This window comes from Prodigiosinella aquatilis, assembly GCA_030388725.1.
In the GTDB taxonomy this organism is placed as follows: Bacteria; Pseudomonadota; Gammaproteobacteria; order Enterobacterales; family Enterobacteriaceae; genus Prodigiosinella; species Prodigiosinella aquatilis.
The window spans coordinates 4,149,609-4,207,279 of the sequence record CP128857.1 but is presented as its reverse complement, the minus strand read 5'-3'; the positions used below and the strand labels follow the sequence as shown (position 1 = coordinate 4,207,279).

Sequence of the window (57,671 nt, the reverse complement as noted above, 5' to 3'; positions counted from 1 at the left end):
GCTCAAGCCGCGCCATCCCTGGCGCGGATGCTTTATTCCTCTTCCTCATTATCACCGTTCTGACGCTATACATAGGTTTGTCAACGTCCTGACCCGCTCACTGAAGCGGGTTTTTCTTTTGTTGTCTAAATCTTTCTAAATGTAACATTTCGGTCACAATTAGCCCTTATTGTTAATACCGTTCTGTACCACACCCATATTTGATGATGAGCATTGCGCCACTGCCTGAAAAAGAAGAGGACGCTAGAGAGATGACAAGCAAGATTAATAGCCTGAATACTGATCGCTTGGTCGATCCTTCCCGCCGTAAGTTACTGTTAGGGAGCGCTGGTACGATAGGACTGGCCGGATTTTTAGGCGGAGGTGTCTGGTCAATACCCCGGCTCGCCTTTGCCGATACACCAGCAGAAGGGAGCAAGCTGCTTGGTTTTAAAGGTATTGTGGCTTCCAGTGAAGACAGTATTGCTATTACGCCTGGCTATCGTGCAGATGTCTTGATCTCTTGGGGGGAACCGCTGGTTAGCGGTGCAGCAAACTTTGATCCAGCAGGTAACAACACCGCTGCCGATCAGGAAAAGCAGTTTGGTGACAATAACGATGGTATGAGCTTTTTCCCTATTGATGATCACCATGCCGTGATGGCGATTAACAACGAATATGTGAATGAGCAATATCTGTTTTCCCATGGTGGTACCAAAGCCGTCTGCCTGGAGGATGTACGCAAATCCCAGGCGGCGCATGGTGTTTCCATTGTGGCGGTAAAACGCATCGGAGATTCACCGCGTTGGGTGGTTGAGCGGCCGTCGCGCTATAACCGCCGTATTACCGCGAATACAGAAATACACTTTAGCGGCCCGGCAGCGGGACATGACCTATTGAAGACGGATGCCGATCCGACAGGAATGACGGTGTTGGGAACATTTGGTAATTGTGCTAATGGTAAAACGCCATGGGGTACTTACCTGACCTGTGAAGAGAACTTTGATACTTATTTTGGTACTCACCAGGCGGATTATAAGACCACGCCAGAGCAGAAACGCTATTCATTGAAGGTCAAGGACCCGGAACGTAACTGGTCAGATTTTGACGATCGCTTCGATGTGGCAAAAAATCCCAATGAGTTCAACCGTTATGGCTGGGTTGTTGAGATTGATCCGATGGATCCGAATTCGACACCCATCAAACGGACTGCGCTTGGGCGCTTCAAACATGAAAATGCAGCGGTGACGGTGGCCAAAAATGGTCACTTAGTGGTGTACATGGGAGATGATGAACGTGGTGAGTTCATTTACAAATATGTTTCTACTGACAAGGTCGATAGCGCTAATCCTGCTAATAATCGTACCCTACTGGATAATGGCACACTGTATGTCGCGCAGTTTGATCGAGATGCGGCAGGTACGCCGTTGAAAGGGACCGGCCGCTGGATTGCGCTGACGTTTGGTGACAACGGATTGACAGCGGAAAATGGTTTTCATAGTCAGGCAGAGGTCGTTATTTTTGCCCGTAAAGCGGCCTCGCATGTAGGGGCTACCCGGATGGACCGCCCGGAATGGATTGCGGTCAACCCGCATGACGGAAGAGCCTATTGCACGCTGACTAATAACAGTCGGCGTGGTGATGAAGGGATGCCGGTAAATGCCGCCAACCCGCGTCCGCATAATATCTACGGTCAGATAATCCGCTGGGATGAAAAAGACGATGCCACCGCACAGGTGTTTGATTGGGATATGTATGCGCTGTGTGGTAATCCGATTGCTCACCCGGAAGGTATTAATCGTGGTTCGCCGAATATTACTGCGGATAATACCTTTAACAGCCCTGATGGCTTGGGATTTGACCAGGATGGTCGTCTGTGGATTCTGACCGATGGTAACTACAGTAATAAAGATGACTTTGCAGGCCAGGGTAACAACCAGATGCTGGTAGGGGATCCACACAGTGGCGAAATCCGCCGCTTTATGGTCGGACCGAAATCCTGTGAATTAACTGGAATTGCTTTTACCCCGGATTATAAAACCCTGTTTGTCAACATTCAGCATCCTGGAGAAAAAAAGGATTCACACTTTCCCAATAACAGCCCGCGTCCCCGTTCATCGGTAATAATGATTACCCGCGAAGATGGTGGTGTGATTGGGGCGTAAATAATAAAGTGCATATCATCAGGCTGAGCGGCTTGTTCTTCGTTTGGTGAACGCGTGTTTATCAGAGAGGTGATAGGACGTCACCTCTCTGTGCCTTCAGGATGCTTCGAGTGCTTCGTCGCTGGTTCCTGGGGCTATAGTTGACAGTTGGGTAAAATAGCGCTGATCTTCCCAGCGTAGCAAAGTTAAGGTTTCTCCCCAACAACAGCCAGTATCCAACGCATAAATACCGTCTGGCGTCCATTTCCCTTTCAGCGAAGCCCAGTGGCCAAATGCGATAGCATATTCACTGGAAACCGGTCCTGGAATATCAAACCAGGGTTTCAGCAAGGAAGGCGCTTGAGTGGGAGGCTCTTTGTATAGCATATCCAACTGCCCGCCAGAAAAGCAGTAACGCATCCGGGTAAAAACGTTGATACTGAATCGCAACCGCGAAAGTCCGCTCAATTCGGGGCTCCAGTTGTTGGGCATATCACCGTACATCGCATCAAGGAATAGCGGATAGCTGTCACTGCTCAGGATAGACTCCACTTCCCGTGCACACATCAGGGTGGTTGCCAAATCCCACTGTGGTGTGATGCCAGCATGCGTCATGATCAGCTTACGTTCTTCGTCAATCTGTAATACTGGCTGACGGCGTAGCCAGTTAATCAATTCATCGACGTCAGGCGCAGATAACAAGGCGGTGAGACGATCCTTGGGTTTATTACGGCTAATCCCGGCATAAACCGCCAGCAGGTGAATATCATGGTTACCAAGCACCATCCGTGCTGAGGAACCGAGAGAACGGACATACCGTAATACGTCCAGCGAATCAGGCCCACGGGCGACCAGATCGCCAGTCAGCCACAAGGTGTCCTGTGTAGGATCAAATGAAACTTGCGCCAATAGCGCCTTGAGTTCAACGTAACAACCGTGAACGTCGCCAACAAGATAGGTAGCCATAATTAATGTATCAGTGAAGGTATTGCCAAACGGAACACCTGAATTGGAACCTGAAAATCATCACCTTGGTGATCAATCATTTGATAATGACCTTCCATTGTGCCCAGTGGAGTTTCCAGCACGGCACCGCTAGTATACTGGAACTCGCCGCCGGGCTGAATAACGGGTTGTAAACCAATCACGCCTTCTCCCTGCACCTCTGTCTGGCGGCCATTGGCATTAGTGATTAACCAATGCCGCCCCAGTAGTTTGACTTCATGACGTCCCAGATTACGGATCGTAATGGTATAGGCAAATACGAAACGCTCTTCATCAGGTTCTGATTGCGCTTCTATGTAGAAGCTTTGAACCTGTATACAAACTCGGGGCGCGTTTATCATGACGACACAACTCCAGTTTATTCCTGCACTGTGGGATGTTCGGTCAACCAGTCAGCTAACCGGCAATATTGCTCGACGCTCACGTTTTCAGCCCGAACAGTAGGATCGACACCAAGTTCGGTCAGTCGCTCTGGTGTAAACAGATTCCCCAAACTGTTACGCAGCGTTTTGCGTCGTTGGTTAAAGGCCTCAGTAGTGATCCGTCCCAATACCCGGGTATCCACTATCGGATACGGTGATGTGGTATGTGGTACCAGACGAATTACGGCCGAATCTACCTTTGGTGCCGGTTTAAAGGCGGTCGGCGGTACTTCAAGTACCGGGATGACCTGACAATAATACTGCGCCATTACGCTCAGTCGTCCATAGGCTTTACTGTTTGGCCCGGCAACCAGACGGTTAACGACCTCTTTTTGCAACATAAAATGCATGTCGAGAATAGACTGAGTATAGCCGAACAGATGGAACATCAATGGTGTTGAAATATTATACGGCAGGTTACCAAAAACCCGCAGTGGTTGTCCCGCCTGTTGTGCCAGTTCAGAAAAATCTACCGTCATGGCATCTTGCTGAATGATGGTGAGCTTATCTTTCAGTGTTGGATGTGTTTCCAGTCGGGCCGCCAAATCACGGTCCAGCTCAATCACGGTGAAATGTTCCAAACGTTCACCCATCGGTGCAGTCAACGCACCAAGCCCAGGGCCAATTTCCACAATGGATTGTCCCGGCAGGGGGTGAATAGCGGAAACAATGCTATCAATAATAAACTGATCACTTAAAAAGTTTTGCCCGAAACGTTTACGGGCGAAGTGGCCTTGATGGACTCGATTATTCATTACGGTTATTGATCATTTTAATGGCAAGGTTTAATGCAGTATGAAAGCTGCCTGGATCTGCTTCACCGGTAGCCGCCAGTTCAAGGGCTGTACCGTGATCGACAGAGGTGCGGATGAACGGGAGTCCTAGTGTAATATTCACTGCCCGGCCAAAACCCTGATATTTCAGAACGGGTAACCCCTGATCATGATACATCGATAGTACGGCATCGGCATGTTGCAGGTATTTAGGCTGGAATAGTGTATCCGCAGGCAGAGGGCCAATCAGTGTCATGCCAGCGCTGCGTAGTTCTTCCAGCGCCGGGATAATTATCTCCAGTTCTTCTCGTCCCATATGTCCGCCTTCACCTGCGTGTGGATTCAGACCACACACGTAGATTGACGGTTGTGCGATACCAAATTTGGTATGCAGGTCGTGATGCAGGATAGTTATCACTTCATGCAAACTGTCTCGGGTGATAGCAGCCGAGACATCTTTTAGCGGCAGGTGCGTCGTCGCCAATGCGACGCGCAGTTCATCAGTTGCCAGCATCATGACTACTCGCTGGCACTGACTACGATCAGCAAAAAATTCGGTATGCCCGGTAAACGGAATACCGGCATCATTGATGATGCCTTTATGCACCGGCCCGGTGATCAGCGCAGCAAATCCACCATTGAGGCAGCCATCACAAGCGCGACGTAGTGTGTCGACGACATAAACACTGTTTTGTACATTCAACTGACCTGCCACGACAGTCGCCGAGGTCGGCGAGGCCAGTATTGTCAAGGTCCCCGCCAGTTGTGGTTGCGCAGGTTGATCCGGCTGATAATAACGCAGCGTCAAAGGCAGGTGTAACTGTAGTGCACGACTCAGCAGCAGATCAGGATCCGCACACACTACCAGCTCAACCGGCCATGACTGCTGGGCCAGTGTAATGATGAGATCAGGACCAATCCCGGCGGGTTCACCGGGCGTAATTACGACGCGTTCTGTCCTGTTTTCGGTAGACATCAATTCTGTCCGTCGATAATTTTCACATAAGCAGAAGCGCGTTTTTCCTGCATCCAGGTTTGCGCTTCTTCGGCAAATTTCCGGTTGAATAGCATACGATAAGCGCGCTCTTTCAGCGTCTCGTTAGTCTTGTCCACTTGACGGGTATCGAGCAATTGGATCAAATGCCAGCCAAACGAGGTGTGCACCGGTTTGCTGATTTCGCCTTTTTTCAGCTTCATCAACGCATCGCGGAATGCCGGGTCGTACATGTCTGGAGATGCCCAACCGAGATCACCACCCTGATTAGCGGATCCAGGATCCTGAGAAAGTAATTTGGCCTGGGCGGCAAAAGTGGTGTGGCCACTTTTGATTTGTCGAGCTACCTCTTCAAGTTTTGCCTGAGCCTGTGCATCTGTCATGACGACCGACGTTTTGAGCAGAATATGGCGGGCGTGTACTTCAGTGATGGATACATTTTTGCTTTCACCACGGATATCATTGACCCGCAGGATATGGAAACCGACACCAGAACGGATAGGGCCGATAATTTGACCTTTCTGCGCTTGTCTCAGACTCTCGGCAAACAAGGTCGGCAACTCCTGTAATTTTCCCCATCCCATTTGGCCGCCTTGTAGTGCATGCTGACCAGCCGAGTAAGTGATGGCCAGCTTGCCAAAATTCGCACCCTGTTTGATTTCTTTAATCAGTTTATTCGCTAACGCTTCGGCTTTGTCCACCTGTGCCTGGGTTGGGTTTTCCGATAGCGGAATCAGGATGTGGCTGAGGTTTACCTCGGTATTACCACCGTTTTGACTGGCAAGCTGTTTTGCCAGTGAATCTACTTCCTGTGGCAGAATAGTGATGCGATGACGCACTTCATTGTTACGTACTTCCGCAATGGTCATATCTTTGCGGATCTTGTTGCGATAGATATCGTAGTTTATTCCTTCCTCGGCCAGACGGCTGCGCAATTGGTCCACCGACATATGGTTTTGTGCAGCGATATTGGCGATGGTACGGTCTAACTGCTCGTCTGTTATTGTGACACCCATTCTTTGCGCCATTTGCAACACGATGTTATCCATAATCAGACGTTCAAGTACCTGGTGACGTAGCGTGCTGTCATCCGGTAGCTGCTGACCTGCATCCTGTGCATTCAGTTTGACTGACTGCAGCAGCGTATTGACATCGCTTTCCAACACGACACTGTTATCCACCACAGCAACAACTTTATCGATGACTTGTGGTGCCGCAAACGCAATGTTCGTGCTCAGAGCTAGTCCGAGAACAAGCACTTTCCAGTTCTTCATACCTTTCCCATTCATTTCATCCGCGCGGGGCGGGTTAAAAGTTTAATGTCCACTGGCGTTAGACGCTTACCGTGGCCAGAGTTCCCAGCTTTATAACATTAGAAAGCACGCTGGTAAGGTAAAATTCCGGTGCCCAGCATTTTTTGCGAGCCCAGACTGTAGTCACTACTTAAGCCGCGTAACTCAACGTTAAACGATATTTTGTTATCATAAACACTACTATTTTTTGAACTGTTCCATTGCGTTATTTTACGTTCATAGCCGACATTGACCGCCCAGCAACAGGTACTGTACTGCAACCCTAGCAATTGGTCAGCTGGTTGGCTGGCTTTGGTATCGTAATAATACGCGCCAACAATTGACCAACGTCCGGCAATCGGCCAACTGGCTGTTACCCCAACCTGAGAAATCTCTTGCTGGAAACTCGAACTGGAAGTCGTAGACAGCATGGCCTGAATATATTCCGGGCTGGCGTAGCGGTAATTCAATTGAAACATCCGTTCGCTGTCGCTGCGGTATTCGAGTACTGCATCACCTACGGTGAAGTTATTCAACCGGGCATCGTATTGTAACCCTCCGCGAACTCCCCAGTTGTCAGCGAATTTCCAGTAACTGTCACCGGCCCATACCAGGCTGCCAGTATCGGTATTACTATCAAGTTCCGAGCTGTGATCGCCAGTACGGGAAGGAGAAAAGTAATAGATTTCTCCAATGGACGCATTAAAGCGTTCGACTAGTGCACTGTCATACAGGCGGGTTGTCACACCGGTAGCTATCTGGTTTGCCGAGGCGATGCGATCCAGGCCGCTATAGGTACGATCACGGAACAAGCCAGCGTAATCGGCTTGCAGCAACGTAGAGTCATAGGAGCGGATATCATCCTGATTATGGTAAGGAATGTACAGGTACTGTGTCCGGGGTTCCAGTGTCTGGGTATAACCTTTCGCCCAATCCATATCCCGCTCAAACACCATTTTGCCATCTACCTTGAACTGGGGCAGTACACGGTTGACAGAATCTTTCAACTGATTATCAGGGTTATTCTGGTTATAACTCGCCAGATTATTCTGCTGATAATGCGTCGCCATCAGCTTGGTTTCGGTATTCAGACTGCCCCACCGGTTGGAAAGCGGCAGATCGATCGTTGGCTCAAAATGTAAACGTATAGCATCTGGAAGGCTGGGATTCACGTTGGTGAATTTCACCGCCTGCCCATAAAGATGCATATCGAAAGGCCCAATATCATTCTGGTAATAATTGATATCAAGCTGTGGTTCGGCACGGTAGACGTCGTTATTCGCGGTACTGCTGAAGATCTGGTATTGCCGGGTTGATAGGGTGGCATTCCAGTTACGGTTAGCATAGCCCAGGCTGAATTTCTGTGTGGCATAGCCATCGGTGGTGGAGCCGTACAGCGAATCCAGATCGGTGAAATAGTACAGATCACTGACCTTGGTATAGTCGGCGTTGAAACGCCAGACTTGATCCATTACACCAGCGTGCCGCCAATAGAACAGCCAGCGGGTGTCATTGCCGTCTTTGGCATATTTACCAGATTGAGTATCGTTCTTGTACTGTTTGTCGTTCGGTAGCCAATCGAATTCGACCAGGCCAGTACCGGGTGTGGTCAGATAACGAAATTCAGTCTGCCACTGCGTCCCGCGGTTGGTCTGCAGATGTGGTGTGATCGTGGCGTCGTAGTTAGGTGCAATATTCCAGTAATAAGGCGTAATCAGCTCAAAGCCGTTGCTACTGCCGTATTTTGCATTGGGGACCAGGAAACCCGAACGGCGTTTATCACCTATTGGAAGCTGTAAATAAGGGCTGTAGAACACCGGAACACCCGCAATGCGAAAACGGGCATTCCAGATTTCGGCAACTTGTTCTTGGCGGTCATGGATCACTTCCGAGCCGGCGACACTCCAGCTATCATCACCCGGCAGACATGAGGTAAAGGTGCCATTTTCCAAAATGGTATAGCGATTATTATCACGCAATTTCATTTCGTCAGCATCGCCGCGTCCCTGACGGCCTACCATTTGATAGTTACCATCATATACGTTGGTGTCTTTGGTATTAAGGTTAGACCAGGCTCGGGGGCCTTTCAGAATGACCTGATTATCATCGTAACGCACGTTGCCTGTTGCCGTCACAGTACGTATCGGTTCGGTTTTACCGGCTCCTTGCGTTTGATTCAACTCCACCTGTTGGGCGTTGAGAACACTGTTCCCTTGCTCAACATTGACATCGCCATTGAAAATAGCATTGTTGGGGTAGTTCGCTTGCGCTTGATCCGCTTGAATATGCACCGGCAGTTGGTTGGTATCGCCGGACACGAGCGGGCGATTATAAACAGGTACGCCCAGCATGCACTGTGAGGCGAGATCAGCCAGAGCGTTCTGACTATAAAGCGCCGACCAGATTAATGAGGCCAGCAAGGTTGGGAGACTTTTTTTCATACGCGGTATCAGGTGTTCCGTCATCAAAGGCGTCATGCCGGCAAACGGTCAGAGACTATATCACTCATTGGCGTAGTGCCAGTGCTAAATCCCCACCGTTTTCTATGAGCTGCCGTTAGGAGCAAAGATAAATGACAGGTATGATAAAGCAATTTTTAACCGACGGCATGGGGATTTGAGGAGTATATGCGGTATTGGGGAAAGTTGCTGGGGCTGACACTGGGTATGGTATCGAGTGGCGGCATCGGTGGAGTGATTATGGGGCTGCTGCTGGGTCATTTATTTGACAGAGTCCGTTCATCCCGTCGACGCGACTTTTTTTCTGCACAATCCAGCCGCCAGGCACTGTTTTATCTGACGACTTTTCAGGTAATGGGCCATCTTACCAAGTCAAAAGGTCGGGTTACCGAGGCGGATATCCAGATTGCCACCCAAATGATGGACCGCCTGGCGTTATATGGTGAAGATAGAGCCTCGGCCCAGCGAGCGTTTCGTGAAGGCAAGGCGAGCCAGTTTCCACTGCGAACCCGACTGCGTAAACTGCGTGATGTGTGTATCGGCCGCTTTGATCTGGTACGGATGTTTTTGGAAATTCAGCTGCAGGTGGCTTTTGTTGATGGTGTGCTGCACCCGAGTGAGCGGCGGTTGTTATATGTGTTTGCCGATGAACTGGGTGTTACCCGGGAACAATTTGAGTTGTTCATGCGTTCGATTGAACGGGGGACTCATCAGTCCAGTCAGAATGACAATGCCTATCAGTCCCGGTCAAATGGGAAATCTTATCAGCGTCGTGGTCAGTCCTATGGACAGCGTCCTCCTATCACATCACCTGGGGTCAGTATTGAAAGCGCCTGTCGCATACTGGGGGTACGCAGTAGTGACGATGCCACTACGGTAAAACGGGCTTATCGAAAACTGATGAGCGAGCACCATCCTGACAAGATGATGGGAAAAGGGTTGTCGCCACGAATGATAGAAATCGCCAAGCGCAAAGCGCAAGATATTCAAGCCGCCTACGAGTTCCTCAAAACGAATAAATTTTCCTAACCAGTGATATTCCTTCAATAGTAGGTTTTCTGCGGTGTATCTTTTTTCCCTCCCTGACTTATGTCGTGCTATGGTTTTATGTTTGCAGTAACCCCGGAATATGCTTTTATCACTGTGTTTCCCATGACAAAAAAAGTTAAAAATTGGCTTCACAACGGAAGTGCATCGGCGTGAGAAATGCCGGATGAGTGATGCACAATTCCTGGGCGTGCAGTAACAGGCGTGGTGCCAACGCTTTGGCTGCTGGATGGGCATAAAAACCATCCCCCAGAATAGGGTGGCCCAAGGCTAGCATATGAACCCGCAATTGGTGGGAACGTCCGGTGATGGGCATCAGTTTAACCCGTGTGGTGCCATCGTCGTCGCGCGCCAGTACCTGATATTCAGTTTGTGCTGCCTTACCTTGTTCAAAACAGACTTTTTGTTTCGGGCGGTTCGGCCAGTCGCAAATCAACGGGAGGTCCACCATGCCTTCATCCTGTTCCAGGGTTCCCCAAACACGGGCGAGGTAGGATTTCTTCGGCTCACGCTCGCGAAACTGACGTTTTAGTTCCCGTTCTGCCGCTTTGTTCAGGGCAACCACCATCACACCACTGGTCGCCATATCCAGACGATGCACCGATTCGGCTTGCGGAAAATCAGCCTGAATACGGCTCATGATACTGTCTTTGTGCTCCGGCGCACGGCCAGGGACGGATAGCAGTCCGCTAGGTTTGTTGACCACCATAATGTGCTGGTCCTGATACAGGATGTGCAGCCAGGGATCTGCGGGGGGATTATAAGGTTCCATCAAGGCTCCAGACGGCTACAACGTTTTATAATAGAACACACGGGGATGAGTTCATCCCCGTGGTAGGCCCGGGTATCCGATGGCAACCGGTGGATCATCAGCCGCGCTAAAGGCATTATCGTTTTAGCGCGCTGATAATACATTTACTGGTGAGAAACCACCACCAGACGGATTGCATCCAGACGCCAGTTGGCTTGCTGCAGGTTGCTTAATACTTGTTCACGCTGGGTTTCCAGCGCCTGCAACTCATCATCGCGGATGTTGGGGTTAACCGCTTTCAGCGCTTCCAGACGTTCCAGTTCACGACGTAACTGTTGATCGGCATTGTGCTGGGCATCGGTAATGAGCTGGCGTGCGTGTACTTCTACCAATGGCTCCGCTTTTTGCAGCATGTCGTGGACTTCCGCCTGTACCGCATTTACCAATTTGCTGGAGGTATGACGATTCACGGCATTCAACTGACGGTTGAAACTTTCGAACTCCACCTGCGCAGCCAGATTCGTCCCTTTACGATCCATCAGCAGACGTACCGGGGTCGGTGGCAGAAAACGAGTTAACTGGAGTTTTTTCGGTGCCTGGGCTTCTACCACATAGACCAGTTCCGCCAGCAGTGTGCCTACCGGTAACGCTTTGTTCTTCAACAGAGAAACGGCACAACTTCCGGTTTCCCCGGACAGAATCAGATCCAGCCCGTTGCGGATCAGCGGATGCTCCCAACTGATGAACTGAGCGTCTTCACGGGATAACGCCTGTTCCCGGTCGAAAGTGATAGTACAGCCATCCTGTGGGAGTCCGGGAAAATCCGGCACCAGCATATGATCGGACGGCGTCAGTATGATCATATTGTCACTGCGGTCTTCCTGATGGATCCCGATAATATCGAACAGATTGAGTGCGAAGTTTACCAGATTGACGTCGTTGTCCTGCTCGGCGATCGCCTGACACAGTTCCTGCGCCTGTTCACCACCGTTGGAGTGCATTTCCAACAGTCGATCACGGCCCTGTTCCAGTTGCTGCTTAAGCGCTTCATGCTGCTGGCGGCAAGCGCTGATAAACTCTTCTAATCCTTCCCGTTCACCCGGTGTCGTCAGCCGGGTTATCAGTTGTTCATAGTGGCTGTCATAAATGGTGCGTCCGGTAGGGCAAGTATGCTCAAAGGCATCCAGACCTTCGTGATACCAGCGTACCAGCAAAGCTTGTGCGGTATTTTCCAGATAGGGCACCAGAATCTGGATTTCCTGCGTCTGACCGATACGGTCCAGGCGCCCGATACGTTGTTCCAGCAGATCCGGGTTGAAGGGGAGATCAAACATGACAAGGTGACTGGCAAACTGGAAGTTGCGACCTTCTGAGCCGATTTCCGAACAGATCAGCACCTGCGCGCCTTCCTCTTCAGAAGCAAAATAGGCGGCGGCCCGGTCACGTTCCAGAATAGACAATCCTTCGTGGAAGACGGCGGCCCGGATAGCTTCACGGGTACGTAATACCTGTTCCAGTTGCAACGCGGTGGCGGCCTGAGCGCAAATCACCAGCACTTTTTTGTCCCGGTGAGTGGTCAGATAGTTGAGCAGCCATTCCACGCGCGGATCGAAGCTCCACCAGGTTGCATTTTCATCTTCAAATTTCTGGTAGATCTGTTCTGGATAGAGCATATCCCGGGCGCGGGATTCTGGGGTTTTCCCCGCGTTCATGATATTGGACACTTTGATGGCGGTTTGATATTGCGACGGTAGCGGAAGTTTAATCTGGTGCAGCACCCGCTGTGGAAAGCCCTTTACTCCCTGACGAGTGTTGCGGAACAGTACGCGGCTGGTGCCGTGACGATCCATCAGCATCGTGATCAGTTCGTGGCGGGCCTGTTCCCGATCTTCGCTATCGCTGTTGATGGATTTCAGTAAGGGTTCAATGTCTTGCTCGCCCAGTAACTCACTCAAAGCGTTCAGTTCGGCGGAACTGGCTTTGTTACCGGCCAATAGTAGAGTGACGGCATCGGCCACCGGGCGATATTGCTGTTGCTCGGCGATAAATTCGTGATAGTCGTGAAACCGGTTTGGATCCAGCAGTCGTAGACGAGCAAAGTGGCTCTCCTGACCTAGCTGTTCCGGTGTCGCCGTTAGCAATAATACCGCCGGAGTAGCGCTGGCCAGATGCTCAATCGCTTGGTATTCCGGGCTGGGTGCCGCCTCGCTCCAGACCAGATGGTGGGCTTCATCCACAACCAGCAAGTCCCAATGGGCATGCAGTAGTTGCCCAAACCGTGTGGCATTGCGCTGTATAAAACCCAGCGAACAAATAATCAATTGCTCTGTTTCAAAGGGGTTGTCGCTATCCAGCCTGGCTTCGGCATAGCGTTCATCGTCAAACAGTGAAAACAGTAGATTGAAGCGGCGGAGCATTTCTACCAGCCACTGATGTTGCAGCGTTTCCGGTACCACAATAAGTACGCGTTCAGCCCGGCCTGCTAACAGTTGTTGGTGAATGATCATACCGGCTTCGATAGTTTTTCCCAGACCAACTTCGTCCGCCAGTAGTACGCGTGGAGCATGACGCTGTCCTACTTCACGGGCAATATGCAACTGATGAGGAATCAGGCTGGCACGCATCCCGCGTAGACCACCCCAGGGTTGCAGCGCCTGCTCATGCTGATGATTACGGGCGCGGTAACGCAATGCAAAGCGATCCATACGATCGATTTGTCCGGCGAACAGGCGATCCTGTGGTTTGTTGAATGTGAGTTTGCTATCAAGAAAAACTTCCCGCAATTCGGCAGGCGTATCATCATCCAGGCGACGACCCACATAGGTACGCAGACCATTTTCATCGCGGATATCGTCTATCCGCAGTTGCCAGCCCTCATGGCCGGTGATGGTATCACCAGGGTTGAACATCACGCGGGTGATCGGAGCATCACTTCTGGAATAGAGGCGGTTCTCACCGCTGGCAGGGAAGATCAGGGTAACCATCCGGGCATCTACTGCCACTACGGTTCCCAATCCCAGTTCGCTTTCTGTATCGCTGATCCAGCGTTGACCAAGTGTAAAAGGCATAAATTCTAAGCTCGATACTCATCGTTGTCGGAGAATGTAAGGTGATTCTTACTTTTTGTTGCCTGCCTGGAGGGCGTATCTCGGGCAATACACTACCCGTCATGCGCGACAGACGTCCCGTCAGGCACGACCCTTCTCGCAGTGCGTGGGTTTTCTTTCAGAAAGGGCGCTATGGTAATGGATGGTGACACGTTCGTCACCTGCCAAACGTCTTTCGGGCCATTAAAATAGTCCCAGTTGTCCGGTAATCAATGTGGAAAACTCATCGTGCAAGAACGGTAGGATGGCATCAGCTATCGGCTGTAACTGCTTTTCCATATAGTGCTGATAATCCAGTGGGGAATGCCGTGTTTCCAGTGGCTCCGGACCATTTACCGTCATAACGTAGCTAATCCAACCTCCCGTTTGGTATTGTAATGGACGCCCCAATCGGCGGTTATAGTCATCGGCCATTTTCGCAGCCCGTGCATGAGGCGGTACATTACGTTGATAGTCGTTTAGATTACGACGTAACCGTTTACGGTAAACCAGTAGTTCATCATAGTCTCCGTTCAGGGTTTTGCTGACATATTCCCGTATCCATTCCTGATAAGATTGACGCTGAAAAATGCGCCAATAGAGCTGTTGTTGGAACTGTTGCGCCAGTGGTGTCCAGTCGGATCGGACGGTCTCCAGTCCTTTAAACACGATTTGCTCACCCTGCGCCGTGTGCGTCAGGCCGGCATAACGTTTTTTGCTGCCTTGCTCCGCTCCCCGGATGGTGGGCATCAGAAAACGGCAGAAGTGTGTTTCATACTCCAGTTCCAGCGCGCTGGTTAACCCATGTGTCTGGTTCAGATGCTGTTGCCACCATTGATTAACGTATTGTACCAGTGTCTTGCCAATAGCATCGGCTTCTTCTTCACTGTGGGCCCGATTAAGCCACACAAAAGTGGAATCGGTATCACCATAAATCACCTGATAACCCCTGGACTCAACCAGTATGCGCGTTTGCTGCATAATTTCATGGCCACGCAAGGTAATGGATGAAGCCAGTCGCGGATCGAAAAAGCGACAGCCGCTGGCACCCAGCACACCGTAAAAGGCATTCATGATAATTTTCAGCGCCTGGGATAAGGGAGCATTCCCGGTACGTTTAGCCACATCCCGCCCTTGCCAGATGTGATCGACAATTGCGGGCAGACAATGCTGATCCCGTGAAAACCAGGCTCCCCGGAAACCGGCGACGGCGTGTTGTTCATCCGGTTGCTGCATACCGACCACCAGTCCCACTGGATCGATGAGAAAAGTGCGGATAATCGAGGGGTAAAGGCTTTTATAATCCAGCACCAGTACCGAATCATACAGGCCGGGACGGGAGTCCATCACGTAACCGCCGGGACTGGCCTCGGGAGCGATTTCTCCCAGATTGGGCGCGACAAAACCGGCGCGATGCATGCGTGGCAGGTAAAGATGCGTAAACGCCGCCACTGAGCCACCATTACGATCTGCCGCCAGGCCGGTGACACTGGCTCGCTCCAGCAGAAACGGTAACAAACGGGTCTTTTCAAAAATACGGGTAACCAGTTCACAGTCTTTCAGATTGTAGTGTGCCAGCGCGGGTTTGTTGTCGGCGAAGCGCTGGTCGATTTCGTCCATGCGTTGATAGGGGTTGTTGATGGCTTTCCCTTCTCCCAACAGGGATTGTGCTACAAATTCCAGACTGAATGAGGCGAAGTTCCAGGTGGCAGATTTTAGTGCTTCGATGCCATCGACGATCAACCGTCCTGGCGCGCTGGCAAAAAAATGTCCCTGTTTATAGCCATGTTCCCGCCACTCCAGTTCGCGGTTTCCCCGACCCAGCCGTAGCGGAATACGGTAGCGTTCAGCATGTTTTTGCAAGACCCGTAGATCAAACTGCACCAGACTCCAGCCGATGATCATGTCCGGGTCATAGTGTTGTATCCATTGATTGAGCTTTTCCAGCAATTGCGGTCGGCTGGCGACATACTCCAGCGTAACGTCTTTTGCGTCATCCGGATTGCCATTCGGTGGCCCCAGCATAAATACCTGACGCTGCCCACACCCTTCCAGACCAATGCAATAAAGTTCGCCATTTCGGTTGGTCTCAATATCCAAAGATACCAGGGTGAGTTGGGGACGATAGGTGGGGTCCGGCTTCATTTTCACCTGATCGATAAGTCCGGATGCGGTAGTTTCGCCGCTGAACCAGACCGGCGCGGTAATGAAACGCTCCATCAGAAAACGCTCCGGTGGGCGGATGTCGGCTTCATATACGGTAATACCGGCTTCCTGTAGCTGTTTTCCCAGTCGCAGCAGTTGTCGGTATTGGCGACAATACAACCCCAGCAAGGGTTCATGGTGGAAACTTTTCAGCTCTAGTGGCCGGAGCTGCCAGTGTTTTTCGCCGGACAACAATGCGGTGGCCTGTTCCTGGTGCTGTGCCGGAATAAAGGCTACTGCCTGTTGCAATGGCAGACGTACTTGCTGTGGTCCGGATTCGGTAGCCAGCCAGAATTCGACTTGAATACCGGCGGAGGTATCCTGCCAATGACGGGTAAGCACAAAGCCCTGACAAGCCTGAGACACCGTTATCGCCCTTTGTCGGAGGAAAAGAAGAGTATATCTGGAAGTATGGTTATTTATACAGTATCAGTCCAGGTTTTTATTTTCGCAATATGAATCAGGTAAACCGTGAATGTTATTTATCTGTTATTAATGTTTTTTTATTTAACCTTTATTATCCCAATAGAATAAAAAATTGAGAAAAAACATAATTCAGAAATAATCACTAAAAAAATAAACGCTGTAAATTATAAGCAGACAATTATAAAACTTTTCCCGCTGAAATAAATAATCAAACCTGGGTCTGCGCTATTTGTTGATTTTTTTATAGAAAGGGATATTTCCCACGCACTATAAGAAAGCAATCGAGAAACCCGTTGGTGCAGAGAGCTGGTTGATCAATGAATCAAGAAGAAAATAGCACGGGAATTTTTTGTTACTTATTGATTATTAAATGATTAATTATTCTTTAATTCCTGGCATATTTATTGCTGAATGTAAAATGGTGCACAGCATATAACTCTGTCACACAACTCTCTCTTTTATCACCCTGTATACAGCGTCATTTCACAATTGGAATGTAATCTTTATTTTGAAGAGGCGAACATGAAGAACAATATTTTCAGATTCACTGTAGCGGCGGTAGTTATCTCTTCTTCACTGGCGGTGACCAGTACTCTGGCGGCAGATGTCAAAATCGGGGTGGTATTGCCCCTGAGTGGTGCGTTAAGTGGTTATGGTCAGCCTTCCCTGAAGGGAGCTGAACTGATTAATGGCATGGAACCTAAACTGAAGAATGGTGACACCATCAAGCTGGTGGTCATCGATGACAAGAGTGACAAAATAGAAGCGGCCAACGCCATGCAGCGTCTGGTGTCCAGCGATAAGGTGGATGCGGTAATTGGCGAAGTGACCTCCACCAACACGATGGCAATGACTAAAATGGCGGAGGATACCAAAACGCCGATGGTTTCTCCCACTGCCACTAACGATCGCGTTACGCGTGGTAAAAAATACGTCAGTCGCGTCTGTTTTTCAGACAGTTTTCAGGGCGTAGTGGGGGCGAACCTGGCCAGTCGTGACCTGAAAGCCAAAACCGCTGCCATCATGTTTGACAACAGCAATGATTACTCGGTGGGGTTGGCAAAGGCATTCCGTACCCAGTTCCTGAAAAATGGCGGCACTATCCCGATTGAGGTGCAGGCACCCGGCGGCAGTAAGGATTTCAAGGCTCAGCTTTCCACCATTAAATCGCATCATGTCGATGTAATCTATATGCCCATTTACTATACCGAAGGTGCATTGATTGCATTGCAGTCTAAACAATTGGGGCTGAAGGTTCCGGTGATCGGTGGGGATGGTCTGGCAGCAGACCCCGTGTTCTTCAAAATGGGAAAGGATGCGGTGAATGGCTGGATGACCACCGACTACTACTCACCAAACGCGAAAGAGCAAACGCCGGATGGGGAGCAATTCATCAAAGCTTGGACCGCCAAATATAATGAACCGACTCATACTTGGGGGGCGATGACAGCGGACGCTTATAAGATGATCATCGCGGCGATGAACAAATGTAGCGACCCGCACGACCGTGTCTGTGTGAACAAGAATATCCGCGCGACCAGTAATTTCACCGGTATTACCGGCACACTGACGTTGAAAAATGGCGATGCCATTCGCGATGCGGTAATCAATGAAGTAAAAGACGGACAGCTGGCTTACAAAACGGTTGTGCATCCCTAACCCGCAGGCATAAAGGATTGCATGATGGATTTTGCCGTTTTTTTGCAGCAGGTGGTCAATGGCATGAGTTTGGGCAGTATGTATGCGTTGATCGCCATCGGTTATACCATGGTGTATGGCGTACTGCGGCTGATTAACTTTGCCCATGCCGACATTATGATGGTTGGGGCCTACATGACCCTGTTCGCTTTCACTTCCTTCGGGCTGCCCTTTGGGGCAGCTGTTATTTTTGCCATTCTGATCTCGGCTCTACTGGGGATTGTCATCGATCAGATTGCGTATCGTCCGCTTCGGCAGGCATCAAAGATTTCGATGTTGATTACCGCCATCGGTGTCAGTTTCTTCCTGGAAAATTTGTTCAACGTGGTGTTTGGCGGTAGTCCGCGTTTTTTTGATGCGCCGCCTTTCTTTGGCCAGACGGTCAAACTGGGCCGTATCGTCGTGACCAACGTGGCCTGGATTGTACCGTTGGTTACGTTGCTGCTACTGGCGATCATCCTGTTCATTCTCTATCGCACCCGTCAGGGTATGGCGATCCGTGCAGTGGCGTTTGATGTAAACACAGTGCGGCTGATGGGTATTGACGCCAACCAGATTATTGCGTTCGTGTTTGCTCTGGGTAGTGGGCTGGCGGCACTCGGTGGGGTGTTCTATGCCATAAGCTACCCGACCATCGATCCGCTAATGGGGGTGTTGATCGGGCTGAAAGCCTTCGCCGCCGCGGTACTGGGTGGGATAGGCAGTGTTACCGGCGCGGTGATTGGGGGTTTTATCCTTGGTTTTACGGAAGTGGTGGCTGTGGCTGTTTTTCCGGAGCTAGGGGGGTACAAGGACGCCTTTGCTTTTATGTTTTTGATTCTGGTTTTGTTGTTCAGGCCAGTAGGCATTATGGGTGACGAACGACTGGAAAGGAGCCGTTTCTGATGAGAATGCCACAGAATTCCTCCGCGCTATTGTTGGGGTATATTGTTGTGTTTGCGCTGACCTTTCTGGCGCTCTCTCTGCTACAGACGGTGTTTGGTGACTACATCGTCCGTATTTTCTGTAATATCTTTATTTTCATGATACTGGCGGTCAGCTATAACCTGATCAACGGCGTCACCGGGCAGTTGTCGCTGGAGCCAAATGGGTTTGTGGCGATAGGCGCTTATATCACCGCACTGCTGCTGCTGAGTCCAAATGCCAAAACAGATATGTTTGAAATGGCAGCACCGAGTCCGTTCATTCTGGTGTTGCACGCGTCGTTTTTACCTGCGCTGATTATCAGTGGTATCTGTTCCTCGGTGGTAGGAATATGTCTCTCTTTTCCGGTATTCCGGGTGCGGGGCGACTATCTGGCTATCGTCACGTTGGGATTCGGTTTCATCATCAAAATTTTTGCCATCAATAATCCGCAAATTACCAATGGCGCCATTGGGCTGAACGAGATCCCTCAGGTGGGTCATATCCTTTACTGGTGCGGTTTTATCGCCCTGGTGGCGGTATTGTTTATTCTGCAACTGGTGTATTCCAAGTATGGCCGGGCGATGAAAGCGGTACGTGACGATGAGGATGCGGCCATCGCCATGGGTATTAATACGTTTAAAATCAAAACCTGCGCTTTCGCCACCAGCGCTTTTTTCGAGGGCATCGGCGGCGGGTTGCTGGCGTCGTTACTGACGATTATCTCCCCCGATCTGTTTGACTTCATGCTGACATTCCAACTGCTGATCATCATTGTGCTTGGTGGGTTGGGTAGCACCACTGGCGCGATTCTGGGCACTATCATTGTGGTGGGCAGTGGTGAGTGGTTACGTTTTCTCGACCAGCCGCTCACACTCTTCGGGCAGGATTTTGGGTCGCACCCGGGACTGAGGATGGTGGTGTTCTCACTGGTGTTGCTGGTGATTATGCTGTTTGCCCGCGAAGGGTTGCTGGGTAAACAGGAAATCTGGGAAATTCGCAGGAGGCGCCAGAATGGAAAATAATCCACTACTCCGTGTTGATAATGTCACCATGCAGTTCGGTGGACTGCGTGCCATTGATGACGTGAGTTTCAGTATCAATCCGACGGAAATCTTTGGTCTTATCGGCCCTAACGGCGCAGGTAAAACTACGTTATTCAATGTGATTACCGCCAACTATAAACCCACCCTCGGCACCGTCATGCTGGGACAACAAAGGCTCGCCGGACTGAAGCCCAATCAGGTAGTGAACCGGGGGATCGCTCGTACTTTCCAGAATATCCGGCTGTTTCCCTCCATGACGGTGGTGGAAAACGTGCTGATCGGTCTTGACCGATTCATTCATTACTCTTTTCTGGAAGCGGTATTGCGGTTGGGGCGCTTTTTCCATGCTGAACGACAGGCGCGGGAAAAAGTAATGGCACTGCTGGATTATATTGGTATTGCTGAATATGCCGATTCGCTGGCCACCAATTTGAGTTACGGTAATCAGCGTAAAGTGGAGATTGCCCGTGCGCTGGCGACATCGCCTAAACTGTTGTTACTGGATGAACCGGCAGCGGGCATGAACCCCAGAGAGACAGCGGAGTTGGCGCAGCTGATTTTCAGGATGCGTGCGGACTATGGGTTGACGGTGTTGTTGATCGAACACGATATGTCGTTCGTCAATACATTGTGTGAGCGAGTAATGGTGCTGGATTATGGCAAAGCGCTGTTCAATGGTACGCCGCAGGAAGCGGTGAACAATCCGGAGGTGATCGCCGCCTATCTGGGAGACATTGATTATGCTTAAAGCCAGCGATCTTCAGGTGTTCTATGGGCTGATCCAGGGACTCAAAGGCATCGATCTTGAGGTTAACAACAGCGAAATTGTCACGTTGATTGGCAGTAACGGGGCCGGTAAAACCTCTACGCTTAATGGCATCATCAATTTAGTGAAATCGACGGGGGTAGTGACTTTTCTCAACGACGATATCTCCCACAGCCCGACACACCAGATTGTGCGCAAAGGACTGGCGCTGGTGCCGGAAGGACGCAAGGTTTTTACTAATCTGACGATTGAGGAAAATCTGCGTATGGGAGCATATAACAACCCAGTCAATTTTAGTTATCTGCGGGACAAGATGTACGCGATGTTTCCACGATTGAAGGAACGTAGTAACCAGATGGCGGGCACCATGAGCGGTGGTGAGCAGCAGATGCTGGCGATAGCTCGGGCGCTGATGAGTGAGCCGGTACTGCTGATGCTGGATGAACCGAGTCTCGGTTTGGCACCCAAGGTGGTGGGAGAACTGTTCTCCACTATCAAGCAATTGCAGAGTGAAGGAATTACTGTTTTGCTGGTAGAGCAGAATGCTACTGCGGCGCTGAAAATTGCCGACCGGGCTTATGTGCTGGAGAACGGTCATATTGTGCTGCACGGACAAGCCCAGGAGATACTCGCCAACCCGGAAGTGAAAAGGATGTATCTGGGAGGATAACCGTCCCCATTTTTCTATCTCTCTTTCCCTATCAGTGGGTACTTTATACCCACTGATAGGGAAATTCTATTATCTGCCATTTCCATATCGTCCTCTGCTATTATCCTATTATCTTTGTTTATAAAAGTGCGGATATATAGCGATTTATGGAAGTTTGGCTGGAACATCTGGTTACACAGTCGTTGGCGTATTCGCTGATGGCGGTCTTGCTGGTCGCTTTTCTGGAATCTTTGGCGCTGGTGGGTCTACTGCTTCCTGGTACGCTGATGATGGCGTCGCTGGGTGCGCTGATTGGCAGCGGTAAAATGGCGCTCTACCCCGCCTGGGGAATGGGGATTATTGGTTGCCTGTTGGGGGATTGGATCTCCTATTTTATCGGCTGGTATTTCAAGGAACAGTTGCATAGCTGGTCTTTCCTGCAAAAACATCAGGCTTATCTCTATCGCACAGAAAAGACCTTGCATCAGCATCATATTGCTACTGTGCTGATAGGGCGTTTTATTGGGCCGACGCGGCCACTGATCCCGATGATCGCCGGCATGCTGGAGCTGTCGCCCCAGCGTTTTGCATTGCCAAATATTATTGGTTGTCTCACCTGGCCGCCGGTTTACCTGATGCCAGGGATCTTGGCGGGGGTAGCGATTGATATTCCGCACGAAGTAAACAGTAGTAGTTTCAAATGGCTACTGCTGATTACCGCTATTCTGGTATGGGGTGCAGGTTGGTTGTTGTGGCAGTGGTGGCGCGCCAGTCGCGTCGACTACAATAATGACGTCTTTACGCTACAACGTCTGCGCTGGTTTACACCACTGACAACGGCAGTTGCCGTTGTCAGTCTGGTAAAGTTGTGGATGCATCCGCTGATGCCGGTTTACCGCCACCTATTGTGGCAAATTCTGACGAGTTGATTAGCGGTAAAACTCCGCCACCTGATCGAAAATCCGCATTTCGTTACCGTGGCGGCGTACCTGCAATACGTCTTCGAGTTTTTCCACTTGGCTTATCATCTGTGACAATCGTTGGTCTTCTTGCACCAATAACCAGATGCGGCTCTGTTTGCCGCCTGGCAGTGGCATACACATAATCCCTTCCACATTATAGGCGCGACGGGCAAATAGCCCGCAGACGTGGGACATCACACCCGGATGGTTGTGTACCGCAACTTCCAGGGTAACCTGGGTTGAAGTTGATGGTGTTTGCATGGTTTTAATCTCCAATCATCTCAATATTGGCGGCACCCGGCGGTACCATCGGATAGACTTTTTCATTGACATCAATGAAGGCATGGATCAGTGCCGGTCCCGGATGCTGTAAAGCTTCCCGCAGCGCGGTTTGTGGGTCGGCGGCACTATTCAGATCACAAACAGCAAAACCGAACCCAGCGGCAATGGCCAGAAAATTGGTCTGATAGCGATAATCGGAGGCGAAAATGCGTTTTTGATAGAACATATCCTGTTGTTGGTGCACCAGCCCCAGTGATTGGTTATTCATTAGTACAATTTTTACGTTCAGATTTTCTTCCGCGGTGGTCGCCATTTCCTGAATATTCATCATTAAGCTGCCGTCACCAGAGAAACACACCACTGTACGCTGCGGCTCCGCCAATGCCGCGCCGATAGCGGCAGGCAAACCAAACCCCATCGTTCCCAGCCCCCCAGAGGTCAGCCACTGGCGCGGGCGGCGCAATGGATAGGATTGCGCTACCCACATCTGATGCTGGCCCACATCGGTGGAGATAATGGCATTATCGTCCAGTTCCTGTGCGACGGCGCGGATCAAGCCGTAGTGACTCAGTGGGTCATCACTGTTGGGCATACTGAACGGAAACTCTCGTTGCAGTGCCTGCACCGCACCACGCCATACTTCACGTGGTTGAGATTCGATCAGCGGTAGTAACTGGTCCAGCGCCTGGGCGACATCCGCGTTCAGTGCGACATGCGGTTGGCGGATTTTGCCCAGCTCAGCCGGATCGATATCAATGTGGATGATACTGGCATCCGGGCAGAATTGTTCGGCTTTACCGATGGCGCGATCGTCAAACCGAGCCCCCAGCACAATTAACCAATCTGCCTGCTGTAGAATCAGATTGGTTGATCGGGCTGCATGCATGCCCAGCATACCCAGTGATAGCGGATGGTCTACCGGTATGGCTCCCAGCGCCATCAAGGTCATGGTGGTGGGTAGATTGGAACGTTCGGCCAGTTGGCGCGCTTGCTGATGTGCGGCGGCGCTGATAATGCCGCCTCCGAGATAAAGTACTGGACGTTGCGCGGCGTTAATCATCGCTGCTGCCTGACGGATCGACTGAGGATTGACGTCCGGCGGTGTATCGTTGGCACGAATGGCGGGCAATTCAGCCAACTCAATACTGGCAGTCTGCACATCTTTGGGAATATCTACCCACACCGGGCCTGGCCGTCCTGATTGCGCAATGCGAAAGGCATCTTCAATTACGCGAGGCAGCTCGTTGATATCCCGCACCAGATAGTTGTGTTTGGTTACCGGAATGGAGATGCCATAGGTATCTACTTCCTGAAACGCATCCGTGCCAATCATGCTGGAAGAGACCTGACCTGTAATGCATACCAGCGGAATGGAATCGAGTTTGGCATCGGCAATGGCGGTCAGCAGGTTGGTGGCACCTGGGCCGCTGGAAGCCATACAAACCGCAGCTTTGCCACTGGCACGGGCCATGCCTTGAGCAATAAATCCGGCCCCTTGTTCATGGCGGGCCAGTACGTGACGGATAATGTTACTTTGCCCCAACGCATCGTATAACGGCAGTGCGGCACCACCGGGAATGCCGGTTACTGTGGTGATGCCTTGCTGTTCCAGCAGACGGATGATCAGCTCAGCTCCTGTATAACGCATAGTCATATCCTTTATCAGAGCCGGTGCAGGGAAAGAGCGGGGAGGGTGGATATAAGAAACCCCGCTCGGCTTGCGCCGGCGGGGTTTGGGAATCTTTTCTGGATTCGGAACCCGTTACGGCGCGCTGCCGACCACGACCACCACGCGCACGACGACGACCGCGTCATACGCGGTGCTTAGTAGAGCGAAAGTGGAGGAGGTGTGTTTCACGGAGAACCTTATGGTTAATCGTTAATGAACGGATTTATATAAACATAGCCGGTGAAAAATAAACACTACCCCGATGAGGGAAATACACAAAAACCGGTTGTGGATCACATTTATTTATTCTCACGAAGGGAAATACCCAGAATCCGTGCCGCTTCCGTTGTGCCCCGCTGCAAATCACAAGTTGGGCCGTCATAGTAAATATGTCCATCCACCACCAGCACTGTGCGTGAGGCGATGCGGGCCGCGTCTTCCAGATTATGAGAAACCATCAGCAGGGTGAGTTGCCGTTCACTACACACGGTATCCAGTAGTTCCAGCATTTCATAGCGTAATGCCGGGTCCAGCGCGGAAAAGGGTTCATCCAACAGCAAGATCGGTTGCTGGCGGATCAGGCAACGGGCCAGCGCGGCACGTTGACGCTGGCCACCGGAAACCTGCGATGGAAGGCGGTCCAACATCGGTGTCAGTCCAACTTGTTGTGCGATATGGCGCAGGATTTCCTGTTGATGTGCATTCAGTTTCAGGCCAGGGTTGAGGCCCAGCGCGATGTTCTGTTTCAGTGAGAGGTGGGGGAACAGATTATTTTCCTGAAACAGAATCGAGACTGGCCGTTTAGCCGGTGGCGTAGCGTGGTGATCTTGGCCGTTCAATCGTAGCTGGCCGCTGTCTGCCATCAGAAAACCGGCAATCAGACTTAGCAGGGTGCTTTTGCCTGCCCCACTGGGGCCCAGGATCGCTATCCGTTCCCCCGATTGTACCCGGAGATCAAAACGCATCGGCAGGTGTTGGTAGAGGTAGACAAGTTTATCGAGAATGATCATGTTGGCCCGCCAGTTTCTCAATCAGGGTGAACAGGGTAAAGCATAATAACAGCAGGAGCAGGGCGGTTACCGCGCCGTCGGCACTGCGATAAGCGCCAATCTGCTGGTAAAGATAAAACGGTAAGGTGCGGAATTGTTCGTTGCCAAATAGGGCGATGACGCCAAAATCACCAATTGAGAGTACACAGGCAAAGGCCAGCGCTTGTGTGATGGGGAGCTTTAATGCCCGCAGTTCGACCACTTTCAGTCGTTGCCAGCCACGGATATCCAGCGATAAACACAGCTGATTAAACCGTTCTGCCGTGTCATACATTGGGTTTTCCAGCACTTTCAACGCATAAGGGATTGCCATCAAGGCATTGGTCATGACGACCAAGGCGTAAGGCGAATCCGGTAACCCAAACGTATTATTGAACAACAGAAAAAAGCCGGTCGCCAGCACGATACCGGGCATCGCCAGAATCAACATTCCACTCAGATCCATCAATTGCCCGAGAAAGAGGCGCTGGCGCAACTTAAGCTCACGGCTGCTCCACAGTAGCATCATGGTCAGTATGACGCATACAACCCCCGCTGCCAGCGCGATACGCAGTGAGGTGAATAGCGTTTGCCACAGTACAGGTTGCCGCAGAACCTCGAGTAGTGAGGCATTGAGTCCATCGGCGATGACGGCCAACAGCGGCGGTAACAGCAGCAGTAACGCTGCCGCAATCAACAGTGTGTCAAGGCTTCGACTCAGTAAGCTATCCTGTGGATCGCGCCAGTGTTGCTGCTGGCTGTACCCCACCGGCAGCAATTTACCCAAACGTTGACTGAGCAGTACCAGGCCAAGGCAACAGACTATCTGAATGAGCGCCAGCAAAGCCGCCCGTGCTGGATCGTAGTCAAAACTCAGTGCCTGATAGATAGCCAGTTCGATAGTGGTCGCCTCTGGTCCACCGCCTAATGACAGGACGGTGGCGAAACTGGCGAAACAGAGCATAAAAATCAGTGCTGCGGCGGGCAGAATCTGGCGGCGCAACCACGGCCATTCCACAAGGTGAAAGTAATTCCAGCCACGCATGCCCAATTGGGTAGCCAATTGTCTCTGTTCGGTGGCAATACCTTCCAGTGCCTGTAACAGCAGGCGGGTCGCCAGTGGCAGATTAAAAAATACGTGCGCCAGCAGAATGCCTCGCAGACCGTAGGGAGAAAAACGGTATTCAATGCCCACCAATGCCAGTAAATGCGCTAGCCATCCCTGGCGACCGTAGACGCTGAGAATTCCGAATACAGCCACCAGCACCGGCAATACCAGTGTCATGGCACACAGACGCAGTAGCCAACGATGGCCGGGAAAGCGGCGGCGATATAGCGCCCGTGCCAGGAAGATCGCCGGTACCGTCGAAAACAGGGCGGACAGCAGTGCTTGCCAGAACGTGAAGCGGATGACGTGCCACAGGTAATCATCCTGCCACAGTGCGAGCCATTGGTTTGTCGGGGCTTGCTGCCACAATGCCCCAAATGCCAGTGCGGCCGCTGTAACCAGTAATGCTGTGGCCAGCAAGCCGGGCCATAGCCAGTTGAGGGCTAGTGGCTGACGGCGCGTAACCATGCCTGAATCCAGTTATTGCGCTGCTGTGCTACTTGCTGTGGTGTATATTCCAGGGTGTGGGCCGGGATTGTCAGTGCGTTGTAACCCGCGGGTAATTCGGTCTTGATCACCGGGTACATCCAGTTGGTGGTGGGGATGATCTGCTGGAATGCCGGCGTCAACATAAACTGCATGAAACGTGTCGCCAACTGAGGATGTTTACTGGAAGCCAACTGACCGGCCACTTCTACTTGCAGATAATGTCCTTCACTGAAATTGGCGGCAGCGTAATTTGTTTTTTCTCCTCGATGATGTGATACGCCGGAGAGGTGGTGTAGCTCAGTACCAGATCGGCTTCGCCTTTCAGGAACAGACCATAGGCTTCACTCCAGCCTTTGGTGACGGTAACGGTTTTCGCGGCCAGTTTTTTCCATGCCTGTGGTGCCTGATCACCGTAGACTTTCTGCATCCACAGCAGCAAACCTAAACCCGGCGTGCTGGTCCGCGGATCTTGATAGATAACCTTCCATTGTCGAGGACTGTCGATAAGTTCATGCAGACTTTTCGGCGGGTTTTTCAGCGTATCTTTGTTGTAAACAAAGGCGAAATAGCCGTAATCGTAGGGAATGAAGGTGGTATTTTTCCAGCCGCCGGGGACGGTTAGCGCATGGATATCAACATCCGACTGGCGGAACAATCCGGTCTGCGCGGCGGCTTGCACCAGATTATTGTCCAGCCCCAGCACGATATCAGCCTTGGTGTGTTTGCCTTCCATCCGCAGACGGTTTAACAGCGAGACACCATCTTCCAACACCACGAATTTCAGTTCGCAGTCGCACTTCTTTTCAAATGCTTTTTTGACCGCCGGGCCGGGGCCCCATTCAGAGGCGAAGGAGTCATAGGTGTACACCGTTAGCGTTGGTTTGGCGAAAACGGGGGCGGAAATCAATAACAGACAGGACAATAATTTTTTCAACACTTTGCACTCCTGAAGTTTAGGGTGGCAAAGGTCTTTGAGTCAGCAGGAAGCACTCTCAAATCCCTCCGCCGGTGTTAACCGGATCAGGTTCGACGGGTATTTTCTCAGCGATAAAAACGCCATGGCGGCAGGCGAAATTTCCCCGTTTGGGCGGGAATGACAACCTGGTTGCCAGGTTCGTCAATGGCTGTCTGCCATCGGGTTTTTATCGCACCCCGTTGAGAACGGACGTATTGTAAAGACTTCGTAACATAAGGAAAAGTGCCGTGTCAGTTTTCTGGCGGCACAAACCAGGCGGATTTGAAATCAAACCATCCCAGCGTATTCATACGAATACCACGCATACTGCGTTTCCCTTGTAACTGTAGCCAGTGGTGGAACAGCGGATGAATCTGGTGGTTTATCACCCGCATTTGGCTCCACTCCGTGGGTGACAGAGAACCTTCCCGCCAGCGTTTTGCATCTTGCGTCAAATCCTCATCCAGGCAGTGTTGTAATAAGGGGAGTTCATACAGCATGGCGAACAAGGAAAACTCCAGTGGCAGATAGAAATTGGCGCTGCCGAGCCAGATATCACTGGTACCATTGCCTTGATACCAATCGTCATAATCGACGATTTGGACGTTTAACGTGACACCATGTTGTGCCAGCAGTTTCTGCATAATGGCACTGAGATCCTGATATTCCAGATGTTCACGGTAGAACGTCACCGTCAGTTGTCTCAGTCCCTGAGGCTTGTCCTGTAACAGGCTAAGTTGACTATGGTGCCAGCGTGGCAACAGTCCGTAAGCGGGTGACCAATTACTCTGATAAAGCCCATTGGCTTGATTGAGTATGGCTACCGGGCTGAGTACCTGACATAGCCAGCGGCGAATTTCCAGTGATGACGTCAGGGAAGAGCGATGGTCGAACAGCAGAAAGTAGCACCCTTCTTCCAGCCGATTTTCCAGTTTGTTGTTCGGAGAGTCGTCGTTTTGTAACTGAACTGCACAGGAAATCACCTCAGGTGTATCCGGCAATACCCAGATACTGACTTCATCAATTAGGGCGCGGTAACCAAAATAGTCGTCAAAGGCGGTGATTTTCAACTGACTATGACTATTGCGCACCACGGCATAGGGGCCGGTACCAATAGGCTGATGAGCAAAATCCGGCAGTGTTTGCCACTCCTGCGGCACAATCATGGCTGAAGCGCTGCCCAGTAACCACGGCAGCCAGACATCAGTGCTATGCAGTCGAATATCGATCACAAAAGGCGTGGGAGATATGATGTTGTCGATGTGAGTAAACAAGGGCAGTGAGGTTAACCGACTCAAAGACGTCACGATATCGTCCATGGTCATCTCGCGGCCGTGGTGGAAACGGACCGCCGGGCGTAAATAAAACCGCCAGTGCAACGGTGAAATTTGCTGCCAGTGGTGGGCTAGATCCGGTTGTAGTTCCCCATTTTCCTCATTTATGTTGGTCAATCCGCTGAAAATCTGGCGGGCTATATGCATTTCTGAACGTCGCAAGGCGGTACCAGGCAGCAGATTGCGCATCGGGCGGTAATAAGCGATACGTAGTAAATGCTTGCCTTGACGGAAGCTGCGACCCAGATGTGACAACAGCATTTGTCGTAAGGTCTCCTTATCGCCCACCAGTTGCACCAACTGATCGATACGATCCTGCTCCAGCAGGTCTTCCGCCCGTTGCTGTTGCAGCGCCAGGCCAGTATAGAGGAACGTGAGTTTTGACCGTTTCCCCCGACCGACTTCAGCGTGCCAGATTAACCAACCCTGTTTTTGCATGGCGCCCAGCAGGGATCGAATGTGGCGGCGTGAGCAGCTCAAAACCCCGGTTAACTCCTGCAGGGTAGTTTCAGTAGTTTGTCCCTGAAAGCATTGCCATAACCTGATGAACTGTTGTTGCAGGCGAGTGGACGACATAAAAGGGGAACTCCGCGACTGAAAGTCATCAATATATCTTTCCCTATATTACGTCGATACTTTTACTTAGTGAAAGGCTAAAAGGTATTTAGTGAAAAGTCAGGAGATGGATTATGGACTCATTCCGATTGTACAGCTTCTATCAACATTACTTTTCAACCTGCAAGGCAAAATGGTGTGGTTGGTTATCTGTTCAGCAGCGGATGGATCTATTACAGCAGGCCACACAATGGAAGATTGAAACCCTCTCTGAAGAAGAGTATCGCCGCTGGTTATGAGTCAGAGAGCGGTGTGAATGGAAATAATCTGTGTATTCTGAGTAATGGTGCATGTCACCAGCCAGCGAATTCCTTCGCTGGCTTTTTTTTATTGTTCTTTTCGGGTTATTCCACCGGTTTCAGCCGGGCGACAAAGTGACGCAATACCGGGGGTTCGTAGGTAAAGGTCAGTCCCTTGATGCTGGTGGCCCGCTCTTTCAGTGCAATCAGTGAATCGGCGATATAGTCCATGTGGTCGTTAGTATAAACCCGGCGTGGAATGGTCAAGCGTAGCAGTTCCAGCGGTGAGGGTTTCTGTTTGCCAGTATCTGGATCGCGTCCTAGCAGCAGTGACCCGATCTCAACGCTGCGAATTCCCGCTTCCAGATAGAGTTCGTTATTCAATGCTTGTGCCGGGAATTGTTCTGCCGGGATGTGTGGCAGCATTTTTCTGGCATCGACAAATACCGCGTGACCACCAACCGGGTACTGAATCGGAATGCCGCCCGCTTTCAACCGTTCACCAAGGTATGTCACCTGGCCGATACGGTAAGTCAGATGGTCTTCATTCATACCTTCTTCCAGACCGATGGCCAGGGCTTCCATATCGCGCCCGGCCAATCCGCCATAGGTCACAAAACCTTCCATTGGTACGCAGCGGATACGGACATCATTAAACAAGTCCTCATCACTACGGAAACAACACAATCCGCCAATATTCACCATCGAATCTTTTTTCGCCGACATGGTCAGCATATCGCCGTACTGATACATCTCGAGGACGATCTCTTTGATGGAGCGGTTTTCATAACCCGCTTCCCGCTGTTTGATAAACCAGGCGTTTTCACAAAAACGGGCGGAGTCGATCACGACCGGAATCTGGTGCTGTTGGGCAATGCGGTATACCTCACGCATGTTTTTCATCGAAACCGGCTGGCCGCCGGAACTGTTGCAGGTGATAGTAGTGATAATCGCCACCACATTCTCCGGGCCGTGTTGTTCAATGGTGGTTTGCAGCAGATCGAGGTCAAAATCCCCTTTCCAGTCATAGTAGGTAGTGGTGTCAAAAGCTTTGGGCGTGACCACATTAATGGCTCGGGCACCGTTCAGCTCCACATGGGCGGCGGTGGTATCGAAATGGAAATTGGAAATAAAAATGGGCTTTTTGCCACCGCCCTCCCGCTGTTTTTTGGCGATAAGGCAAGGAAACAGGATTTGTTCTGCGCCACGTCCCTGATGGGTTGGGATAGTAAAGGGGTAGCCAAGTAGCGTTTTTACCTGATCACACAAATGGTAGTAGTTGCGCGAGCCTGCATAGGCTTCATCGCCCATCATCAGCCCTGCCCACTGGCGGTCACTCATGGCACCGGTGCCGGAATCGGTCAGCAGATCGATATACACATCCTCACTGCGCAACAGGAACGGGTTATAACCGGCTTCCTGCAAGGCGTTTTCACGCTCGATACGCGTAGTCATACGGATGTTTTCTACCATTTTGATGCGAAAAGGTTCGGGAATACGTTTCATGTAATTTTTCCAGACAAATAAAAACCAGGACAACGGCATGGCAAAAATGCCAGGCATTGTTGAAAAAAATAAAAGCAGAAAGATCAGCGCGAGGCTGAATCAGGCATGAAACGGACGGGGAAAGTCGTTGGTCAGACGATAATCGATATTAAACCAGGGACGGGAATCGCCGGAGATGCTCAGGCGGTAACACCGGATGATGCGTGTCATGAGTCCTCCTTATCTCGGTGTGCAATAAACTTACAATCTACAGCATAGGCCAGAAATAAGGTAGAAAACCGTGATCGTGATGGCAACCTCGATCTGACAGGAAACCTGCTTTTATGCACTAGTCGGAGACATCTATGGTGTACTGGAGCCAAAGCCTACGTCGAGAGTGATAAAAAAGCCCACCTTGGGTGGGCTGAGTTCGATGACAACATGCATATTGCGATGATAATGGAGAGATCGTAAAGACACTGCAAGTACATCCTTGTCAGCACAAACTGCGTCATTGCTGACGCGGATGCTTTACTCTCTTCTCCCGTTATCAACGCAAAAATGCAGGTTGATGCTGTTCGTAATGGCTGATATCGGTTTCGTGTTGCAGCGTCAGGCCGATACTGTCCAACCCGTTAATCATGCAGTGACGGCGGAAACTATCAATCTCGAACGGGTAGCTTTTGCCGCCGGCCTGCACGGTTTGCGTTTCCAGATCCACAGTGAAGGTGATGCCTTCCTGACTTTCCACCAGTGTGAACAGATCGTCAATATCAGATTCATTCAGCGTAACCGGCAGCAGTTGGTTGTTAAATGCGTTGCCGTAAAAAATATCGGCGAAACTCGGTGCGATCACCACCTTGAAACCGTAATCGGTCAGTGCCCACGGAGCATGCTCACGAGATGAGCCACAGCCGAAGTTTTCTCGGGCCAGCAAAATACTGGCACCTTTGTAACGCGGTTTGTTCAGCACAAAATCCGGATTAGCTTCTTTGCCTGCATCATCCAGGAAACGCCAGTCGTTAAACAGATGCTGTCCAAAACCGGTACGAGTCACTTTCTGTAAAAACTGTTTTGGAATGATGGCATCCGTGTCGACGTTGGCGGCATCCAGCGGAACCACCAAACCAGTATGTTGAGTAAATTTAGCCATGTGGCAGTCCTCTTCAGTTCAGTTCACGGATGTCGGCAAAATGACCGGCTACGGCAGCGGCAGCGGCCATGGCCGGGCTGACCAGATGAGTACGACCACCGCGCCCCTGACGACCTTCAAAGTTACGGTTACTGGTAGATGCACAGCGCTCGCCCGGATTCAGGCGGTCATTATTCATGGCCAGACACATGGAGCAGCCGGGCAGACGCCATTCGAAACCGGCGTCGATAAAGATCTTGTCCAGACCTTCCTCCTCCGCCTGTGCTTTCACCGGACCGGAGCCGGGCACCACAATCGCCTGTACGCCACTGGCCACTTTCCGACCTTTAGCAATCGCTGCGGCCGCACGTAAATCCTCAATGCGGGAGTTGGTGCAGGAGCCAATAAAGACCTTGTCGATAGCAACTTCTGTCAGTTTTACACCGGATTGCAGGCCCATGTAGGCCAGTGCTTTTTCTGCCGAGGCGCGTTCTACCGGATCGGTAAAGGATTCCGGTGCCGGAATAATCTGGTTCACGGCAATCACCTGGCCAGGATTGGTGCCCCAGGTGACCTGCGGTGCGATATCGGCGGCGTTTAGCGTCACAACACGATCAAAGTGTGCGTCGGCATCCGATTTCAGGGTACGCCAGTAAGCCACTGCGGCATCCCAGTCGCTGCCTTTCGGTGCGAACTGACGGCCTTTCAGATAAGCGAAAGTGGTTTCATCCGGTGCAACCAGACCCGCTTTGGCACCCATTTCAATCGCCATGTTGCACAGTGTCATGCGGCCTTCCATGCTCAGCGCTTCGATCGCTTCACCACAGAATTCCACCACGTGGCCAGTACCACCGGCACTACCGGTTGTACCGATGATTGCCAGTACGATGTCTTTGGCGGTGATGCCCGGAGCTGCTTTGCCAGTGACCTCAATCTTCATGGTTTTGGCGCGACCCTGCTTCAGGGTTTGCGTTGCCAGTACATGCTCAACCTCAGAGGTACCGATACCAAATGCCAGTGAGCCGAACGCGCCGTGGGTGGCGGTATGAGAGTCACCGCAGACGATAGTCATACCTGGCAGCGTCATGCCCTGTTCTGGCCCGATAACATGCACGATACCTTGATAAGGGTGGTTCAGGTCATACAGCTGCACACCGAATTCGGCGCAGTTTTTAATCAGTTCCTGCATCTGAATACGAGCCATGTCACCACTGGCGTTGATATCACGCGTCTGGGTGGAGACATTGTGGTCCATGGTGGCGAAAGTCTTGCCTGGCTGGCGTACCTGACGTTTCATGGCCCGTAAACCATCAAACGCCTGGGGTGACGTCACTTCATGCACCAGATGACGGTCGATATACAACAGCGGTGTTTCATTCGGCGCTTCGTGAACGATATGAGCATCGAACAGTTTCTGATATAAGGTTTTAGCCATGATTAAACTCCCTCGGCGACAAATCGGGCGATGGCATCGCCCATTTCATCAGTAGTTACGGCTTTACCATCACTGGCCAGATCGCCAGTGCGATAACCTTCTGCCAACGCCCGGTTCACGGCCTGATCAATGGCATCCGCAGCGTCATCTGCGTTCAGGCTGTAGCGTAACAACAAGGCGGTAGAGAGGATTTGCGCAATAGGATTGGCGATGTTTTTGCCCGCAATATCCGGTGCGGAACCGCCAGCAGGTTCATACAGACCAAACCCGTTCTCGTTCAGGCTGGCCGACGGCAGCATTCCCATGGAACCGGTGATCATGGCGCACTCATCCGACAGAATGTCGCCGAACAGGTTGGAACACAACAATACATCAAACTGCGATGGATCCTTAATCAACTGCATGGTGGCGTTATCGATATACAGATGAGACAAACGTACATCCGGATAATCACGAGCGATTTCGCTAACGATTTCACGCCACAGAATGGAGCTTTGCAGCACATTGGCCTTGTCGATAGACGTTACGATACTGCGGCGTTTGCGTGCCGACTCAAACGCGATGCGAGCAATGCGCTCAATTTCAAAACGGTGATAAACCTCGGTATCGAAGGCCCGTTCATGCATCCCGCTACCTTCGCGACCTTTGGGCTGACCAAAATAGATACCGCCCGTCAGTTCGCGCACGCACAGAATGTCGAAGCCTTTGGCGGCGATGTCGCTACGTAGTGGACAGAACGCTTCCAGTCCTTGATACAGCCGTGCCGGACGCAAGTTGCTGAACAGGCGAAAGTGTTTGCGCAATGGCAGTAGTGCGCCGCGTTCAGGTTGTTCTGCTGGTGGCAGATGTTCCCATTTTGGCCCACCTACGGAACCGAACAGGATAGCGTCGGCTTGTTCACAACCGGCGATGGTGCTCTGGGGTAATGGCGTATTCTGGCGGTCAATGGCAATACCACCAACATCATATTCGCTGGTGGTGATGCGTAGGCCAAAACGCTGACGCACCGCGTCCAGCACCTTATAGGCTTGCGCCATGACTTCCGGGCCGATGCCATCACCTGGCAAGACGGCGACATGGTAATTCTTGGTCATCACACTGTTTCCTGACTGTTGTTGTGTTGCTGTAAACGTTGAACTTCTTTTTCGACCAGTTGTGCACGCTTAATGTTGTTTAATACGTTAACCATGGCATTAGCAGAGGACTCAACGATATCCGTTGCCAGACCGACACCATGGAAACGGCGACCCTGATATTCCACTACGATATCTACCTGCCCCAGCGCATCCTTCCCTTGTCCCTTGGCGGACAATTGATATTTGACCAGCGTAATCGAATAACCGGTGATGCGGTAAATTGCCTGATAAACGGCATCTACCGGGCCGTTACCGGTAGCGGCTTCGGATTTGATGTCATCACCACACATCAATTTAACCGAGGCGGTTGCCATCACACTGGAGCCAGATTGCACGCTGAAATAATCCAGATGATAAAATTCGGAGGTTTCCTGCTGGCTGTTAATAAAGGCCAGTGCCTCCAGGTCATAGTCGAACACCTGGCCCTTCTTGTCGGCCAGTTTCAGGAATGCGGTGTACAGTTTGTCCATATTGTAGTCACCGTCTTTGTAACCCATCTCTTCCATGCGGTGTTTCACGGCAGCCCGACCGGAACGCGAGGTCAGATTTAACTGGACTTCTTTCAGACCAATCGACTCCGGCGTCATGATTTCGTAGTTTTCACGATTCTTCAGCACACCATCCTGATGAATGCCGGAAGAGTGTGCGAATGCATTGGCACCCACCACCGCTTTGTTAGCCGGAATGGGCATGTTACAAATCTGGCTGACTATCTGACTGGTACGATAAATTTCTTGATGATTGATATTGGTGTGGACTTTCAGGATGTCCGGGCGGGTTTTAATCGCCATGATGACTTCTTCTAGTGCACAGTTACCCGCACGTTCACCAATACCGTTCAGCGTGCCTTCAACCTGACGTGCGCCGGCCTGTACTGCGGCAATAGAGTTACCGACAGCCATACCCAGGTCGTCGTGACAATGTACGGAGATAATTGCTTTGTCTATGTTGGGAACGCGGTTGTACAGGGTAGAGATGATGCCGCCGAATTGAATTGGGGTGGTATAACCGACGGTGTCTGGAATATTGATGGTACTAGCTCCTGCATTAATGGCGGCTTCTACGATACGGCACAGGTTGTCGATTGTCGTACGTCCCGCATCTTCACAGGAGAATTCGACATCATCGGTATAATTACGCGCTCGTTTCACTGAGTGAATGGCTTTTTCTACCACCTGTTCAAAAGACATGCGCAGTTTGGATTCTATATGCAGCGTAGAGGTTGCCAGGAATATATGGATACGGAATGCTTCTGCGACGCGCAGCGCTTCAGCAGCGACATCAATGTCTTTGTCTACACAGCGGGCTAATGCGCAGACACGGCTGTTTTTGATTTGACGGGCAATGGTTTGTACAGATTCAAAATCACCCGGAGAGGATACCGGGAAACCTACTTCCATGACGTCAATTCCCATCCTTTCCAGCGCCATCGCTATCTGGATTTTCTCCTTCACACTCAGGCTGGCCTGCAGTGCCTGTTCACCGTCACGCAACGTCGTATCAAAAATAATGACTTGCTGGCTCATCGGTCTGGTTCCTTTTGTTTCGTTTGTTTAGAGCGCCGGCGAGTAAAAAAAAACCCGCGCATTGGCGCGGGTTTTTCAGGTGTAAGTGAAATCAGTTCTGCATTTCGCCCACCGGCATACCGCGCATAGATGCGTGTAGTAGTAGGCCTAGTAGTTGAGCGAAGTTATACATACTGATGTCATCCGAGTAATTTAATAAATCTCAATGTTGCTTTATTGGTACTTGATTCCCCAGATTATGTCAACCTCTGATTTTTCCCACCAGTTAAACAATGCGCGGCTTGCTGCCTCTCACTTGGTGTGTCGGCAGTGAAAAGATCTTTGAACCGTATAAGTTGCACGATAGATTGCGGATAAATCACGTAACCTGTCTGTTGTGTTTTCAGGTGTACGCATCCATGAATAACTACCATTTACACCTTGTTCATCGTATCTAACATCCCAATCAGGTGCGTCAGGCAATGAATGATGTGAAACCCACTGCCATGTGTGCGGTGTCGCGTTGCTATGAAAAGGTTTACAGCGGGATTCATGAACAGGTAGTGCAAGCTCCTTGGTATCGTCGAGTTTTATTTCTCCGGGTGATGGTTCAAGGCCGGCAGGTATTTTTACGGCAGCAGCGTGGAAAACGGCCCGGTATCTGGCGTAATCTGATGTATCGTTATGCTGATCGACTGGAGTTGCTGCGCCACACTCATATGCTGGACATGTTTAATCAGCGGCTGCAGGAGATACAGAAAGAGTTTGCTCATTTTGAGCAGGTAAAAAAATTCACGCTTTTTTCGGCACCGTTTTCCATGAAACAAGGAGCGTTGACACTTACGCTAAAACTCCGCCGCAAAGTGATACAACAGCGATATCAACTGGAAATTGATGCAATGTACGTCTAGGTTCAGTGAGATCGGCGGCAATAACACCGATTAGTTATTGTTTTTTTGTCAAAATTTCACGCTGTAATTAGCGACCATTGCAGGATATTTTTAGATTCGATGGGGACTCCATAGCGTTTTATCTCAATGGATAATCTTTTAACAGTTTATTTACCAGAATACCTCTATCTACAGGTGTTACTTGCGGTTTGCCTGCACCATAATCTGGCGTTATGTTGACGAGTTATATCTAAAAAAATAACGTGAGCGTGGGGAATTTCCCCGCCATACGGAAGCGATTCGCTATTTGAACAAAAGAGGCAAACCCATGGAGATGTTGTCAGGCGCCGAGATGGTGGTCCGATCGTTGATCGATCAGGGCGTAAAACATGTGTTTGGCTATCCGGGCGGAGCAGTGCTGGATATCTACGACGCTTTGCATACGGTTGGTGGAATCGAGCATATTCTGGTGCGCCATGAGCAAGGCGCGGTACATATGGCTGATGGTTATGCTCGAGCTACCGGAAGAGTAGGGGTGGTGCTGGTGACATCAGGACCGGGAGCAACCAATGCGATTACCGGTATTGCCACAGCTTACATGGATTCTATCCCTTTGGTGGTGATTTCGGGTCAGGTGGCGACGTCACTGATTGGTTATGATGCCTTTCAGGAATGCGACATGGTAGGCATTTCTCGCCCGGTGGTGAAGCATAGTTATCTGGTCAAGCAGGCGGAGGATATTCCCACCACGCTGAAAAAGGCGTTTTATCTGGCGTCCAGTGGACGTCCAGGTCCGGTGGTGGTGGATTTGCCGAAAGATATCATGAATCTGGCGAATAAATTGCCTTATGCCTATCCGGACCATGTCAGCATGCGTTCTTATAATCCCACGGTGCAAGGGCATAAAGGCCAGATCAAGCGGGCCCTGAATACGCTGCTGGCAGCAGAAAGACCGGTGGTTTATAGCGGTGGTGGGGTGATTAACGCGGGTTGTCATCAGGAACTGCGTGAACTGGCCGAGAAGCTGAATCTGCCTGTAGCACAGTCTTTGATGGGATTGGGCGGTTTCCCGGGAACACATCGTCAGAGTTTGGGGATGTTAGGGATGCACGGTACCTATGAAGCAAACATGGCGATGCATAACGCCGATGTGATTTTTGCTGTCGGTGTGCGTTTTGACGACCGTACCACCAATAATCTGTCCAAATATTGTCCGAATGCCACCATATTGCATATTGATATCGACCCGGCTTCTATTTCAAAAACAGTCAACGCTGACATTCCTATTGTGGGTGATGCCAAGCAGGTGCTGAGTCTGATGTTGACGTTACTGGGACAGGATCGTGCTGCACAGCAAGGGGGTGATGCTCTGCGCGACTGGTGGCAGAGCATTGAGCAGTGGCGCGCCCGTCACTGCCTGAAGTACATCGAGAGTAGTGATACTATTAAACCTCAGGCGGTGATCGAAACGGTGTATCGCCTGACTGAAGGTAAGGCTTATGTGGCGTCCGACGTAGGGCAGCATCAGATGTTCGCCGCATTGTATTATCCGTTTGATTTGCCGCGCCACTGGGTCAATTCGGGTGGACTGGGTACCATGGGGTTTGGTTTGCCTGCCGCACTGGGGATTAAGCTGGCGTTGCCGGAAGAAACCGTTATCTGTATCACTGGCGACGGCAGCATCCAGATGAACATTCAGGAGCTTTCCACCGCGCTGCAATATGATCTACCGGTGGTGGTGGTTAATCTGAACAACCGTTTCCTGGGTATGGTGAAGCAGTGGCAGGATATGATTTATTCTGGACGTCATTCCAGCTCTTACATGGAGTCTCTGCCTGATTTCGTCAAGTTGGCGGAAGCCTACGGGCATGTTGGTATCGCCATTGATACGATTGAGGAGCTGGAACCTAAGCTGAAAGAGGCGTTGGCACATAAGAACCGGCTGGTATTTGTTGATGTCAGAGTGGATAGCAATGAGCATGTCTATCCCATGCAGATCCGTGGCGGCGGAATGGACGAAATGTGGTTAAGCAAAACGGAGAGAACCTGATGATGCGTCGGATTTTATCAGTATTACTGGAGAATGAATCGGGTGCTTTGTCGCGCGTTATCGGACTGTTTTCCCAGCGGGGCTACAATATTGAAAGCTTGACGGTGGCGCCTACTGACGATCCCACACTATCCCGCATGACTATTCAGACCGTGGGGGATGAGAAAGTGCTGGAACAGATTGAAAAGCAGCTGCATAAGCTGGTGGATGTCTTGCGCGTCAATGAATTAGGACAAGGGGCTCATGTTGAACGTGAACTCATGTTGGTGAAACTCCAGGCGACTGGTTACGGTCGTGAGGAAGTGAAACGCAGTACGGAAATTTTCCGTGGTCAAATTGTGGATGTGACTTCCTCTCTTTATACTGTGCAACTGGCAGGTACCAGCGATAAGCTGGACGCTTTCCTGCATGCGGTACGTGAAGTCGCAGACATTGTCGAGGTGGCGCGCTCTGGTGTTGTTGGCGTGTCGCGTGGTGATAAGATCATGCGTTAATACGCCAGATAATATACTGATAGGTAGCAAGGGCCCGATAATAATATCGGGCCTATTAATATCATTTCTCTTCGTCTTATAGATGATAAAAACGGTTGCCCGCCAGTAGATTCTGCGGTTAGATCGGCACGATAACCTTGGTTAATCTATGGTTATCACTCTATTTTTATTTTTTATCCGACTTAATTAAGGGGTTACCGTGAAACTGGATGAAATCGCGCGTCTTGCGGGTGTTTCACGCACTACTGCCAGTTATGTGATCAACGGTAAGGCAAAACAGTATCGCGTTAGCGATAAGACCGTAGAAAAAGTCATGGCGGTGGTAAGAGAACACAATTATCATCCTAACGCTGTCGCCGCTGGTCTGCGTGCCGGGCGTACCCGTTCAATTGGATTGGTGATTCCCGATCTGGAAAATACCAGTTATACGAAGATTGCCAATTATCTGGAGCGTCAGGCCCGTCAGCGTGGTTACCAGCTGTTGATTGCCTGTTCTGAAGATCAGCCTGATAATGAAATGCGTTGTATTGAGCATCTGTTACAGCGCCAGGTTGATGCCATTATCGTTTCCACGGCATTACCGCCGGAACATCCTTTCTATCAACGTTGGGCAAACAATAGTTTGCCTATTATTGCGCTGGATCGTGCTCTGGATAGAGAACATTTCACCAGTGTGGTCGGTGCGGATATGGAAGACTCGGAAATGTTGGCTCAAGAGCTGCGCAAGATTCCGGCTAATAGCATCATGTATTTGGGCGCGTTGCCGGAACTATCCGTCAGTTTCCTGCGTGAACAAGGATTCCGTCAAGCTTGGGCTGATGATCCGCGTCAGGTGGACTATCTCTATGCCAACAGTTATGAGCGAAGTGCCGCCGCCGCTGTGTTTGCACAGTATTTACAGGATCATCCTATGCCGGAGGCCCTGTTCACAACCTCTTTCCCATTGTTGCAGGGCGTAATGGATGTGACGTTGAAGAAGAGCGGTCGGCTGCCAACTCATCTGGCGATCGCTACCTTTGGTGATAATGAGTTACTGGATTTTCTTGAATGCCCGGTACTGGCTGTGGCTCAGCGACACCGTGAGGTTGCCGAACGTGTACTGGAACTGGTTCTTGCCAGCCTGGATGAACCACATAAGCCTAAACCGGGATTGAACCGGATTCGCCGTAATCTCTATCGCCGTGGTTCTCTGAGTCGGGGTTAATATTTTCTATTAACATCAGGTGCCATAATTATTTTCACTATGGCACCTGTTAAGAAAGTTCTCATTTTCTCGATGTCATCTTTTATTCCAGTGAGTGGTTATCACGAAATAATCAATGGCTGACAATCTGCCTTTGATTGGCGCCCTTTACCCGGAAAAGATGTCTGCAATATTCCAAAAAATAACCATATGCGACGCCCATAACCATAGATATCAGCGCATTACTGGTTACGGCTGTCATTATTTGAGCAGGATCTGCACCTATCGACCATAGAACGGCAATATAAACGGGAGATTGAAAACTCACATAGGCAAACAGGTCGGCCAGATTCTGCATCCATCGATGGTGAGAGCCGAATTTCATCACCAAAAGCAAAATTCGATCGCGGTATATACCATATGGCCAGGCAACGAAAATATTCACTGGAATGGAAAGTAATCGAGAGGAAAGAGATTGCTGGAATGTCATACCTGAAAGCAGGATTTCAATGGCCATGCCGGTGATAAAGCAATAAACCACCATTGCAAAGGTATCCGCAAGTGCATTGCGCCATCGTGAAGTAGGGGAAAGCATACGGATAAAGCTCCAGTGTTGATATAGAGATATAATCAGGATTGTGCTTGTTATTTGGTTTTTTATTTTGCAATATTGCTTTTTGTGCAGTTTACATCACTGTTTATAAATAAATAAGTAGCTTAAAATTTTTATTTACATCTGTTTTTTCTATATTCTCGTTACTTTATTAGTTCAAATTTGAATTTTCATTTGATTATCGCTTGGAAAGCATAAAAATATAGATAAAACATTGGGTTGTGTTTTCATGGGGCAGAATTGGCTTATGTTGAGTGTTTGTAAATGATGGTGGCGTGGAAGTAATAGCGAAAACAATTCACTGGCAGGGGAATAAGCACTGTAAATATAAACAGTTATTCAGCGTATTTTTGCAAAAAAAAACAAATTTTTATTTTTTTGAGAATCCATAACGCCAATTAAAGTGAAAAATTACGTTAACCACGTCAAAAAAATGGGATGTAGTCAAAAATAAATGTTAATAAAATGTTAATTTCAACCTAAACAAGAAACCATTAGTGCAAAAATGCTGAAAAATCAGTCATGAATTACTATTCGGGTTATTCCGATAATATAAACATTACGTATCTATATGTGACAATGAAAATAATATTTTGTGGAATAAAAAACGCTATATTTTCACGTCGAATTTTTTGAGTCATTAATTTTCCTTAAATTATCACAGTCTTAATCTTCATTAATCCATTTTGATGTTTTTTAAACAGTCGTTTCCCTTCCGAATTGCGCCGGAAATAATTACCGGACGCGTCGTCACTCGCTTGACAAGCTTTTAATACCCTCCGTAAACTCTAATTAGTGGGATTTTGTGGGGCAAAGTGGTAAAAATGACCATTAAGGATTAAACGCAGTCATGTTTCGTGGGGCGACGCTGGTTAATCTCGACAGTAAAGGGCGGCTTGCCGTACCAACCCGTTATCGGGAAGTACTGAACGAGGAAGCTCAAGGTCAAATGGTTTGTACCATTGATCTTCATCAGCCCTGCCTGCTGCTTTACCTGTTACCTGAATGGGAAATTATTGAACAAAAGCTTTCTCGTTTATCGAGTATGAATCCCGCCGAACGTCGTGTTCAGCGTTTGTTGTTGGGGCATGCCAGTGAGTGTCAGATGGATAATGCCGGACGTTTATTGTTAGCGTCCACGTTGCGGCAACATGCGGGACTTACAAAAGAAGTGATGCTGGTTGGCCAGTTCAATAAGTTTGAACTGTGGGATGAACAGACCTGGTATCAACAAGTCAAGGAAGATATAGACGCTGAACAAACAACTCAGGAACCGTTATCTGAGCGGTTACAGGACTTATCACTATAGTCATGGTAGAAAATTATAAGCATACCACCGTCCTGTTAGATGAGGCCGTTAATGGCCTGAAGATCCGTAGTAACGGCATTTATATTGACGGTACCTTTGGTCGCGGTGGTCATTCCCGCCTTATTCTGTCCCATCTTGGGCCAGACGGTCGTCTGCTGGCGATCGATCGTGACCCACAGGCGATTGTAGCTGCCAACGCGATTGATGATACGCGTTTTTCTATTATCCACGGGCCTTTTTCTGAATTGGCTGATTACGTGCAGGAACGTGAGCTGACGGGGAAAATCGACGGAATATTGCTCGATTTAGGTGTCTCATCGCCGCAGCTGGACGATCCAGAGCGTGGTTTTTCGTTTATGCGTGATGGACCGCTGGATATGCGAATGGATCCCACTCGTGGTATCTCCGCCGCCGAATGGCTGATGAAGGCTGAAGCCGAAGACATTGTCTGGGTATTAAAAACGTTTGGTGAGGAGCGTTTTGCCAAGCGCATTGCACGAGCCATTGTCGAGCGCAACAAGATCTCTCCGCTGACGCGAACTAAAGAGTTGGCTGAACTGATCGCTGCAGCCAGTCCGGTTCGTGAGAAGCATAAACATCCAGCTACGCGTTCGTTCCAGGCCATCCGTATTTATATCAATAGTGAGTTGGAAGAGATTGAGCAGGCGTTGGCTGGTGCACTGACTGTGTTGGCTCCTCATGGTCGGCTTTCCGTTATCAGTTTTCATTCCCTGGAAGATCGTATTGTTAAACGTTTTATCCGTCAGCATAGCCGGGGACCACAGGTTCCGGCCGGTTTGCCGTTGACGGAAGATCAGCTACGTAGCCAGGGCGGGCGGACGCTCAAGGTAGCTGGAAAGATGATGCCTTCTGACGCCGAAATTGCGGAAAACCCGCGAGCGCGGAGTTCAGTACTGCGTTTTGCGGAGAGACTGGCGTCATGATGGGCAATGAGCGCCATGGTTTAGTTGGCGTCATCGGTGAAGATTTACTGCGTAATGGCAAGCTTCCTTTGTTGCTATTAATTGCAGTTCTGGTTTCCGCACTACTGGTGGTAACGACTACTCACCGTACTCGCTTACTGACGGCGCAGCGTGAACAGTTATTGTTGGAGCGTGATGCATTAGATATTGAGTGGCGCAATCTGATTCTGGAAGAGAATGTACTGGGTGACCATAGCCGTATTGAGCAGATTGCGACAGAAAAATTACACATGGAGCATGTTGATCCTTCACAGGAAAATATTGTGGTTAAACAATGAACTGATAGGCACCGCTAAATAATGAGAGTAACACGCACAAGAAGGTTAAAACGCCAGGAAGAACATGCCAGCTTTGTTAGCTGGCGTTTTGCATTGATCTGTGCTGGCATTCTTTTGTGCATGGTTGGTCTGATGCTGAGAATAGCCTACCTTCAGGTGATTAATCCCGATCAGTTGGTGCGTGAAGGCGATATGCGTTCCCTGCGTGTACAGGAAATTCCCACTTCTCGCGGTATGATCAGTGATCGGTCCGGGCGTCCGTTGGCGGTGAGTGTGCCTGTCAATGCGGTGTGGGCAGACCCAAAAGATCTTAATGACCACGGTGGGATCACGCAGGATACCCGTTGGAAAGCACTGTCGGATGCGTTGGACATTCCCCTTGACCAGTTAGCGGCGAAAGTGAATGCCAACCCGAATAGTCGTTTTGTTTATCTGGCTCGCCAGGTTAATCCGACAATTGGCGAATATATCCATAAGTTGAAGCTTCCTGGTATTAATCTGCGTCAGGAGTCGCGCCGTTACTATCCTTCCGGACAAGTGACGGCTCATTTGATTGGATTTACCAATATTGATGGTAAAGGCATCGAAGGTGTCGAAAAAAGCTTCGACCGTTGGTTAACAGGCCGGCCGGGAGAGCGTACGGTGCGGAAAGACCGTTTTGGCCGGGTTATTGAAGATGTCTCTTCTGTTGACAGCCAGGCGGCGCACAATCTGATATTGAGCATTGATGAGCGTTTGCAGGCGTTGGTTTACCGGGAATTGAACAATGCAGTGGCGTTTAATAAAGCTGAATCCGGTACGGCGGTATTGGTTGATATCAATACGGGGGAAGTGCTGGCAATGGCAAATAGTCCTTCCTATAACCCAAACAATCTGGCGGGTACACCAAGCAGTGCGATACGTAACCGAGCCATCACCGATATCTTCGAACCGGGTTCAACGGTTAAACCAATGGTCGTGATGACGGCTTTACAACGTAATATCGTCAATGTCGATTCGGTACTAAATACGCTACCTTATTATATTAAAGGCCATGAAATCAGAGATGTAGGCCATTACAAAGAATTATCGTTAACCGGGGTGCTGCAAAAATCCAGTAACGTCGGGGTGTCGCGATTGGCACTGGCCATGCCTGCGTCGGCGTTAGTTGATACTTATTCTCGTTTTGGCATAGGCAAACCGACAAATCTGGGATTGGTGGGGGAAAGCCGCGGGCTTCTCCCAGATAGGCAACGCTGGTCTGACCTTGAACGCGCAACTTTTGCTTTCGGCTATGGACTGATGGTGACACCACTCCAACTGGCACGTGTCTACGCTACCATCGGTAGTTTTGGTATTTACCGCCCTCTATCGATCACCAAAGTCGATCCCCCGGTTCCTGGTGAACGTATTTTCCCTGAAAAAATTGTCCGGACGGTGGTGCACATGATGGAAAGTGTGGCGTTACCCGGTGGTGGAGGTGTCAAGGCGGCGGTGAAAGGCTATCGCATTGCAATTAAAACCGGTACGGCGAAAAAAGTCGGGCCGGATGGGAAATACATCGACAAATATATTGCCTATACCGCCGGTGTTGCGCCTGCCAGTAATCCCCGTTTTGCTCTGGTGGTGGTGATTAACGATCCTCATGCTGGGAAATATTATGGCGGTGCGGTATCTGCGCCGGTGTTCGGCGCCATCATGGGGGGCGTCCTGCGTACCATGAATATTGAGCCGGATGCCTTGCCTGTGGGTGATAAAAACGAATTTGTAATTAACAGAAAAGAGGGTTCAGGTGGCCGATCGTAATTTGCGCGATTTACTGGCTCCGTGGGTGCAGAATGCCCCGGAGCGTGCGCTGCGGGAAATGACATTAGACAGCCGTATTGCGGCTGCCGGGGATCTGTTTGTTGCCATCGTCGGGCATAAAACGGATGGGCGGCACTATATTCCGCAGGCCATTGCGCAAGGGGTATCAGCGATAATCGCTGAGGCCGATGCTAATTCTCCTGATGGTACCTGGCGTGAAATTCATGGTGTACCAGTGATTTATCTGAGTAGCCTTAATCAGCGTTTATCTGCACTGGCGGGGCGTTTTTATCAGCAACCTGCTGAAAAATTAAAGTTGATTGGAGTAACCGGGACTAACGGTAAAACCACCACGACACAGTTACTGGCGCAATGGAGCCAGACATTGGGTGAACACAGTGCAGTGATGGGGACGGTGGGAAACGGGCTATTGGGGCATGTCGTCCCGACGGAAAATACCACTGGGTCTGCGGTAGATGTTCAACAGGTATTAAGTCAACTGGTGGAACAAGGCGCGACGCTGGCGGCTATGGAAGTGTCATCTCACGGTTTGGTGCAATATCGTGTGGCGGCGTTGCCTTTCGCCGCTGCCGTCTTTACCAATTTAAGCCGTGATCATCTGGATTACCACGGTGATATGGCGCATTACGAAGCGGCGAAATGGTCGTTGTTTGCCGACCATCAGGTAGGTCAGGCGATTATCAACGCGGATGATGAAGTCGGACGCCGCTGGCTGAGCCAACTGCCGGATGCGGTCGCCGTTACGATGGAAAACAATCTGGTGCCGGGTTGCCGTGGGCGCTGGTTAAAAGCGACGCGGGTTGATTACCACGACAGTGGTTTCACCGTGCATATTGACTCCAGTTGGGGACAAGGTGCGATCAACAGCCGACTGATGGGCGCGTTTAATGTCAGCAATCTGATACTCGCGTTGGCTACTCTGTTATCGCTGGGGTATCCGTTAGACAAATTGATCAAGACCGGCTCTACGCTACAACCGGTGTGCGGCAGAATGGAAGTTTTTCATATTGACGGCAAACCGACGGTTGTTGTCGATTATGCACATACACCGGACGCCTTGGAAAAAGCGCTTGAGGCTGCACGGTTACACTGCAAAGGGAAACTATGGTGCGTATTTGGTTGTGGCGGTGATCGGGACAAAGGTAAGCGCCCACTTATGGGGGGGATCGCCGAGCAACTGGCTGATCGGGTTATCGTGACGGACGACAATCCCCGTAGCGAAGAACCACAGGAAATTGTGCTGGAGATTCTCAGCGGATTGATGGATGCCGGCCGTGTTCAGGTGATTGCCGGTCGGGCTGAGGCGGTGACCAGTGCAGTGATGCAGGCGTCGGAAAACGACGTGGTGCTGGTAGCGGGTAAAGGACATGAAGATTATCAGCTAGTAGGAAATCAGCGGCTGGATTATTCGGATCGCATTACAGTCGCCCGTCTGTTGGGGGTCATCGTATGATCAGCGTCTCGTTGCGGAAACTGGCCACGGTACTAGGCGCCGAACTGGTTGGTGAAGATCTGATGATCGACGATGTTTCCACTGACACCCGCAAACTGGTAGCTGGCAGCCTGTTCGTCGCGTTACTGGGTGAAAAATTTGATGCTCATGATTATGCCGACGATGCCGTTAATAATGGCGCGGCAGCATTATTAGTCAGTAAGCGCTTACATATTTCTGTGCCACAACTGATTGTCAACGATACCCGCCTGGCATTAGGCGTGTTGGCGGCCTGGGTTCGTCAGCAGTCTCGTGCCCGTGTCGTGGCATTAACCGGTTCATCGGGAAAAACGTCGGTGAAAGAGATGACCGCCGGGATTCTGCGCCAGTGTGGCAACGTGCTGTATACCGCCGGTAATTTTAACAACGATATCGGCGTGCCACTGACATTGTTACGCCTGACGCCGCAGCATGATTTTGCGGTGATTGAGTTGGGGGCCAACCATATCGGTGAGATTGCCTATACCACGAAGATGGTCCGTCCGGAAAGTGTACTGGTGAATAACATCGCAGCGGCGCATCTGGAAGGTTTTGGTTCTTTGGCTGGAGTGGCGCAGGCGAAAGGTGAGATTTTCAATGGTCTGTCCGAACACGGGATCGCCATTATCAATGCGGACAGTAATGATTGGCCGCACTGGCAAGCGCTGTTAACGGATAAAACTGTGTGGAGCTTTTCGCCGCAGGCCGATGGCGATATCGATTTTTTTGCCAGCGATATTGTGGTTAGCGGTCAGTGCACATCGTTCACGTTACATAGTCCGCATGGACAGATCGCCATAACGTTGCCCTTATCAGGCCAGCACAATATCGCCAATGCATTGGCGGCCGCGGCATTAGCTATGTCGGTGGGTGCTTCGCCGGAAGCGGTTAAGGCCGGTTTGGCCCAATTGCAGGCGGTACCAGGAAGATTATTTCCAATTGAGCTGGCGGACGGGAAATTACTGCTGGATGACAGCTATAACGCCAATGTCGGATCGATGATTGCTGCCGTGCAGACGCTGGCTGAAATGCCGGGATATCGAGTCATGGTGGTCGGCGATATGGCGGAATTAGGCGCGGATGCTCCAGCGTGTCATCGTCAGGTCGGAGAAGCCGCCTGTCTTGCCGGGATTGATAAAGTGCTGAGTGTAGGAACCTTGAGTGAATTGATCAGCCAGTCCAGCGGACAAGGTGAACATTTTCATGACAAACCGGCACTGATTGTCCGGTTGCTGGCTTTAGTTACAGAACATAAAACGATTACCATTTTGGTTAAAGGTTCACGCAGTGCTGCAATGGAGCAAGTAGTGCGCGCATTAAAGGAGAATGCAACATGTTAGTCTGGCTGGCCGAGCATTTGGTCAAATTCTATTCCGGCTTTAACGTCTTTTCCTATCTGACGTTTCGAGCCATTGTCAGCCTGCTGACTGCATTAATTATTTCGCTCTGGATGGGGCCGCACCTGATTGCCTGGCTGCAACGTTTACAGATTGGTCAGGTTGTACGTAACGAAGGACCGGAGTCCCATTTCAGCAAACGTGGAACACCGACTATGGGGGGCGTGATGATTCTGGCCTCCATCATTATTTCAGTATTGATGTGGGTCAATCTGTCCAATCCTTATGTCTGGTGCGTACTGCTGGTTTTGGTGGGTTATGGCATCGTCGGTTTTGTGGATGACTATCGTAAAGTTGTGCGTAAAGACTCCAAGGGGTTGATTGCCCGTTGGAAATACTTCTGGCAGTCGCTGCTGGCGCTGGCGGTGGCGTTTTCCATGTATGCCATTGGCAAAGGCACGCCAGCTACCCAACTGGTGGTGCCATTTTTTAAAGACATCATGCCGCAACTGGGGTTGATGTATATCGTGTTGGCCTACTTTGTGATTGTAGGCACCAGCAATGCGGTCAACCTGACCGATGGCCTGGATGGCCTGGCGATTATGCCAACGGTGTTTGTAGCGGGGGGATTCGCGCTGGTGGCATGGGCAACTGGGAACATGAATTTCGCCAGTTACCTGCATATTCCCTATATTCGCCATGCCAGCGAATTGGTGGTTGTGTGCACCGCTATTGTCGGTGCCGGATTGGGTTTTCTATGGTTCAACACCTATCCAGCACAGGTTTTCATGGGCGATGTCGGATCTCTGGCTCTGGGGGGCGCGCTGGGCACGATTGCTGTGTTACTGCGTCAGGAATTTTTGCTGCTCATCATGGGCGGTGTCTTTGTGGTTGAGACGCTGTCGGTCATTTTGCAGGTGGGATCGTTTAAGCTTCGCGGTCAGCGTATTTTCCGTATGGCGCCGATTCATCACCATTACGAGCTTAAAGGATGGCCGGAGCCGAGGGTTATTGTCCGGTTCTGGATTATTTCGCTGATGCTGGTGCTTATAGGCCTGGCAACGCTTAAGGTACGGTAAAACATGGACTATCAGGGTAAAAAGGTTGTCATTATCGGGTTAGGCCTGACCGGGCTTTCCTGTGTTGATTTCTTCCTTACGCGCGGGGTGGTACCCCGCGTGGTGGATACCCGTATCAGTCCGCCAGGCCTGGACAAACTGCCGGAACATGTTGAGCGTTATCTGGGAGGGCTGCATGACGATTGGTTAATGAGCGCCGATCTGATTGTCGCCAGCCCCGGTATTGCATTATCTACACCCGTGCTTGGTTCTGCCGCAGAGGCAGGCATTGAAATTGTGGGTGATATCGAACTGTTCTGCCGCGAGGCGCAAGCGCCTATCGTGGCTATCACCGGTTCCAATGGTAAAAGCACTGTTACCACGCTGGTCGGGGATATGGCTCGTACGGCAGGTTGGGCTGTGGGTGTGGGTGGCAATATCGGTGTGCCAGCGTTGCAATTGTTGAAGCAGGAATGCCAATTGTATGTGCTGGAGTTATCGAGCTTCCAACTGGAAACCACCAGTAGTCTGCATGCGGCGGCGGCAACCATTCTGAACGTGACGGAAGATCATACCAACCGCTATCCGTTGGGGTTGCAGCAGTATCGTGCGGCCAAACTCCGTATTTATGAGAATGCCAAAGTCTGTATCGTGAACGCGGATGACGCACTAACGATGCCAATCCGTGGCGCTGATGAGCGATGCCTCAGTTTTGGTGTGGATGTGGGTGATTATCATCTCAACCGTCAGCAGGGGGAGACCTGGTTGCGGGTTAAAGGTGAGCGTGTCATCAACACGCGTGAAATCAAACTGGTCGGACAGCATAATTACACCAATGTTTTGGCCGCACTGGCATTGGCAGATGCAGTCGGCATTCCACGCTCATCAGCCTTGACAGCACTGACCACTTTTACTGGTCTGGCGCACCGTTTTCAACTGGTGCTGGAACGCCGGGGGATTCGCTGGATTAACGATTCGAAAGCGACCAACGTCGGCAGTACGGAAGCCGCATTAAGTGGACTGGTTGTCGATGACACGCTGCATCTGTTGTTAGGCGGGGATGGTAAGTCCGCGGATTTCTCACCACTACTGACATATATCCAGGGTGACAATATCCGTCTTTATTGCTTTGGTCGTGATGGTGGGTTGCTGGCGGCACTGCGGCCTGAGATAGCTGAGCAGACAGAAACGATGGCGCAGGCAATGCATCTGATTGCCGGTCGGGCAAAAGCCGGAGATGTTGTGTTGCTGTCACCTGCCTGCGCCAGTCTTGACCAATTCCGAAGTTTTGAACAGCGCGGAGATGAGTTCGCTCGTCTGGCAGAGGAGCTGGGATAATGAGTATCGTTCGGTTGGCCATATTGGGGCGGCTGAAAAGTTGGGTAATGGGGACGCGTGAAAGCGATAACCTCAGTACCGTACTGTATGACCGGACGTTGGTATGGTTGACGCTGGGGCTGGCGGTGTTGGGGTTTGTCATGGTGACTTCCGCGTCCATGCCGATAGGTCAGCGTCTGGCGAATGATCCATTTTTGTTCGCCAAGCGTGATGCGCTGTACCTGGGGTTGGCTTTTGCTCTATCGCTGATCACTATGCGCATTCCAATGGCGGTATGGCAACGTTACAGCGCCGTGTTTTTACTGATTTCTCTGGCATTGTTGCTGGTGGTTCTGGTGGTCGGCGGGTCGGTGAATGGCGCATCGCGCTGGATTTCGTTTGGGCCTTTACGTATACAGCCGGCCGAACTATCGAAACTGGCGCTGTTTTGCTACCTCTCCAGTTACATGGTGCGCAAGGTTGATGAAGTTCGTAATAATTTCTGGGGCTTTTGTAAACCGATGGGCGTGATGGTGATTCTTTCGGTGTTATTACTGGCCCAGCCCGACTTGGGAACGGTGGTAGTGCTGTTTATCACAACACTGGCCATGCTGTTTCTGGCCGGGGCGAAATTGTGGCAGTTTCTGTCCATTATCGGCTGCGGGATATTTGCTGTTTGCGTGCTGATTGCCGCTGAGCCATATCGTATTCGACGGGTTACTTCGTTCTGGGATCCATGGAATGATCCGTTTGGTAGCGGTTATCAGTTGACACAATCGTTGATGGCATTTGGCCGAGGCGAATTGTGGGGGCAGGGACTGGGAAATTCTATACAGAAACTGGAGTATTTGCCAGAAGCCCATACCGACTTTATTTTCTCGATTTTAGGCGAAGAACTTGGCTATGTTGGTGTGGTATTAGCGTTGTTAATGATATTCTTCGTCGCTTTTCGTGCGATGTCGATTGGCCGACGGGCGCTGGAGATTGATCAACGTTTTTCCGGATTTCTGGCCTGTTCAATCGGTATTTGGTTTAGCTTTCAGGTTCTGGTTAATGTTGGCGCCGCTGCGGGCATGTTGCCGACCAAAGGGTTGACATTGCCGCTGATCAGTTACGGTGGTTCGAGTCTGTTAATCATGTCGACCGCCATCGTACTGTTGCTGCGCATTGATTTTGAAACGCGGCTGACGAAAGCGCAGGCGTTTACGAGGAGTGCCCGATGAGTGGCAAAGGCAAGCGTTTGATGGTGATGGCCGGAGGAACCGGGGGGCATGTTTTCCCTGGATTGGCGGTGGCACATCATTTGATGGCGCAGGGCTGGCAGGTACGTTGGTTAGGAACGGCTGATCGTATGGAAGCGGATTTAGTGCCAAAGCATGGTATCGAGATTGACTTCATCCGTATTTCCGGTCTGCGGGGAAAAGGGCTTAAAGCTCAGCTGTGTGCTCCGCTGCGTATCTTCCGTGCGGTACGCCAGGCTCAGGCGATTATGCGTCGCTACCAGCCAGATGTGGTGCTGGGAATGGGCGGGTATGTGTCTGGTCCCGGCGGTTTGGCCGCGTGGCTGTGCGGCATTCCGGTGGTACTGCATGAACAGAATGGTATTGCAGGGTTAACCAACCGTTGGCTTTCCCGTATTGCCAAAAAAGTGCTTCAGGCTTTTCCTGGCGCATTCCCCGGAGCTGATGTGGTGGGCAATCCAGTTCGTACCGACGTGTTGGCTTTGCCTTTGCCTGCTGAACGCTTATCCGAACGCCGCGGTCCGATCCGGATTCTGGTGATAGGTGGCAGTCAGGGAGCGAGGGTGCTTAACCAAACAATGCCCGGTGTTGCGGCCAGATTGGGTGAGCAGTTCACCATCTGGCATCAGGTAGGTAAAGGTGCGTTGGCAGATGTGCGGGCCGCTTACCTTGAGGCCGGGCAAGAACAGCACAAGATTAGCGAATTTATTGATGATATGGCAGCGGCCTATACCTGGGCGGATGTTGTCGTTTGCCGCGCAGGCGCGCTGACGGTCAGTGAAATCGCAGTGGCAGGATTACCCGCGCTGTTTGTGCCATTTCAGCACAAAGACCGCCAGCAATATTGGAATGCGTTACCGCTTGAGAAAGCCGGAGCGGCCAAAATTATAGAACAGGCACAGTTCAGCGTTGAGACGGTAACTGAAACACTGATGGGATGGGATCGCGTCACTCTGCAAGCCATGGCGCAAAAGGCCAGAACCGTGGCTATTCCCGATGCTACTGAACGGGTTGCGGCGGAAGTGGTTAAGGCGGCAGGCCATCGGGTTGCGGATGCGGCTCATTGTTAATGTTAAAAATAGCCGGATAACTGTCCGGTGCTTAATGTAGGTTGCGATAGAAAAAAGTGAATACACAACAACTGGCGAAACTGCGTTCAATCGTGCCCGAGATGCATCGTGTCCGGCACATCCACTTTGTTGGCATCGGTGGTGCTGGCATGGGTGGTATCGCCGAAGTATTGGCTAATGAAGGGTACCAAATTAGTGGTTCTGATCTGGCACCGAATGCCGTTACTCAACAGTTGAGTGAGTTGGGCGCTCAAATTTATTTCCATCATCGTCCGGAAAATGTGAGCGATGCGAGTGTGGTAGTGGTGTCCAGTGCTATTTCGGCGGACAACCCGGAAATTATCGCAGCTCATGAAGCTCGTATTCCGGTGATTCGTCGGGCTGAAATGCTGGCGGAGTTGATGCGCTTTCGCCACGGTATTGCCATCGCGGGGACGCATGGTAAAACCACCACCACCGCGTTGGTTACCAGTATTTATGCAGAAGCAGGGCTGGATCCTACGTTTGTCAACGGTGGATTGGTGAAAGCGGCGGGTGCTCATGCGCGCCTGGGATCCAGTCGTTACCTGATTGCCGAAGCTGATGAGAGTGATGCCTCATTTTTACACTTGCAGCCAATGGCCGCCATTGTGACGAATATTGAAGCAGACCACATGGACACTTATCAGGGTAATTTTGAGACGCTTAAACAGACGTTTATCAATTTCCTGCATAACCTGCCTTTCTATGGGCATGCCGTGATGTGTTTGGACGACCCGGTTATCCGTGAACTGTTACCGCGGGTGGGGCGCTACATTACTACTTATGGTTTCAGTGATGATGCCGATGTGCGTATCGCCAGTTATCGTCAGGTTGGTGCGCAGGGACATTTTACGCTAGCCCGTCAGGGTAAGCCGTTGCTGGATGTGACGCTGAATGCGCCAGGACGTCACAATGCGCTGAATGCGGCGGCAGCGGTGGCGGTGGCCTCTGAAGAGGGTATCGATGATGACGCGATTTTGCGGGCGCTGGCTCGCTTTCAGGGAACGGGACGCCGGTTCGATTTTCTTGGCGAATTCCCGTTGGCGTTGGTCAACGGTAAAAGTGGTTCGGCCATGTTGGTCGATGATTACGGCCATCACCCAACGGAAGTGGATGCCACGATTAAAGCTGCGCGCGCGGGTTGGCCGGACAAACGGTTGGTGATGATTTTTCAACCACATCGCTACACGCGTACCCGTGATTTGTACGATGATTTTGCCCATGTGCTTTCTCAGGTCGATGTTTTGTTGATGTTGGATGTTTACCCCGCAGGTGAGTCACCGATCCCGGGGGCCGATAGCCGTTCGCTATGCCGTACGATTCGTGGTCGAGGCAGGATTGATCCTATTTTGGTTCCTGATGTGGATGTATTGCCAGAATTATTGTCACATGCGCTGCAGGGTGAGGATTTGGTCTTGGTTCAGGGGGCCGGAAATATCGGCAAGTTGGCACGTAAGCTGGCTGAATCTCAATTACGACCACAAATTAATGAGTGAGGACATCATGACGGAGAAAGTTGCTGTACTGCTTGGTGGAATCTCCGCTGAACGCGAAGTCTCTTTGCTGTCCGGGCAGGCAGTTCTGTCCGGTCTGAAAGAGGCTGGTATTGATGCCTATGCTGTGGATATCCGTGATTTCCCGGTCATTCATTTAAAGGACGAGGGATTTACCAAAGCCTTTATCGCGCTCCATGGGCGCGGTGGTGAAGACGGTACTTTGCAAGGCGTACTGGAATTTTTACAACTGCCCTACACTGGCAGTGGTGTTATGGCCTCGGCACTTACGATGGATAAGCGCCGTACCAAACTGGTTTGGCAGGCATCAGGTTTGCCTGTTTCACCTTATGTGGTCTTGAACCGTCAGCAGTTCCTGCAAATGGATTCGAACCATTTGATACAACAGGTGGCACATTTGGATATGCCGCTGATCGTGAAGCCCAGCCGTGAAGGTTCCAGCGTTGGTATGAGTAAGGTTGAACAGGCTGATGCGTTGCACTCAGCACTGGAAGCGGCCTTTCACCATGATGATGAGGTACTGGTCGAGAAGTGTCTTAGCGGACCGGAATTCACGGTTGGCATTCTGGGCGATGAGGTACTGCCTTCTATACGGATTCAGGCAACAGGCACGTTCTATGACTACGAGGCAAAGTACCTGTCGGATGAGACACAGTATTTCTGCCCGAGTGGCCTGTCTGACGAACAAGAGCATTACCTGGCCTCTCTGGCGATGGATGCATACCAGGCACTTGGTTGCAGTGGCTGGGGACGAGTGGATGTGATGATGGACAGCGATGGCGCGTTTTATTTACTGGAAGTGAATACGTCGCCGGGAATGACCAGCCATAGTCTGGTGCCTATGGCGGCCAAACAGCGTGGCTTCACGTTCTCTCAATTGGTTGCCAGAATTTTGGAATTGGCTGGTTGATATGTCGCAGGCGGCGCTGAACACGCGTGGACATGAGCCAGAATTAAACGGTGCGCGCCGTAGTAATGGTAGTCAACTGGCTGGAATTATTTTCCTGTTGATGGTGGTGGGTACGATTATCTGGGGCAGTTGGATGGTATTGAGCTGGATGAAGGATGCCAGCCATCTGCCATTATCCAGACTGGTGGTGACCGGTGAACGACATTACACCACCAATGATGATATTCGGCAGGCGATTTTATCATTGGGACCGCCAGGCACATTCATGACTCAGGATGTGAATGTTATTCAGCAGCAGATTGAACGTTTGCCTTGGATTAAACAGGTTAGTGTTCGTAAGCAGTGGCCCGATGAATTGAAAATTCATGTGGTTGAATATGTTCCTTTCGCGCGTTGGAATGACCTGCTTATGATTGATAGCGAAGGAAATTCTTTCAGCGTGCCAGCAGAACGTATCGGCAACAAAAAAATGCCGATGCTGTATGGACCGGAAGGCAGTCAGAAAGATGTACTTGAAGGATATCGAGCCGTGAACCAGATATTGGCGGCCGGAAAATTTACGTTGAAAACGGTGACGATGAGTGCACGGCATTCATGGAAAGTGGAACTGGATGATGATGTCCGTCTGGAATTAGGGCGAGATGATAGAACCCGTCGTCTACAACGTTTTATGGAGCTTTATCCGCTGTTACAACGGCAGGCTCAGAGTGAAAATAAGCGTATAGATTATGTGGATTTGCGTTATGACTCTGGTGCAGCAGTAGGTTGGGGTCAGGCGTTTATTGATCAGAAACAAGACATTGATCAGCACAAGAACGGTAATCAGCAACCAAATCAAGCACAGGCTAAAGAGCAATGATCAAGTCGACGGACAGAAAACTGGTAGTTGGGCTGGAAATCGGTACAGCTAAGGTGGCTGCACTGGTGGGAGAGGTTCTGCCTGATGGAATGGTCAATATTATCGGGGTGGGGAGTTGCCCATCACGGGGCATGGATAAAGGTGGCGTCAACGATCTTGAATCGGTGGTTAAGTGCGTACAGCGTGCCATCGATCAGGCGGAGTTGATGGCGGATTGCCAGATCTCATCAGTCTATCTGGCATTATCC

48 protein-coding genes, 2 pseudogenes and 1 riboswitch (1 of these 51 only partly in view) are annotated in these 57,671 nt (G+C 50.7%); of the genes and pseudogenes, 27 read left to right on the top strand and 23 right to left on the bottom strand.

Going from position 1 to position 57,671, the window contains the following annotated elements; all coding sequences use genetic code 11:
* The first annotated feature begins 251 nt into the window (after positions 1-251).
* Positions 252-2,144 (top strand): PhoX family phosphatase, encoded by a 1,893-nt coding sequence (locus tag PCO85_19610; GenBank protein ID WJV53342.1) that lies wholly within the window; start codon positions 252-254, stop codon positions 2,142-2,144.
* A gap of 96 nt (positions 2,145-2,240) precedes the next feature.
* Here the strand turns inward: PCO85_19610 and apaH are convergent, their stop codons facing one another.
* The 6 genes from apaH to lptD form a co-directional block, all read right to left on the bottom strand.
* Complete coding sequence (apaH, locus tag PCO85_19605; protein ID WJV53341.1) at positions 2,241-3,089, bottom strand: bis(5'-nucleosyl)-tetraphosphatase (symmetrical) ApaH; 849 nt, start codon at positions 3,087-3,089, stop codon at positions 2,241-2,243.
* Positions 3,090-3,091: 2 nt separating this feature from the next.
* Complete coding sequence (gene apaG / locus PCO85_19600) at positions 3,092-3,469, bottom strand: Co2+/Mg2+ efflux protein ApaG (protein WJV53340.1); 378 nt, start codon at positions 3,467-3,469, stop codon at positions 3,092-3,094.
* Between the two features lie 17 nt (positions 3,470-3,486).
* Entirely contained in the window at positions 3,487-4,305 is an 819-nt protein-coding gene (gene rsmA, locus PCO85_19595; protein WJV53339.1) for a 16S rRNA (adenine(1518)-N(6)/adenine(1519)-N(6))-dimethyltransferase RsmA, read from the bottom strand.
* Positions 4,298-5,299 (bottom strand): 4-hydroxythreonine-4-phosphate dehydrogenase PdxA, encoded by a 1,002-nt coding sequence (gene pdxA, locus PCO85_19590; protein ID WJV53338.1) that lies wholly within the window; start codon positions 5,297-5,299, stop codon positions 4,298-4,300. The genes rsmA and pdxA overlap by 8 nt, the downstream gene beginning before the upstream one ends.
* Positions 5,299-6,591 (bottom strand): peptidylprolyl isomerase SurA, encoded by a 1,293-nt coding sequence (gene surA, locus PCO85_19585; protein ID WJV53337.1) that lies wholly within the window; start codon positions 6,589-6,591, stop codon positions 5,299-5,301. The genes pdxA and surA overlap by 1 nt, the downstream gene beginning before the upstream one ends.
* 98 nt (positions 6,592-6,689) lie before the next feature.
* Positions 6,690-9,086 (bottom strand): LPS assembly protein LptD, encoded by a 2,397-nt coding sequence (lptD, locus tag PCO85_19580; GenBank protein WJV53336.1) that lies wholly within the window; start codon positions 9,084-9,086, stop codon positions 6,690-6,692.
* Positions 9,087-9,236: 150 nt separating this feature from the next.
* On the opposite strand from lptD, the gene djlA reads away from it, so the two are divergent.
* Positions 9,237-10,097 carry a co-chaperone DjlA gene (gene djlA / locus PCO85_19575; protein ID WJV53335.1) on the top strand — a complete coding sequence of 287 codons (861 nt, stop codon included), beginning with the start codon at positions 9,237-9,239 and terminating at the stop codon, positions 10,095-10,097.
* A gap of 136 nt (positions 10,098-10,233) precedes the next feature.
* On the opposite strand, the gene rluA is transcribed toward djlA, so the two are convergent.
* The 3 genes from rluA to PCO85_19560 form a co-directional block, all read right to left on the bottom strand.
* Entirely contained in the window at positions 10,234-10,887 is a 654-nt protein-coding gene (rluA, locus tag PCO85_19570; protein WJV53334.1) for a bifunctional tRNA pseudouridine(32) synthase/23S rRNA pseudouridine(746) synthase RluA, read from the bottom strand.
* A gap of 143 nt (positions 10,888-11,030) precedes the next feature.
* A complete protein-coding gene (rapA, locus tag PCO85_19565) occupies positions 11,031-13,934 on the bottom strand; it encodes an RNA polymerase-associated protein RapA (GenBank protein WJV53333.1) in 2,904 nt (967 codons plus the stop codon).
* Between the two features lie 222 nt (positions 13,935-14,156).
* Positions 14,157-16,523 (bottom strand): DNA polymerase II, encoded by a 2,367-nt coding sequence (locus tag PCO85_19560; protein ID WJV53332.1) that lies wholly within the window; start codon positions 16,521-16,523, stop codon positions 14,157-14,159.
* 582 nt (positions 16,524-17,105) lie between these two features.
* Between PCO85_19560 and PCO85_19555 the strand changes: the two genes are divergently transcribed.
* From PCO85_19555 to PCO85_19530, 6 genes are all read left to right on the top strand, one after another.
* Positions 17,106-18,242: an ABC transporter substrate-binding protein gene (locus tag PCO85_19555; protein ID WJV53331.1), complete on the top strand. Its 1,137-nt coding sequence runs from the start codon at positions 17,106-17,108 to the stop codon at positions 18,240-18,242.
* A gap of 24 nt (positions 18,243-18,266) precedes the next feature.
* Positions 18,267-19,166, top strand: a complete 900-nt coding sequence (locus PCO85_19550; protein ID WJV56147.1) for a branched-chain amino acid ABC transporter permease — start codon at positions 18,267-18,269, stop codon at positions 19,164-19,166.
* Positions 19,166-20,209: a branched-chain amino acid ABC transporter permease gene (locus PCO85_19545; protein WJV53330.1), complete on the top strand. Its 1,044-nt coding sequence runs from the start codon at positions 19,166-19,168 to the stop codon at positions 20,207-20,209. The genes PCO85_19550 and PCO85_19545 overlap by 1 nt, the downstream gene beginning before the upstream one ends.
* Positions 20,199-20,978, top strand: a complete 780-nt coding sequence (locus tag PCO85_19540; protein ID WJV53329.1) for an ABC transporter ATP-binding protein — start codon at positions 20,199-20,201, stop codon at positions 20,976-20,978. The genes PCO85_19545 and PCO85_19540 overlap by 11 nt, the downstream gene beginning before the upstream one ends.
* Entirely contained in the window at positions 20,971-21,666 is a 696-nt protein-coding gene (locus tag PCO85_19535; protein ID WJV53328.1) for an ABC transporter ATP-binding protein, read from the top strand. The genes PCO85_19540 and PCO85_19535 overlap by 8 nt, the downstream gene beginning before the upstream one ends.
* A 146-nt stretch (positions 21,667-21,812) precedes the next feature.
* A complete protein-coding gene (locus PCO85_19530) occupies positions 21,813-22,574 on the top strand; it encodes a DedA family protein (protein WJV53327.1) in 762 nt (253 codons plus the stop codon).
* On the opposite strand, the gene ilvN (PCO85_19525) is transcribed toward PCO85_19530, so the two are convergent.
* The 7 genes and pseudogenes from ilvN (PCO85_19525) to sgrR all read right to left on the bottom strand — a co-directional run bounded on the left by ilvN (PCO85_19525) (position 22,575) and on the right by sgrR (position 30,048).
* On the bottom strand, positions 22,575-22,868 hold the full coding sequence (gene ilvN / locus PCO85_19525; protein WJV53326.1) for an acetolactate synthase small subunit: 294 nt from the start codon (positions 22,866-22,868) through the stop codon (positions 22,575-22,577).
* A 4-nt stretch (positions 22,869-22,872) separates the two neighbouring features.
* Positions 22,873-24,537 (bottom strand): acetolactate synthase large subunit, encoded by a 1,665-nt coding sequence (ilvB, locus tag PCO85_19520; GenBank protein WJV53325.1) that lies wholly within the window; start codon positions 24,535-24,537, stop codon positions 22,873-22,875.
* 114 nt (positions 24,538-24,651) lie between these two features.
* Entirely contained in the window at positions 24,652-24,747 is a 96-nt protein-coding gene (gene ivbL, locus PCO85_19515; GenBank protein WJV53324.1) for an ilvB operon leader peptide IvbL, read from the bottom strand.
* Positions 24,748-24,857: 110 nt separating this feature from the next.
* The gene (thiQ, locus tag PCO85_19510) at positions 24,858-25,568 is read right to left on the bottom strand and encodes a thiamine ABC transporter ATP-binding protein ThiQ (GenBank protein WJV53323.1); all 711 of its coding nucleotides are present in this window, start codon (positions 25,566-25,568) and stop codon (positions 24,858-24,860) included.
* A complete protein-coding gene (gene thiP / locus PCO85_19505; protein WJV53322.1) occupies positions 25,552-27,162 on the bottom strand; it encodes a thiamine/thiamine pyrophosphate ABC transporter permease ThiP in 1,611 nt (536 codons plus the stop codon). The genes thiQ and thiP overlap by 17 nt, the downstream gene beginning before the upstream one ends.
* Positions 27,138-28,120 (bottom strand): annotated as a pseudogene (gene thiB, locus PCO85_19500) (thiamine ABC transporter substrate binding subunit). The gene thiP and the pseudogene thiB overlap by 25 nt, the downstream one beginning before the upstream one ends.
* Before the next feature lie 42 nt (positions 28,121-28,162).
* Positions 28,163-28,348, bottom strand: a riboswitch (TPP riboswitch).
* 41 nt (positions 28,349-28,389) lie between these two features.
* Positions 28,390-30,048 (bottom strand): HTH-type transcriptional regulator SgrR, encoded by a 1,659-nt coding sequence (gene sgrR, locus PCO85_19495; protein WJV53321.1) that lies wholly within the window; start codon positions 30,046-30,048, stop codon positions 28,390-28,392.
* Positions 30,049-30,161: 113 nt separating this feature from the next.
* On the opposite strand from sgrR, the gene sgrT reads away from it, so the two are divergent.
* Positions 30,162-30,326 carry a glucose uptake inhibitor SgrT gene (gene sgrT / locus PCO85_19490; GenBank protein ID WJV53320.1) on the top strand — a complete coding sequence of 55 codons (165 nt, stop codon included), beginning with the start codon at positions 30,162-30,164 and terminating at the stop codon, positions 30,324-30,326.
* Between the two features lie 105 nt (positions 30,327-30,431).
* Here the strand turns inward: sgrT and tnaA are convergent, their stop codons facing one another.
* The 6 genes from tnaA to leuA form a co-directional block, all read right to left on the bottom strand.
* Entirely contained in the window at positions 30,432-31,832 is a 1,401-nt protein-coding gene (tnaA, locus tag PCO85_19485) for a tryptophanase (protein ID WJV53319.1), read from the bottom strand.
* A gap of 99 nt (positions 31,833-31,931) precedes the next feature.
* On the bottom strand, positions 31,932-32,042 hold the full coding sequence (gene tnaC / locus PCO85_19480; protein ID WJV53318.1) for a tryptophanase leader peptide: 111 nt from the start codon (positions 32,040-32,042) through the stop codon (positions 31,932-31,934).
* Between the two features lie 319 nt (positions 32,043-32,361).
* Positions 32,362-32,964: a 3-isopropylmalate dehydratase small subunit gene (gene leuD / locus PCO85_19475; protein ID WJV53317.1), complete on the bottom strand. Its 603-nt coding sequence runs from the start codon at positions 32,962-32,964 to the stop codon at positions 32,362-32,364.
* 13 nt (positions 32,965-32,977) lie between these two features.
* Positions 32,978-34,378, bottom strand: a complete 1,401-nt coding sequence (gene leuC / locus PCO85_19470) for a 3-isopropylmalate dehydratase large subunit (GenBank protein ID WJV53316.1) — start codon at positions 34,376-34,378, stop codon at positions 32,978-32,980.
* A gap of 2 nt (positions 34,379-34,380) precedes the next feature.
* The gene (gene leuB / locus PCO85_19465; GenBank protein WJV53315.1) at positions 34,381-35,472 is read right to left on the bottom strand and encodes a 3-isopropylmalate dehydrogenase; all 1,092 of its coding nucleotides are present in this window, start codon (positions 35,470-35,472) and stop codon (positions 34,381-34,383) included.
* The gene (gene leuA / locus PCO85_19460) at positions 35,472-37,040 is read right to left on the bottom strand and encodes a 2-isopropylmalate synthase (GenBank protein ID WJV53314.1); all 1,569 of its coding nucleotides are present in this window, start codon (positions 37,038-37,040) and stop codon (positions 35,472-35,474) included. The genes leuB and leuA overlap by 1 nt, the downstream gene beginning before the upstream one ends.
* A 443-nt stretch (positions 37,041-37,483) precedes the next feature.
* On the opposite strand from leuA, the pseudogene PCO85_19455 reads away from it, so the two are divergent.
* The 4 genes and pseudogenes from PCO85_19455 (at position 37,484) to cra (ending at position 41,657) form a co-directional block, all read left to right on the top strand.
* Positions 37,484-37,930, top strand: a pseudogene (locus tag PCO85_19455) (hypothetical protein).
* Positions 37,931-38,237: 307 nt separating this feature from the next.
* Positions 38,238-39,959 (top strand): acetolactate synthase 3 large subunit, encoded by a 1,722-nt coding sequence (ilvI, locus tag PCO85_19450; GenBank protein WJV53313.1) that lies wholly within the window; start codon positions 38,238-38,240, stop codon positions 39,957-39,959.
* A gap of 2 nt (positions 39,960-39,961) precedes the next feature.
* Complete coding sequence (gene ilvN, locus PCO85_19445) at positions 39,962-40,453, top strand: acetolactate synthase small subunit (protein WJV56146.1); 492 nt, start codon at positions 39,962-39,964, stop codon at positions 40,451-40,453.
* A 199-nt stretch (positions 40,454-40,652) separates the two neighbouring features.
* Positions 40,653-41,657: a catabolite repressor/activator gene (gene cra, locus PCO85_19440; protein WJV53312.1), complete on the top strand. Its 1,005-nt coding sequence runs from the start codon at positions 40,653-40,655 to the stop codon at positions 41,655-41,657.
* A gap of 112 nt (positions 41,658-41,769) precedes the next feature.
* On the opposite strand, the gene PCO85_19435 is transcribed toward cra, so the two are convergent.
* Entirely contained in the window at positions 41,770-42,231 is a 462-nt protein-coding gene (locus PCO85_19435) for an L-alanine exporter AlaE (GenBank protein WJV53311.1), read from the bottom strand.
* Positions 42,232-43,099: 868 nt separating this feature from the next.
* Here PCO85_19435 and mraZ point away from each other — a divergent pair.
* The 14 genes in view from mraZ to ftsA are tightly spaced (at most 56 nt apart) and all read left to right on the top strand, a layout consistent with a single transcriptional unit that may run on beyond the window.
* Positions 43,100-43,558: a division/cell wall cluster transcriptional repressor MraZ gene (mraZ, locus tag PCO85_19430; GenBank protein ID WJV53310.1), complete on the top strand. Its 459-nt coding sequence runs from the start codon at positions 43,100-43,102 to the stop codon at positions 43,556-43,558.
* Positions 43,559-43,560: 2 nt separating this feature from the next.
* On the top strand, positions 43,561-44,502 hold the full coding sequence (gene rsmH / locus PCO85_19425; GenBank protein ID WJV53309.1) for a 16S rRNA (cytosine(1402)-N(4))-methyltransferase RsmH: 942 nt from the start codon (positions 43,561-43,563) through the stop codon (positions 44,500-44,502).
* Positions 44,499-44,819, top strand: a complete 321-nt coding sequence (ftsL, locus tag PCO85_19420) for a cell division protein FtsL (GenBank protein ID WJV53308.1) — start codon at positions 44,499-44,501, stop codon at positions 44,817-44,819. The genes rsmH and ftsL overlap by 4 nt, the downstream gene beginning before the upstream one ends.
* A 21-nt stretch (positions 44,820-44,840) precedes the next feature.
* On the top strand, positions 44,841-46,604 hold the full coding sequence (locus PCO85_19415) for a peptidoglycan glycosyltransferase FtsI (GenBank protein ID WJV53307.1): 1,764 nt from the start codon (positions 44,841-44,843) through the stop codon (positions 46,602-46,604).
* Positions 46,591-48,078 carry a UDP-N-acetylmuramoyl-L-alanyl-D-glutamate--2,6-diaminopimelate ligase gene (murE, locus tag PCO85_19410; GenBank protein WJV53306.1) on the top strand — a complete coding sequence of 496 codons (1,488 nt, stop codon included), beginning with the start codon at positions 46,591-46,593 and terminating at the stop codon, positions 48,076-48,078. Before PCO85_19415 ends, murE begins: the two co-directional genes overlap by 14 nt.
* A complete protein-coding gene (gene murF / locus PCO85_19405) occupies positions 48,075-49,436 on the top strand; it encodes a UDP-N-acetylmuramoyl-tripeptide--D-alanyl-D-alanine ligase (GenBank protein WJV53305.1) in 1,362 nt (453 codons plus the stop codon). Before murE ends, murF begins: the two co-directional genes overlap by 4 nt.
* Positions 49,430-50,512, top strand: a complete 1,083-nt coding sequence (gene mraY, locus PCO85_19400; protein WJV53304.1) for a phospho-N-acetylmuramoyl-pentapeptide-transferase — start codon at positions 49,430-49,432, stop codon at positions 50,510-50,512. The genes murF and mraY overlap by 7 nt, the downstream gene beginning before the upstream one ends.
* A gap of 3 nt (positions 50,513-50,515) precedes the next feature.
* Positions 50,516-51,829 carry a UDP-N-acetylmuramoyl-L-alanine--D-glutamate ligase gene (gene murD, locus PCO85_19395; protein WJV53303.1) on the top strand — a complete coding sequence of 438 codons (1,314 nt, stop codon included), beginning with the start codon at positions 50,516-50,518 and terminating at the stop codon, positions 51,827-51,829.
* The gene (ftsW, locus tag PCO85_19390; GenBank protein WJV53302.1) at positions 51,829-53,031 is read left to right on the top strand and encodes a cell division protein FtsW; all 1,203 of its coding nucleotides are present in this window, start codon (positions 51,829-51,831) and stop codon (positions 53,029-53,031) included. Before murD ends, ftsW begins: the two co-directional genes overlap by 1 nt.
* Positions 53,028-54,119, top strand: a complete 1,092-nt coding sequence (gene murG / locus PCO85_19385; GenBank protein ID WJV53301.1) for an undecaprenyldiphospho-muramoylpentapeptide beta-N-acetylglucosaminyltransferase — start codon at positions 53,028-53,030, stop codon at positions 54,117-54,119. Before ftsW ends, murG begins: the two co-directional genes overlap by 4 nt.
* 56 nt (positions 54,120-54,175) lie before the next feature.
* A complete protein-coding gene (murC, locus tag PCO85_19380) occupies positions 54,176-55,636 on the top strand; it encodes a UDP-N-acetylmuramate--L-alanine ligase (protein WJV53300.1) in 1,461 nt (486 codons plus the stop codon).
* 7 nt (positions 55,637-55,643) lie between these two features.
* Entirely contained in the window at positions 55,644-56,564 is a 921-nt protein-coding gene (locus PCO85_19375; protein WJV53299.1) for a D-alanine--D-alanine ligase, read from the top strand.
* Between the two features lies 1 nt (position 56,565).
* Entirely contained in the window at positions 56,566-57,423 is an 858-nt protein-coding gene (gene ftsQ, locus PCO85_19370; protein ID WJV56145.1) for a cell division protein FtsQ, read from the top strand.
* Positions 57,420-57,671 carry the start of a cell division protein FtsA gene (gene ftsA / locus PCO85_19365; protein WJV53298.1) on the top strand. The gene runs 1,005 nt beyond the window's last position, so only the first 252 of its 1,257 coding nucleotides appear in the window; it begins with the start codon at positions 57,420-57,422; its stop codon lies beyond the right edge, outside the window. The genes ftsQ and ftsA overlap by 4 nt, the downstream gene beginning before the upstream one ends.

Coding starts and splice junctions, on each gene's coding strand:
- thiP (WJV53322.1), bottom strand. CDS start 27,162: ATGGTTACGCGCCGTCAGCCACTAGCCCTCAACTGGCTATGGCCCGGC.
- PCO85_19530 (WJV53327.1), top strand. CDS start 21,813: ATGGAAGTTTGGCTGGAACATCTGGTTACACAGTCGTTGGCGTATTCG.
- PCO85_19555 (WJV53331.1), top strand. CDS start 17,106: ATGAAGAACAATATTTTCAGATTCACTGTAGCGGCGGTAGTTATCTCT.
- lptD (WJV53336.1), bottom strand. CDS start 9,086: ATGACGCCTTTGATGACGGAACACCTGATACCGCGTATGAAAAAAAGT.
- rsmH (WJV53309.1), top strand. CDS start 43,561: ATGGTAGAAAATTATAAGCATACCACCGTCCTGTTAGATGAGGCCGTT.
- PCO85_19540 (WJV53329.1), top strand. CDS start 20,199: ATGGAAAATAATCCACTACTCCGTGTTGATAATGTCACCATGCAGTTC.
- leuB (WJV53315.1), bottom strand. CDS start 35,472: ATGACCAAGAATTACCATGTCGCCGTCTTGCCAGGTGATGGCATCGGC.
- tnaA (WJV53319.1), bottom strand. CDS start 31,832: ATGAAACGTATTCCCGAACCTTTTCGCATCAAAATGGTAGAAAACATC.
- ilvI (WJV53313.1), top strand. CDS start 38,238: ATGGAGATGTTGTCAGGCGCCGAGATGGTGGTCCGATCGTTGATCGAT.
- murD (WJV53303.1), top strand. CDS start 50,516: ATGGACTATCAGGGTAAAAAGGTTGTCATTATCGGGTTAGGCCTGACC.
- PCO85_19415 (WJV53307.1), top strand. CDS start 44,841: ATGAGAGTAACACGCACAAGAAGGTTAAAACGCCAGGAAGAACATGCC.
- apaH (WJV53341.1), bottom strand. CDS start 3,089: ATGGCTACCTATCTTGTTGGCGACGTTCACGGTTGTTACGTTGAACTC.
- surA (WJV53337.1), bottom strand. CDS start 6,591: ATGAAGAACTGGAAAGTGCTTGTTCTCGGACTAGCTCTGAGCACGAAC.
- PCO85_19435 (WJV53311.1), bottom strand. CDS start 42,231: ATGCTTTCCCCTACTTCACGATGGCGCAATGCACTTGCGGATACCTTT.
- rapA (WJV53333.1), bottom strand. CDS start 13,934: ATGCCTTTTACACTTGGTCAACGCTGGATCAGCGATACAGAAAGCGAA.
- PCO85_19610 (WJV53342.1), top strand. CDS start 252: ATGACAAGCAAGATTAATAGCCTGAATACTGATCGCTTGGTCGATCCT.
- murG (WJV53301.1), top strand. CDS start 53,028: ATGAGTGGCAAAGGCAAGCGTTTGATGGTGATGGCCGGAGGAACCGGG.
- ilvB (WJV53325.1), bottom strand. CDS start 24,537: ATGCGTTATACAGGAGCTGAGCTGATCATCCGTCTGCTGGAACAGCAA.
- apaG (WJV53340.1), bottom strand. CDS start 3,469: ATGATAAACGCGCCCCGAGTTTGTATACAGGTTCAAAGCTTCTACATA.
- leuA (WJV53314.1), bottom strand. CDS start 37,040: ATGAGCCAGCAAGTCATTATTTTTGATACGACGTTGCGTGACGGTGAA.
- leuC (WJV53316.1), bottom strand. CDS start 34,378: ATGGCTAAAACCTTATATCAGAAACTGTTCGATGCTCATATCGTTCAC.
- PCO85_19550 (WJV56147.1), top strand. CDS start 18,267: ATGGATTTTGCCGTTTTTTTGCAGCAGGTGGTCAATGGCATGAGTTTG.
- pdxA (WJV53338.1), bottom strand. CDS start 5,299: ATGTCTACCGAAAACAGGACAGAACGCGTCGTAATTACGCCCGGTGAA.
- rluA (WJV53334.1), bottom strand. CDS start 10,887: ATGGAACCTTATAATCCCCCCGCAGATCCCTGGCTGCACATCCTGTAT.
- mraZ (WJV53310.1), top strand. CDS start 43,100: ATGTTTCGTGGGGCGACGCTGGTTAATCTCGACAGTAAAGGGCGGCTT.
- thiQ (WJV53323.1), bottom strand. CDS start 25,568: ATGATCATTCTCGATAAACTTGTCTACCTCTACCAACACCTGCCGATG.
- sgrT (WJV53320.1), top strand. CDS start 30,162: ATGGACTCATTCCGATTGTACAGCTTCTATCAACATTACTTTTCAACC.
- mraY (WJV53304.1), top strand. CDS start 49,430: ATGTTAGTCTGGCTGGCCGAGCATTTGGTCAAATTCTATTCCGGCTTT.
- ilvN (WJV53326.1), bottom strand. CDS start 22,868: ATGCAAACACCATCAACTTCAACCCAGGTTACCCTGGAAGTTGCGGTA.
- murF (WJV53305.1), top strand. CDS start 48,075: ATGATCAGCGTCTCGTTGCGGAAACTGGCCACGGTACTAGGCGCCGAA.
- ilvN (WJV56146.1), top strand. CDS start 39,962: ATGCGTCGGATTTTATCAGTATTACTGGAGAATGAATCGGGTGCTTTG.
- leuD (WJV53317.1), bottom strand. CDS start 32,964: ATGGCTAAATTTACTCAACATACTGGTTTGGTGGTTCCGCTGGATGCC.
- sgrR (WJV53321.1), bottom strand. CDS start 30,048: ATGTCGTCCACTCGCCTGCAACAACAGTTCATCAGGTTATGGCAATGC.
- PCO85_19545 (WJV53330.1), top strand. CDS start 19,166: ATGAGAATGCCACAGAATTCCTCCGCGCTATTGTTGGGGTATATTGTT.
- ftsW (WJV53302.1), top strand. CDS start 51,829: ATGAGTATCGTTCGGTTGGCCATATTGGGGCGGCTGAAAAGTTGGGTA.
- rsmA (WJV53339.1), bottom strand. CDS start 4,305: ATGAATAATCGAGTCCATCAAGGCCACTTCGCCCGTAAACGTTTCGGG.
- djlA (WJV53335.1), top strand. CDS start 9,237: ATGCGGTATTGGGGAAAGTTGCTGGGGCTGACACTGGGTATGGTATCG.
- tnaC (WJV53318.1), bottom strand. CDS start 32,042: ATGACACGCATCATCCGGTGTTACCGCCTGAGCATCTCCGGCGATTCC.
- PCO85_19535 (WJV53328.1), top strand. CDS start 20,971: ATGCTTAAAGCCAGCGATCTTCAGGTGTTCTATGGGCTGATCCAGGGA.
- PCO85_19375 (WJV53299.1), top strand. CDS start 55,644: ATGACGGAGAAAGTTGCTGTACTGCTTGGTGGAATCTCCGCTGAACGC.
- ftsL (WJV53308.1), top strand. CDS start 44,499: ATGATGGGCAATGAGCGCCATGGTTTAGTTGGCGTCATCGGTGAAGAT.
- ftsQ (WJV56145.1), top strand. CDS start 56,566: ATGTCGCAGGCGGCGCTGAACACGCGTGGACATGAGCCAGAATTAAAC.